This is a genomic window from Sulfurivermis sp. (genome assembly GCF_059410345.1).
Genome location: NZ_JBLJDO010000008.1, coordinates 1 through 55068 on the forward strand (window position 1 = coordinate 1; position 55068 = coordinate 55068).

The following is a 55068-nucleotide window of genomic DNA, read 5'->3' on the forward strand; positions in this document are numbered from 1 at the left end:
GACCTTGTACTTGCGCCCGGAGCCACAGGGGCACGGGTCATTGCGGCCGGGCTTGGGGACACTGACCACGGGTGCGGGCTGGGTGCTGGGGGTGTCGTCAGCATGAGCCACCGAGGGCATCGGCGTGGTAGCGACAGCGGGCAGCGTGGCAACGCGGCCAGGGTCGGCACGCAGGGTCAAGTAGTCGGCCAGGGCGACCGCCACCAGGGCGTTAAGGGAGATGCCGATGCGCTCGGCATAGGCGGCAGCGTCGGTCTTGAGTGGGTCGGGCAAGCGGATACTGGTAGCCATGGGGATACACCTCGAAATCAGGATGAGGTATCAATATGGCGTCATTCCGGCGTCACCGTCAAGGTGTTTCCCCCCGTATTACTAACGGGGGGAGGGGCTAGTGGCATCAGAATGGCATCAATCTGGCGTCAGTGGCGCCCCTCCCCTGCCCCCGTGGGTCCACAAGCCGCTCCGCTTCGCTCCGCCCCGGCCCCCTGGGCGCGATTGCATCGGCCCGGGCCGGGCTGGCGGGCTATGGACTACGGGGACAGGGGCTGCGGTGGCAAGGATGAACTGGTCGAAAAATATACATTATGCGCAACATGCACCGGCCGCCAGCGGTTTAGAAGCGGTGGCCAGGCGGCTCCCCTGGATATATTTATCTGGCTGAATAAAAAAGAAATTTTTCAAAATGGCCCAAAAGTTAGCATTGATCCTCAATTCCTCTATAATGCGACCTTCACACCAGACGTAGTCCGTGTCATGGAGTGGCATTTGTTGAATGCTGGCGTGCGATTGACCTAACCCTGCCCGGAAAATCCTGTAGCAACGACATGGCTGAAACCAGACAACGGGTCGAATCCCAATACCTTCGGAATTATGTACCGCTTTCCGAACTGACCCAGGACAACCTGCAGGAGCTCTCGCGCAGCACCTATGTCGAGCAGATTCCCGCCGGACGTACGCTGTTCAAGAAAGGTGATACGGACAACCGCTCCTATTACATCCTCGGCGGCGAGATCGAACTGGATACCGGCGATGGCCCGCCCCGGGTGGTTGCCGGCGCGACACCGGCCTCACGCTTCCCGCTGGATCATCACCGTCCGCGTCAGGCGACCGCCAAGGCGCGCAGCCAGGTGTTCTATTTCCAGGTCGACAACAACCACCTGGACCTGCTCCTGACCTGGGGCCAGAACGCCGGCTACATGGTGACCGAAATTGATAATGGCCCCGAAGAAGCCGACGACGGTGACTGGATGACGCACATGCTGCGCTCCAGCATCTTCCATCGCATCCCCGCCTCCAATATCCAGGCAGTATTCATGAAAATGGAGGCGAAGCCGGTACGTTCCGGGGATGTGGTGATCACGCAGGGTGATGAGGGCGACTATTACTACTACATCAAACAAGGCCGTGCCATGGTCACCCGTCTGACCAAGACCGGACAGACCATCAAGCTGGCAGAACTGGAGGCAGGCAGCAGCTTTGGTGAAGAGGCATTGATCTCCGACTCCAAACGCAACGCCAATGTCACCATGCTGACCGACGGTGTGCTGATGCGGCTGGCCAAAGCGGATTTTGCCTCGCTGCTGAAGGAGCCGGTGCTGCAAAGCGTCAGCTACGACGAGGCGCAAAAACTGGTGGCCGCGGGCACGGCGCAATTGCTGGACGTGCGTCTGGAGAGCGAATACAAGAATGCGGCGCTACCCGACAGCGTCAACATCCCGCTGTTCATGCTGCGGCTCAAGGCCGCCAGTCTGGATCACAACAAAAAATACATCGTCTATTGCGATACCGGACGGCGCAGTTCATCGGCGGTATTTCTGCTCACTGAACGCGGCTTCGATGCCTATGTGCTGAAAGGCGGTCTGATGGCCATCAAGCAGGGCGCGCAGCAGTAACATCGCCTTATTTTTCGTTGCGTTCGTACACTCCGTCCCACTCCGCCGCCGGCGGCGCAGCGCGCAGCGCACTGATGCGCTCCAGATACAACCCATAGACCGGCACACCCGGCCTACTCTCGTGCAATTGCTGGAATAGCTCCGTGGCGCGTTCCCACTCCTGGTCACGATAGCAAGCCAGAGCCTCCTCGTGCAGGTCCAGTTCGGCGCGCAATTCGGCACTGGCCTCGGTGGCGGCACAGAGTGGCTGGAAGATATGTATCGCCTGCGCCTTGCCCTTCACGCGGATCAGATCCAGTTCGCGATAGACAAAGGCCTCCCCTGCCAGGCGCCGCGTCGCCTCTCCCACGATCAGGCCAACATGGTAGTACTTGGTGGCCCCTTCCAGGCGTGAGGCCAGATTGACCGAGTCGCCCAGCACGGTATAGGCGCGGCGATATTCCGACCCCATGTCACCTACATTCATGGTGCCGCTATTGATGCCAATGCCGATCTGGATCAGCGGAAAACCAGCGGCCTGAAATTCGGGCTTGAGCCGCTCCACCTCGGCCAGCATCGCCAGCGCGGCACTGATGGCATGCACCGCATGCTGCCGGTCCTCCAGCGGAGCACCCCAGAAAGCCATCACCATGTCACCGACATATTTATCGATGGTGCCGCGGTTATCGAAGATGATGCGCGTCATGGGCGTGAAGAAATGATTCAGCATATCCTTCAGCTCATTGGCCGTCAGCGCCTCGGAAATGGTGGTGAAGCTGCGGATATCCGCAAATAACACGGACATCTCCCGGCTCTCGCCTTCGAAGCTGTACTGCTCCGGATCCTCGCTCATTTCCTGTACCAGTTGCGGCGGCACATACTGGCCGAACATGCCCTGCAACTGGCGCTTGCTGCGGAACTCGCCGAAAAAACCATGTGCCATGTTGAACATCGCCAGCAGAATCACCAGCAGCACCTGCGGTGCCAGCGCCAGAATGAGACCTTCGGCAGACCACATCCAGAAATTAAAGGCGATGGCAGATGCCAATACCGCAGCCGTAACCAGCACCAGCGGCAAGGGGTCCAAACGGGGAAACAGCAGCGCGAGGCTCACGCCAATCAGCAGGATAAGCAAAAAGTCTGCACCAGTGGCCCACGCCGGCTCCATGGGGAAGTTGTTGTCGAGGATGGAGGCGATGATGTTGGCATGCACTTCGACGCCGGGATAGACCGCCTGGATCGGCGTGGCACGCAGATCGAACAGGCCTTGCGCTGTGGTACCGATGAGCACGATGGCATTGTCGAGTTTCTCATCCGTGACACGGCCGTTCAGCACGTCGGTGGCCGAGATATACGGATAACTGCCCCAAAGCCCATGGTAGGGAATGATTACACGACCTTCGCTGTCGGTGGGGATGGTGATATGACCCAGGCGGATTGCCTCAAGGATTTCATCACCGCCCACCAGTGCTGTTTGCACACCGACTTCGTCCATCATCAGGAACAGGCGCGCCACCTCCAAACCCAATGACGGGTATAGCTTGTCGGCATGGCGCACCACTATCGGGGCACGGCGGATGATGCCGTCTGGATCAGGCTCCAGGGTAAAAAAACCACCGTGCCGTGCCGCCTGCTGCAAGACATCGATGTTTCCGGTATAGCTGCTGACCGTGGGCATGACTACGCGGGTAACGGCCTCCTCCGGCACCACATTGAGTGGTTGCGGCAAGGTGCCCACCGCTTCTTCGCCACGGGTGTGGAAGATATAGCCGAGCACCACATCATGCTCTTCGAGGGTTGCAGCGAACGCCGTGTTGTTATCGAACAGAGGAAGATAGTCGCGTAGGCCGCGCACCAGGGCATGCCCCTCACCCTCCGCCTCACTCAGCCGCTGCAGTACCATCTCACCACTGTTGCGCTCCGACTCGGCGAAAATGATGTCGAATCCGACGACCGCCGCCCCCTGTTGAAACAGGTTATCGATGAGCAGCCCCAGTTTGTCGCGCGACCAAGGCCAATGTCCCTCGTTCTGCAGGCTCTTCTCATCGATATCGACGATGACAATGCGTGGGTCGACGTGGTGCTCCGGCAGCATGGCGCGCAGGCGCAGGTCGTACACCATGGAATCGAGTCGCTGCATGGTCTGCTGCATCAGCGGCATGTCGCTGAACTGCAACCACAGAGTAATCAGAACCAGCAACAAACCCGTGGCCGTGGGATAGAATCTTTTGCGGAAGCTGCCCTTGGCCATGGCGCTGCGTGTCAGGAGAGTTGAAACAGGCGGCGGAAATTGACGCTGGTCAACTCGGCTATCGCCTCCAGCGTGGTGCCACGCACGCTGGCCAGACGCTCGGCCACATGGCGCACATAGGCCGGATAATTGGGCTTGCCACGGTGCGGCATAGGCGCCAGATAGGGTGCGTCGGTTTCCACCAGCAGGCGATCATCGGGCACCCGCGCCGCCACCTCGCGGACCTGTACGGCGTTGTTGAAGGTGATGATGCCGGAGAAGGATATATGAAAGCCCAAGTCCAGGGCCTGGGCGGCAGTGTCCCAGTCGTCGACAAAGCAGTGCATGATGCCGCCGACCGCCTCCGCCCCCTCCTCGCGTAATAGGCGCACGGTGTCGGCCTGGGCCTCACGGCTGTGTACGATCAGCGGTTTACCGACTGCTCGCGCCGCCTGGATGTGGCGACGAAAGCGCTCATGCTGCCAGTTCAGGTCACCTTCGCTGCGGTAGTAATCGAGACCGGTCTCGCCGATACCGATCACCTTGGGCAGACGCGCTGCCGTCACCAGTTCATCGAGGCTGGGCTCGTGGCCTTCGTGATCGTTGGGATGCACGCCGACGGTGGCGTAGACATGTTCGTGCTGCTGCGCCAATGCCAGTACGGCAGGAAAGTTCTCCCAATTGATGCACACGCAGAGCACATCGCTGACACCCGCCGCCTGCGCCTGGGCCAACACACCGTCGATGCCGTCGGCGTAGGGTGCGAGATCCAGGCGATCGAGATGGCAGTGCGAATCGACGAGCGATGTGGACATGAAAGCGATAGTAATGACAAAGATGCGCTCCGCGGCAGGGGAGCGTGTTACATGGTGTGGGTCTGGCGATCGGACTTGAGGGCGCCGGCCAGATAAGTTTCGATCTTGTTGCGCACGTTACCGCCATCCTGCTCACTGAACTGGACGCCGATACCGGCGGCGCGATTGCCCTGCGCACCCTTGGGCGTAATCCAGACGATCTTGCCGGCGACCGGCAGCTTTTCCTTTTCTTCCATCAGGGTCAGCAGCATGAATACCTCATCGCCCAGCGCGTAATCCTTGTTGGTGGGGATGAACAGCCCGCCGTTTTTCACAAACGGCATGTAGGCCGCATACAGCGCACTCTTGTCCTTGATGGTGAGAGACAGAATACCCTGCTTGGCTATGGGGGGTGCCTTCGGCTCCATGATGACCTTATCTCGTTGGTGCGGCGCGTCGCGCCGTCGTTCCACCTGCGCTGCTCCAGCCGAGCAGCAACTCCTCCAGCAGCAACTGCACGTTCGGATGACCGCGCGCCAGACGCATGGCCTCCTGCAGTTGCCCTTGCCGGTGCAGCAAATGAGCTAAGTCTACCTTCTCGCACAGGGCTTGCAAACGCCGGCGCAGATCCGGGTTGTCCAACTGGACCTCGGCCGTGCCGGCCTTGAGCCGCGCCATGTCCACAAACCAGCCATGCAGCGTTGCCAGCGTTTCTCCCAGCGGCAGCTCAAGCCACTGCGCCGCCAGGGCGAGCGGCTCCTGTTTCCCCTCCAGCAGAGCCTCGAAGACGGCGAACAGTTGTGCGCGCCGCTCCATGCCACCCGACTCAACCAGGGCCAAGGCCCGCAGCGGCGCACCGCCGCTGATCGCCAGAGCCAACGCGGCCCGCTGGGCATCACCCAGGCGCTCGGCCAGCCAGTTATGCGCTTCTGCGCCCCACTGCGCCACGAATGGAAGTTGCTGGCAGCGGCTGCGTATGGTGGGCAACAGGGCAGCGGGACGGGCCGTGACCAGCAACAACAGAGCGTCGCGGCCCGGTTCCTCCAACGTCTTCAGCAGGGCATTGGCGGCATTGATGTTCATGCGATCGGCCGGCTCGATGATCACCACACGGGCGCGGCCATACTGCGGCGTCAGCGCCTGCCAGGCCAGCAGATCCCGAATCAGGCCGATGGTGATCTCCTTACCCTCTTCCTCCGGCTGTACCGCTTGAAAATCCGGATGCGTACCGGCCGCAAGCAATTGGCAGCCACGGCACGAGCCACACGGCAGGCCTTGCTCCGTTTGTTCACACAACAGGGAACGGGCCAGCAGGCGCGCAAACTCCAGTTTGCCCAACCCGGCCGGGCCACTCAGCAGCAGGGCATGGGGCAGACGGCCCGCAGCGATGCGTTGCTGCATCGATTGCCAGGGGGCCTGTTGCCAGGGATAAGGCTGCTGCATGGTCAGGAGGCACCTGCCAAATACGCGTCCAGCACCTGATCAAGCTGGGCCTGAACCTCGGCCAGCGGCCGGCTGGCGTCGATGATGCGAAAACGCCCCGGCTCCTGTCGTGCGCGCTCACGGTAGGCGGCGCGCACGCGCTGAAAAAACTCCGCCTGTTCCTGCTCGAAGCGGTCCGGATCACTGCGCGCCCCGGCCCGCTGCAGCCCCTGCTCCACCGGCAGGTCCAGCAGCAGCGTGAGGTCTGGGCGCAACTCGCGTTGCACCCACTGTTCCAGCACGCGGATGCGTGCCTGATCGATGCCGCGGCCGCCTCCCTGGTAGGCATAGGTGGCATCGGTGAAGCGGTCGCACAGGACCCAGTCGCCGCGCACCAGCGCCGGAAGGATCAACTCCGCCAGATGCTGGGCGCGGGCGGCAAACATCAGCAGCAGCTCAGTGTCATCGGCCATGGCGCTCTGGCCGCGATCCAGCAGCAGGGCGCGCAACTGCTCCCCCAGCGGGGTGCCGCCGGGTTCACGGGTACGAACCACCTGTTTGCCCGCCGCGCTCAGCCGTCGATGAATATGTTCGAGATTGGAGCTCTTGCCGGCGCCCTCGCCGCCTTCCAGAGTGATGAAGCGTCCACGCATGGTGTGTCCCGGTAGATAATGACCCGGCAATGCTACCACGATGGCCGGCGCCTCAGGCGGCGGGTGACTCTTCCCACTGCTTCAGCACATCGTTCAGCCCCTTTTTCAGATTCTTCACTGCCTCCGGGGCCTCGATATCCACCACCTGCTCGACGACCCACTTGTTGGCGCTGCCGCCCATGACTTGCTCCACACACTGCCCCAGATAGCGCAGTGCCTGGTAACTGGGCTGACCATCAGCAAAACCGAACTCGGCGTAGGCCTCCATCCGCTCGTTGAGGAGCGCCACTACCGCCGCACGGTGCTCGCCGGGCCCCGCCACTTCGGTCATGTTGTCCACCAGGGTACGTACCAGATGCTGGGCCAGGGCGCCCATCAGGTGCTGGCGCTGTTCATCCTCCAGGCGCTCGTAACACAGGCGGTCGGCCAGTTGCAGCAGGAACACCGCAAACTCGCCCACCACCGCCAGCAATTGCGTCTGTGAAGCAAAGTTGAAACCGGCGGCGTACATCTTGTCTGCGCGTTCCTGGGCCGCGCGCCAGGTAATGAAACCGAGTACCGAGGCCAACTCTTCCGGCGACTTCGGCTTGTCTTTCTTGTGCCATTTACTCTTGATGCGCACGCTTATTCCTCAATCTATGTTGCTGTTGGCAGCGGCGCGAGGCCGTGCTAGCTTTGCTATTACCTAGTATTCTACTCAACATATATCAACAAACCAACTGCGGGTCCGACATGCGCGCCGATCTTCACACCCTCACCGCCCAGGTGCAACACAACTGCGACATCTCCGATGCGCGCCATGCCCGCAACTACTCCCTGTGCATCTATCTGCTCAAGATGCGCGAGTACTACCGCTGGGAAATGGGTTACGGCTATGACGAACGCCTGCCGGAAAAACAGTTGGGTGACTGGCTGATGGAGCGGGAACGGCTGTGGGGCGAGTTGGAACACCAGGATTATCAGCCCATCGCACTGCATAGCACGCCGTTCGCACCTTTCGAACCGGACGTGCTCAACGATCGCTTGCTACCGCAGGGGCTGGTCTACAGCGGCGGCTACGGCGGCCTATCCAAACCGCACTTTTTCCTCGCCGATCTGCATCAGGTGGAGCAACGCCACCAGCGGCGCATCCTGGTCACTGGCAAGGAATATGCGCGCGATCTGACCGCACCGCCGGCAATGACGCTCAACGGCGAGGTCTATGTGCGGCGCGAGTCATTGCGGCGCATGCTGTGGGAGAAGATCGAAGAGTGGCGCTGGCGCCGACAGGATAATGCCATGGCACGTACCCTTGCCTTTTATCCGGTGGACAGCGCACTGGAGAGCGCACTGGATGCCATGACCGCCACCGAGACCGAGGCGGCGATTCTGCATGAACTGGGCGAGATCGAGGCCGGCGTACTGTTCGGCGCAGCCTGGGAACAGATGTTGACCGCCCTGTGGCACACACGGGCCGAACTGGTGGCGCGTGCGGTGCGCGACCATCTGGCTGACTGCCTGGTGACCTTGCCCACGCTGCTGGCCGAGGAGCGGGCAGCCTCGCTGCACTTCTATTTTGCCAATCTGGGTGGCATGCGACAGGCACTCTTCCCCACCCTGCAAGCCGCCTACCGCCAGTGGATAGAACAGGGCGGCCTGGCGCCGTTACAGGAGGCCGTCAACCGTGGGCAGACGCACTGGCAACAGGCCGGTACACGCCTGCTACAGGCCTACGGTGGACACGATGATGGCGCGGCGGAACGACTGGATACGCTGCTGGATGAATTGGTACTGTAAGAAAACGACGACGCCCGCATCTGCGGGCGTCGTTGCGGAGTGCATACGACTCAGTAACCGCCCTTGCGGCGGCTCTCCGGCAGACCGGCGATCTTGCCTGCCTGCTTGGAGGGCTGCATCGGAAACAGCTCGTAGAGATCCTTGGACTGCACCGCGGTGCCCCACTTGTCGGACATCGCCTTGACGATGGTGCGATCGTTGGGCTGGTTGCCGCCGTTATTGAGGTATTCATCACGCAGGTAATTGATGAGGTCCCAGGACTTCTCGGTCAGGGTGACGCTCTCGGCAGCGGCAATGGCCTTGGCCACGTCCTCGTTCCAGTCTTCCAGGTTTTCCAGATAACCGTTGGCGTTGGCCGCGATGGTCTTGCCGTTCACTTCGTAAGACATACTGCTCTCTCCTTCAAGTTGTTTCTAGATTTAAGACGTAACTTGTTATTCCGAATTAACTTTATTAATAGATTTATGGGCAATGAACAGCCCGCAACCGAGGCTGCGATACGGCCCCAGACCCCGCTCCTGCAAAGTCACGGCGTCCTGGGGTTGCAGGTCCGCCACCATCAGGCTGCGCACATGAATCGGGCCGTCCGGCGTATCGAAAGAGTGCGGCTTGCCCGCCAGGACCTTCTTGAACTGCACGCCCATGGCGCGCATCTGCTGCACGGCATCGGCAATGAACTGCTCCTCATCCTGCCCTGCGGGTACTGCAATGTAACGCGCGTACAGCGTGGCAACCGGACTGAGGGGGACCACCTTGGCCTCCCCCACCACCATGGTATTGCCGCCCACATCGAGGGTCTGACCACTCAGGGCCCGCGCATTTTCCACTCTATGCCGTGCCAGGCGCAAGACAAGACGCGTCCGGCGTGACAGATGCAGCAGGGCCAGGGCGTGCGAGGGGCGCTCCCAGCCGTTGCCTGAATCGGCCACGTGGATCAGGTGCAGGCCATCGGCAGGATCGTCACCAAACCAGGGCAAGGCACGACGAACAGCGGCAGAAAGGAGGTAGGCGTGATCCACCGGCAGGGTGCGGCAGTCGATATGGAACGATACATCGACCACGTCCTCCGGTACGGTGAAAAACTCCTTTTGTACGTCCTCTTGCCAAAACATGGTGTCAATCCGCCGGCAGTTCGTTGCGCAGGGCGTCGCGATCGTACCACCAGGCATCGGGGACCAGTACATCCAGCAGCTTGCCCAGACGCGGCAGGAACTTGGCCGGATCGTTCAGCTCCAGGCGTTCCACCCAGAAATCAAAGATCTCTTTGTTGTCCACCACCTCGCTGTGCTTCTTGGCCACTTCCGCCAGCATGCCGGCGGTAAAGAACTTCAGGTCCTCGCGCTGCTTGCCCTCGGCGCGCAGTTCCACCAGATAGGCGGCCGTAGCAGCAGGGATGGCGGCGGCGTCAGCCTTGGGCGGCGTCTCCGCCACCAGATGCTTGAGCATCAGCACCGACAGTTCCGGATCGATGGGATAGGTGACGGCCAGCCAGATGCCGTGCGCCAGGGCCTTGATGGAGTCATCTTTTTCCGCCTGGTAAATGATGTCGCAGGCCTGCACCGCCTGCTCCCACAACCGGGCGGCCAAGGCCTGGCGGAAGCAGTCGTGGCCCAGTTGCCAGGCCTCATCGCGCCGCTCCAGATCGAGCAGGATGTAGCCGATGTCATTACGCAGGGTCAGACGCTGCGCCAGCGGGGCAGCGGCGGACAGGGCCGCCAGTTCGGCCTCCAGCTGTGCCAAGCGGGTTTCCTCAGCCTGCTTCGGGCGGACCGCATCGGAGGCGCACTCCGCCTCGCCTTGCACCGCTTCGTTTTCCAGTTGCAGATATTTCACTTGGATATCCCGTGGCTATTGCTGTGGCAGCATCAGGAGGTGAACGCGGCTTCCAGCCGGTCTTCCCAGTTTTCCGGCGTGTTCTCGTAAGTGGGCTTGACGTCGATACGGAAAAACATCTCGCCCTTGGCGCGCTGACGGACCACCTCGATGAGGTCTTCAAAGTCATCCAGCTGAGGATTCTGGATCATGATCTCACTTAAATAGAGCATCGCTTGCCTCGCCAACCGATAAACACATATGTAAACGTGCCTTGTATGTGTGGCACGTCCGGCCGCCCTTCAAGGGTCCCGCTGTGATACTTAAGAGAATTGCTATGTATTGATATTGAACCCGATGCACGAGGCATGAACAAGCCTCGCTTTGCGCTATCCGTCACAACCCTTGGAAGGGTACGGCGCTTCTTTTCTGCTAACAATCAACATTAAAGTCAACACGTATCATGTTGATATATATCAATTAATAGTTGCGTTTATGCCACCATAACCCATATTCTCCAGGTGTTTTGTATATCCCATTCAGGATAGACCTATCCCACCCCTCCCCCCCATCGGAAGGATACTTCGCTTCATAATGAACTTCTAAACTTCGCGCCATGTTGAAAAGGACCTACTGGTTTCGTCCTCTTCAGACTAGGTAGTTGTGCCCGGCGCCGCCCAATCGTCGTCGGGCCAGATGGACGGCCAAGGTACCCTCCTCCGGCCGCCCCGAAACCCAACAGATCTCTGACGGGAGAATGACTAATGGCTACTAAGATGCACAAGACTCCGATGCTGGACCAGCTGGAGAGCGGCCCGTGGCCGTCCTTCGTGACCGGCCTGAAGCGCCTGGCTACCGATGAAGGCAAGCCTTACGCTGACATGATGAAGGACCTGCTCGGTCAGCTGGAAACGTCCTATACCACCCGCAAGGGCTACTGGAAGGGCGGTACCGTAGGTGTGGTCGGTTACGGCGGCGGCGTCATTCCCCGCTTCACCGAACTGCACGACGAGAACAAGAAGCCCCTGTTCCCGAAGGCTGCCGAGTTCCACACCCTGCGCATCATGCCGCCCGCCGGCATGCACTACAACACCGATATCATCCGCAAGTTCTGCGACGTGTGGGACAAGTACGGCTCCGGCCTGATCGCCTTCCACGGCCAGTCCGGCGACATCATGTTCCAGGGTTGCACCACTGAGAACGTCCAGCCGGCCTTCGACGAGCTAAACGAGATGGGCTTCGACCTGGGTGGCGCCGGCCCCGCCGTGCGCACCGGCATGTCCTGCGTCGGTGCCGCACGTTGCGAGCACTCCTGCGCCAACGAGCAGAAGATTCACCGCACCCTGGTGAACCGCTTCCTCGACGACATGCACCGTCCGGCCCTGCCGTACAAGTTCAAGTTCAAGGTCTCCGGCTGCCCCAACGACTGCATGAACTCCATTCAGCGCGCTGACCTGGCCACCATCGGCACCTGGCGCGACGACATGAAGGTCGACCAGGCCGAAGTGAAGAACTTCGTCAATGCCAAGGGCCGCAAGTACGTCATCGACAACGTCATCACCCGTTGCCCGACCCAGGCCCTGAGCCTGAACGACGACGACACCCTGGCTGTCGACAACAAGAACTGCGTCCGCTGCATGCACTGCATCAACGTCATGACCAAGGCTCTGTCCCCCGGCGACGACAAGGGCGTCACCCTGCTGGTCGGCGGCAAGCGCACTCTGAAGATCGGCGACCTGATGGGCACCGTGGTGGTCCCCTTCATGAAGCTGGACACCGACGAAGACTACGAGGCCCTGGAAGAGCTGGCCGGCAACATCATCGACTTCTTCGCCGAGAACGCCCTGGAGCACGAGCGTACCGGTGAGATGATCGAGCGTATCGGCCTGGTGAACTTCCTGGAAGGCATTGGCGTCGAGATCGACCCGAACATGATCACCAACCCGCGCATGAACCCCTACGTCCGCACCGATGGCTGGGACGAAGAGGCCCAGAAGTGGTTCGAGCGTAAGGCTGGCTAAGCGGTCGGTCCGACAGTAAACGCGGGGCGTCCCGGGCAACCGGTACGCCCCGCAAACTAAATAACGACGAATTTCTGAGTGTAATTGGAGGTAATTATGTCTGCACCTCGCATGCCCATCGAGAGTGGTGTACCGGATCCGTTCCCGTATATGCACCCCACGCTGAAGAAGAACTTCGGCCAGTGGAAGTACCATGACCGTCCGCGTCCGGGCGTCCTGCACCACGTCGCCAAGTCCGGCGAAGAAGTCTGGACCGTGCGCGCCGGTACCCAGCGTCAGATGGACACCTACACCATCCGCAAGCTGATGGACATCGCCGACCAGTTTGCCGACGGCTATGTGCGTTTCACCATCCGTTCCAATATCGAGTACATGGTCACCGACGAGAAGAAGGTTCAGCCGCTCATCGAGAAGCTGAATGCCGAAGGCTTCCCCGTCGGCGGTACCGGTAACTCCGTGTCGATGATCTCCCACACCCAGGGCTGGCTGCACTGCGACATCCCCGGCACCGACGCCTCCGGCGCCGTGAAGGCCCTGATGGATGAGCTGTACCACGAGTTCACCCACGAAGAGATGCCGAACCGCGTGCGCATGACCACCTCCTGCTGCCAGATCAACTGCGGCGGCCAGGGTGACATCGCCATCAACATCCAGCACACCAAGCCGCCCAAGATCAACCACGACCTGGTGGCCAACGTGTGTGAGCGTCCGTCCGTTGTGGCCCGCTGCCCGGTGGCGGCTATCCGTCCGGCCATGGTCAACGGCAAGCCCTCGCTGGAAGTGGACGAAAAGAAGTGCATCTGCTGCGGCGCCTGCTTCCCCCCCTGCCCGCCGATGCAGATCAACGATCCGGAGCACTCCAAGCTGGCCATCTGGGTCGGCGGCAAGAACTCCAACGCCCGTTCCAAGCCGACCTTCCACAAGCTGGTCGCTGCCGGCATCCCCAACAACCCGCCGCGCTGGCCCGAAGCCGCCGCTGTGGTGAAGAACATCCTGAACGCCTACAAGAAGGACGCGAAGGAGTGGGAGCGCATGAACGAGTGGATCGACCGTATCGGTTGGCCGCGTTTCTTCGAGCTGACCGGCCTGCCGTTCACCAAGTACCACATCGACAACTGGCGTGGTGGCCGCGTGAACCTCAACGCCTCTGCTCACATCCGCTTCTGATAAACGGATAAAAGGAAGAGGTCAATGAAGTTTACGATTCAGGTTAACGAAGGCCCGTACACTCATCAGGCATCTGATACAGCGTACAACTTCGCCGTGGCAGCCCTGGCAGCAGGACACGAGGTTTACCGCGTGTTCTTCTATCACGACGGTGTCAACAACGCGACCCGTCTGACCACTCCGCCGCAGGACGACCGCAACGTGGTCAACCGCTGGAGTGAGCTGGCTGCCAAGCACAACCTTGACCTCGTAGTCTGCGTAGCCGCGGCCCAGCGCCGCGGCATCGCTGATGCCGATGAGGCCAAGCGCAATGGCAAGAACGCTGACAACATCGCTCCCGGCTTCCGGATCTCCGGTCTGGGCCAGCTGATCGAGGGCGGTATCCAGTCCGATCGCCTCGTCGTGTTTGGCGATTAATTCGGGGAGAGAGTGATGAGTGACGAAGAAATGATGGAAGGCGGCGTGCAGAAGAAGTTCTGCTATGTGAACCGGACGGCTCCGTACGGTACGGTTTACGCCCTGGAAGCTTTGGAAGTTGTGCTGATCGGTGCTGCCTTCGAGCAGGACGTTTCCGTGGTTTTCATGGATGATGGTGTGTTCCAGATCGTCAAGGGTCAGGATACCGCCGGTATCGGCATGAAGAACTTCTCCCCCACTTACCGTGCGCTCGAGATGTACGACGTTGAAAAACTGTACGTCTCCAAGGAGTCGCTGGAAGAGCGTGGCCTGAGCGAAGACGACCTGCTGGTGGACGTCGAAGTGAAGACCGCCGCTGAACTCCGCGACCTTATGGAAGAGCAGGACGTGCTCCTGACCTTTTAACCGGGGAAGACGAAATGCTGCATACCGTAAACAAGTCGCCGTTTCAGAAGAACACCTTTGAAAGCTGCATCAAGCACGCTGCAAAAGGCAGCGCCGTCCTGTTGATCGAGGATGGCGTTTACGCTGCACTGAAGGATACCGCTGTGTCCGCCAAGGTGCAGCAGGCCATGGGGGATATCACCTTTTATGCCCTGGAGCCGGACGTTAACGCCCGTGGTCTGAAGGGTAAAGTGATGGATGGTATCAATCTGGTCGATTACGCCGGGTTTGTTGACCTGACCGTCAAGTTTGATCGTGTTCAATCCTGGCTGTAAGCCTGTTCATTCAATCCAACTGATTGAGGAGATAATGTCATGGGTACTATGACTGCTGGTGGTAAGACTGTAGAAGTCGATGAAGAAGGTTATCTGGTCAACATCAACGACTGGAACCGCGATATCGCTGTGGAGCTGGCCAAGTCCGAGAACGTCGAGATGACCGACTCCCACTGGGAAGTGATCGACTTCCTGCGTGAGTACTACAACGAGTACCAGATCGCTCCGGCCGTTCGCGTTCTGACCAAGGCCATCGGCAAGAAGCTCGGCCCTGAGAAGGGCAACAGCAAGTACCTGTACGAGCTGTTCCCGTACGGTCCCGCCAAGCAGGCCTGTAAGATCGGTGGCCTGCCGAAGCCGACCGGCTGCATCTAATGCCGTGCCCGGGGGGCGCTTGCGCCCCCCACCCCTATTCAATTCTCTAGCGAGGGTCGATACGAATGTCGTTCCTGACAGTGCTCTATGCACTCTTGTTCTATACCGCCACGGCGTTGTTCATCGTCGGCCTGGCCTACAAGATTCGCCAGTACGCCACGACGCCCGCTCCGCTCAAGATTCCCACAACACCTGCGCCCACCACTACCGGCGGCGTGGTGTTTCGCATGGCCCGTGAGGTCGTGCTGTTTGAAAGCCTGTTCAAATCCAACAAGTGGATCTGGATCTTCGGCTGGATGTTCCACCTGGCCCTGGCGCTGGTGATCCTGCGCCACTTCCGTTATTTCCAGGAGCCGGTCTGGGGCATCATCGTCTTTATCCAGCCCTTCGGTATGTATGCCGGTTTCTTCATGGTCCTTGGCCTGCTTGGCCTGTGGGCACGCCGTCTCTTCGTCGAGCGCATCCGCTACATCACCGCTCCGTCCGACCATCTGATGCTGGCCCTGCTGGTGGGCATCGGTATCAGCGGCCTGATGATGAAGTTTGTCCACCACACCGACATCGTGATGGTGAAGGCCTTCTTCCTCGGTCTGATGCGTTTTGACCTGCAGCCGCTGCCGAGCGACACCCCGCTGCTGATCCACCTGGGTCTCGTTGCCCTGCTGCTGATCATCTTCCCGTTCAGCAAGCTGCTGCATGCGCCGGGCGTATTCTTCAGCCCGACCCGCAATCAGGTCGACAACCCGCGCGAGCGCCGCCATCTGGCGCCCTGGGCCGCGGAACTCGACAAGTAACCGAACTTTAGCGCTTGAACGTATAAGGAGAAACGCGTGGCTGCAGCCAAGTTTGACACGCCGAACATGCGGGAGTACCCGAGCATTCCTGCCCTCCAGCCGGATGCGACGGCGCACCTGAAGTCCTTCCTTGCGGCACCGGAGCACAACACCTTCCTCGGTTTCCCTGGGGAGCTGGTGGACAACTGGCAGGAAAAGGCCATCGAGAAGATGGGCGACCTGCTGGGCAAGTATCGCGGCCTCCGTGTATTCATGGATGCCTGCGTCAAGTGCGGTTCCTGCACCGACAAGTGCCACTACTTCCAGGGCACCTCGGACCCGAAGAACATGCCGGTGGCGCGCCAGGATCTGATGCGCAGCGTCTACCGCCGCCATTTCACCTTCGCCGGCAAGTACTTTCCCTGGCTGGTTGGCGCGCGCGACCTGACCCGTGAAGTGCTGGACGAGTGGTACAACTACTTCCACCAGTGTTCGCAGTGCCGCCGTTGCTCGGTGTTCTGCCCCTACGGCATCGACACCGCGGAAGTCTCCATGGCCGCCCGCGAGATCATGGACTCCATCGGCTACGGCCAGAAATACTGCAACGAAATCCTCGGCAAGGTACAGAAGGTCGGCAACAACCTGGGCCTGCCCGGTCCGGCGCTGGAAGCCACGCTGGAGGAGTTCGCCGAAGAGCTTTCCGATGACACCGGTTGCGACGTCAAGATCCCGCTCGACGTGGAAGGTGCCGATGTGCTGCTGATCACGCCGTCCGCCGACTTCTTCGCCGAGCCGCACATCGACGGTCTGATGGGTTACGCCAAGGTGTTCCACGCCGCCGGCATCAGCTGGACCCTGTCCAGCTATGCCTCCGAGGCGGCCAATTTCTCCATGTTCATCGGTTCCTACTCGAACATGAAGAAGGTGGCCGAGCGCATCCGCAAGGCTGCCATCGACCTCAAGGTGAAGCGCATCATCGTCGGCGAGTGCGGCCACGCCTGGCGTGTCGCCTACAGCTTCTGGAACACCCTCACCGGCGTGGGTTCCGGCGCGGATGATCCGTACGCCCTCCAACTGCAACAGCAGCTGGATCACAGCTACCCGATCCCGCAGCACATCTGCGAGTTTACCTGGGACCAGATCCAGCAGGGCAAGCTCACGTTCGACAAGTCGCAGAACGATCACCGTGTGGTGACCTTCCACGACTCCTGCAACGTGGCACGCGCCACCCGCATGGGTACCGAACCCGGTGGCCAGTTCGACATCCCGCGCAACGTCATCAAGGCGGTGTGCAACAACTATGTGGACATGTCGCCCGACACCATCCGCGAAGTAACGTACTGCTGCGGCGGTGGCGGCGGCCTGCTGACCGACGACTTGATGGAACTCCGTGTGAAGGGCGCGCTGCCCCGCATGGAGGCCCTGAAGAAGGTGATCGACGAGGACAAGGTGAATGCCATGGCGGCTATCTGTGCCATCTGCAAGGCGCAGTTCACCAAGGTCATGCCGTATTACGGCATCCCCATGGACACCATCGTCAGCCTGCACCAATTGGTGAAGGACGCAATCATTCTTCCGGGGCAGGGAGAGGAACAGGCGGAGCCGGCAGCAGAGGCCACCGAGTAACAACAAATAAATTCACATCCCGCGGTGAAACCGTTTCACCGGGGGGAGACAAGGCTACAGGCATAGGAGAGTGAAAATGGCAACTTCTAGCGACGACATGAAGAAGGGTTTTACGTACCGCCGCTACAAGGACGGCGACAGCAAACATCGTCCGTTCTCCCAGGAAATCTGGCAGGCGAGCTGGACCCACAAGTGCCCGACCTACGTGCACCGCACCCCGCCCTGCCAGGGTAGCTGCCCCTCCGGTCACGACATCCGCGGCTGGCTGGACATCGTGCGCGGCATCGAGAAGCCGACCGGCGGCATGACCATGCAAGAGTATGCCTTCCGCCGCAACACCAACGCCAACCCGTTCCCGGCCATCATGGGCCGCGTCTGTCCCGCTCCCTGCGAGGACGGCTGCAACCGCAACCAGGTGGACGAGCAGGTCGGCATCAACTCCGTCGAGCAGTACATCGGCGACCAGGCCCTGGCCAACGGCTACAAGTTCGAAGCAGGCCAGGACACCGGCAAGAAGGTTGCCGTGATCGGTGGCGGCCCCGCTGGTCTCGCCGCTGCCTACCAGCTGCGCCGCAAGGGTCACGCCGTGACCGTGTTCGAGCAGAAGGAGCAGCTGGGCGGCATGATGCGCTACGGCATCCCCGGCTACCGTACCCCGCGCGACGTGCTGGACGGCGAAATCAACCGCATCGTCGAGATGGGCGTTACCATCAAGACCGGCGTGAAGATCGGCAAGGACATCACCGTCGAGCAGCTGGCCAAGGACTTCAACGCCGTGCTGTTCGCCATGGGTGCCTGGTCCGGCCGCAACCTGCCCGTCCCCGGCGCCGATGCCGTCAACTGCATCACCGGTGTGGCCTTCCTGGCCGCCTTCAACGAAGGTCGCCTGAAGCACGTCACCGGCAAGGTGGTGGTCATCGGTGGTGGTGATACCTCCATCGACGTCGCCTCCGTTGCCCGCCGTCTCGGCCACATCACCGTGGAAAACGAGAAGGACCGTCCGGAGCACATCATCATCAACCAGACCGCACACGACGTGGCCATGACCGCCAACCGTCAGGGCGCCGATGTCATGCTGATCTCCCGCTCCCCCATCAGCAAGATGCCGGCGGCGCAGCATGAAATCGAAGATGCCACCCGCGAAGGCGTGGAGATCGTCGGTCAGCTGAGCCCGGTGGAAGTCATCAAGGGCAAGGATGGCCGTGCCACCGCCCTGCGCGTGGTCAAGCTGGAAGAGGACGGCAAGACTCCCATCGCCGGTTCCGAGTTCAACATCGAGTGTGAGCTGATCGTCGCCGCCATCGGCCAGACCGGTGATGTGGCCGGCTTCGAAGGCTATGCCAACGACAAGGGTCTGGTCGGCGCCGACAAGCACTTCCAGGTTCCCGGCAAGCCCGGCTTCTTCGCCTGCGGTGACATCGTGCGTCCGCACCTGCTGACCACCGCCATCGGCCAGGCCTCCATCGCCGTGGAAAGCATCGACCATTACCTGAAGAACGAAGAGCTCGTGCATCGTCCGAAGGTGGACGTACATCACTTCAACCTGATGGAAAAGCTGATGGAAACCGGCCTGCAGCCGCAGCACTTCGAGGCCGCGGACAAGGACGCCATCGCCAAGGCCGAAGGCTTTGCCAAGGATATCGACCGCGGTCTGCGCGGCACCTCCGAGGCCAAGTTCGCGGTACACAACTACGAAGACCGCTCCTTCGCCGAAATCATTCCGGCTGACGAGCTGTTCCTGGGCCACTTCAACTACACCCCGCGCAACAAGCGCGAGCACATCATGGTCAACGCCGACGAGGTGCTGGGCCACTTCCAGGAGCGTCTGGTTGCGCTGGATGAGAAGAAGGTCGTCGACGAGGCCAAGCGCTGCATGAGCTGTGGCATGTGCTTCGAGTGCGATAACTGCGTGGTGTTCTGCCCGCAGACCGCCGTGAAACGCGTCCCGGCCAAGGAAAGGACCCTCGGCCGTTACGTCTACACCGACTACGCGATGTGCATCGGCTGCCATATCTGCGCCGACGTGTGTCCGACCGGCTACATCCAGATGGGTATGGGCGACTAAGGGTGATCCCGATGAAGCGTTTATTGCAGCTTCTCTCCATGGCAGTGCTGGCGCTGACTCTGTTGGCGCCGGCTCTCGCCGGCGAAGGTGGGCGGACTCCCCTGCCCTCCATTCCCGCGGCCAAGGGCGACCAGTGCGTGGAAAACACGGCAGAGATGCGCCGTAACCACATGAAGTTTCTCAATCACCACCGTGATGAGACCATGCACAAGGGCATTCGCACCAAGCAGCACAGCCTGAAGGCCTGCCTGGAATGCCATGCGCCGGTGGAAGGCACCACGACAAGCGCCGGCAAGGCTGCAGAGGGTCACTTCTGCGTCAATTGCCACGTCTACGCTGGCGTCACCCTGGACTGCTTTGAGTGCCACGCCACCAAGCCGGAAACCACTGCGCAGTTCCATCCGCTGGTGAGCCCGGCTACGGCTGCGCTGAAGGCAGTGGATCATCCCGACTCCACCGAGCTGCTCAACCGTTTGGTCGGTGTCTCTGAGAACAAGACAGGTGTTGCCCATGAGTGATCACAAGCAACCGGATCTGGCGCGCCGCGAGTTTCTCGGCCGCGGTGCCGCCGCAGCGGCGGCCGGCGTGGTGCTGGCCCCGGGTGTCGTGCTGTATGGCGTGGCCCAGGCCAAGCCGGCCGATCAGCCGGTGAGCAGCAAGGTACGCTGGGGCATGCTGGTAGACACCAGCAAGTGCAGCAACGGCTGCAATGCCTGCGTCGATGCCTGCAACACGGAACATGGCCTGGGAAATGAAAAGCACAGCCGTCCCGGGCAGCGCACCCAGTACATCCGCAAGGTCGAGCTGCGCCACAAGTTCACCGGCGCCACCCACTCCCTGCCGGTAATGTGCCAGCACTGCGAGACGCCGCCCTGCGTGGACGTGTGCCCCACCGGCGCTTCGTTCAAACGCGCCGACGGCATCGTGCTGGTCGACCGTCACATCTGCATCGGTTGCCGTTACTGCATGATGGCCTGTCCGTACAAGGCGCGTTCCTTCGTGCACGAGGCGCTGACCGATCAACGCCCGCACACGCCGCGCGGCAAGGGCTGTGTCGAATCCTGCAACCTGTGCGTGCACCGTGTCGATGAAGGCAAGCAGCCTGCCTGCGTCGAGGCCTGCGCCGCCGAGGACCACAACGCCATCATCTTCGGTGACCTGAACGATCCCAATAGCGAAATCGCCCAGCGCGTAAAGACCTATGCCAGCAGCGAGATCCGTGCTGACCTCGGTCTCAACACCGGCGTCCGCTACCAGGGCCTTTAACGGGAAGGTGAGTTTCCAGCATGAAAAATACTAAGTTTCTGGAGATCGGCAGTGGCAAGGGCTATTACGGCCTGCTCGCCCTGTTTGGGGTAATGATCCTCGCCGGCCTGGCTGCGTTCTTCTACATGGAACACGCCGGCCACTGGGTCACGGGGATGGACAACCAGATCGTGTGGGGCGCCCCACACGTCTTCGCCATCTTCCTCATCGTCGCCGCATCGGGCGCGCTCAACGTGGCCTCCATCGGCACTGTGTTCGGCAAGCAGATCTACCAGCCGCTGGCGCGCATGTCCGCCCTGCTGGCCATCGCTCTGCTCATCGGCGGCCTGACCGTGCTGGTGTTGGACCTGGGCCGGCCGGATCGCCTCATCGTGGCGATGACCTATTACAACTTCAAGTCCATCTTCGCGTGGAACATCATCCTGTATAACGGCTTCCTCGCCTTGGTCGCCGTGTATATCTGGACCATGCTCGACCCGACGGTGAAGAAGTTCTACAAGCTGGCTGGCTTCGCTGCCTTCGTCTGGCGCCTGATCCTCACCACCGGTACCGGCTCCATCTTCGGCTGGCTGGTGGCGCGTCAGGCCTACGATGCGGCGATCTTTGCGCCGATGTTCATCGTCATGTCCTTCTCCTTCGGCCTGGCGGTATTCCTGCTGGTGACCATGGCAACCTACAGTTGGACCGGCCGCCCGCTGGGCGATGCCGTGGTGCGTCGTCTGAAGAACCTGCTCGGCGTGTTCGTCGCCGGCGTGCTGTACTTCGTCGTGGTGTATCACCTGACCAACCTGTATGCCACCGAGCACCATGGTGTCCAGGCCTTCATCCTGCGTGATGGCGGCGTGTTCACCCAGGCCTTCTGGATCGGCCAGATCCTGCTCGGCAGCCTGCTGCCGCTGGCCCTGCTCTATCACCCGACCACCGGCAACTCGCGCCTGTGGATCGGCGTCGCCTCTGCCCTGGTGATTGTCGGCGGTTTCGCCCAGCTGTTCGTGATCCTCATCGGTGGCCAGGCCTATCCGCTGGTGCTGTTCCCGGGCTATGAGGTGAGCAGCAGCTTTGCCGATGGCGTGATCAACAGCTACAGCCCGAGCCTGCCCGAGCTGGTGCTGGGCTTCTCCGGCATCGCCATCGCCATGGCCATGATGGTGGTCGGCATGCGCGTGCTGCGCCTGACCCCGGCCAGCCTGGCCGATGAAGTGGCCGACCCGCATCACGGCAAATAAGCCTCAGGTAACGCCCCACCTGCCAATGCCCCTGCCCAGGGGCATTGGCGTTTTTGCGGCAACAAAAACCTGCTGCCGCAACAGTGGTAAAATCGCCGGCCCGCCCCTATAACGGCTGTATTCATTTCAGGGCCCGCACCGCCCCCGGCGGGCAGTGTTCCATTCAGATATGAGGTGCCTGGGCATGACCCAAGAACATCCGTTTGCACAATACGTCCGTATCCTCGGCAAGGGCCGCAACGGCTCCCGCGCCCTGTCGCCGGAAGAGGCCTATGCGGCCTTCCGCCTGATCATGACCGGGCAGGTCGAACCCATCCAGCTCGGCGCCTTCCTGATGCTGATGCGCGTGAAGGAGGAAAGTCCGGACGAGGTGGCAGCCGCCGTGCGCGCCATCCGCGAATCGCTCAGCGTGCCGGCCAACGCTCCCCAGGTGGACCTGGACTGGTCCAGCTACGCCGGCAAGAAGCGCCAGTTGCCCTGGTATCTGCTCTCCACCCTGCTGCTCGCGGAAAGCGGCGTGCGCATCTTCATGCACGGCGCCAGCGGCCACACCGCCGGCCGTATCTACACCAAGGAAGTGCTGCCGCAGTTGGGCATCCCCGTAGCGCGCAGTTTTGACGAAGCCTGCCGCCAGATCGAGAGCAACAACTTTGCCTACCTGGACCTGGAGTATCTGAATCCAACGCTACACCAGATCATCGAAATGCGTCCCCTGCTCGGTCTGCGCTCGCCGGTGCACACCATCGCCCGCATGCTCAATCCCCTCGACGCCCCCTGCGTGATGCAGGGCATCTTCCATCCCGGCTACCGTGACATCCACCAGGAGGCGGGCAAGCTGCTGGGCTTGCCGCGCATGGCGGTGATCAAGGGCGAAGGCGGCGAGATCGAGCGCAACCCGGACATCGCCTGTCTGGTGCGCCTGGTGCGCGACGGCGAGCTGGCAGAAGAGGAATGGCCGCCGATGTTCGACAAGCGCCACATCCGCCAGGACGATCTCGACATCAATCACCTGGTGCAGGTGTGGGATGGCAGTCGCGAGGATGAATATGGCGTCGGCGCCATCGTCGGCACCGTGGCGGTCACCCTCTACACCATGGGCCGCGCCACAAGCCGCGAACAGGCCGAGGCCCAGGCGCAGGCGCTGTGGCAGGGCCGCAACAAAAACCGTTTCCGTGCCGCCGCCTGATCCATGGCCCGCCTGCTCATCAGCGCCGCGCACAAGTCTTCGGGCAAGACCACCATAACTCTGGGTCTGTGCGCGGCCCTGCGTCGGCGCGGCGTCGCCGTGCAGCCATTCAAGAAGGGTCCGGACTACATCGATCCCATGTGGCTGAGCCGCGCCGCGGCGCGGTCCTGCCATAACCTGGACTTCCAGACCCAGAGCGATGCGGAGATCCGTGACACCTTCATCCGCTATCGCGCCGACGTGCGTATCATCGAAGGCAATATGGGCCTGTTCGACAGCATCGACGTGGAAGGCAGGCACAGCAACGCCGCCCTCGCCGCCCTGCTGCAGACGCCGGTGATCCTGGTGGTCAACGTGCTGGGTATGACGCGCAGCGTGGTCCCCATCATCCTCGGTTACCAGAACTTCGACCCCTCCATCCGCATTGCCGGCGTGATCCTCAACAGCGTGGCCGGCAAGCGCCACGAGGAGCGCCTGCGCGAGGTATTTGCGCGCTACATCGACATTCCCCTGCTCGGCTGCATCCACCGCGACCCGGAGCTGGCCATCAGCGAGCGCCACCTCGGCCTGGTGCCGAGCAACGAGGCGGTGGAGGTCGAAGGCAAGCTGGACTACATCGCCGACGCCATTGCCCGTCAGGTGGACCTGGACCGGTTGATGGACATCGCCCGCAGTGCACCGCCCCTGGCACCAGGGTCCACCACCTTCCCCCCTAGCCCCCGCCCTGAGGGCGGGGGGAGTAAGGTGCGCATCGGCATTGCCCGTGACGCCGCCTTCGGCTTCTACTACCCGGGCGATCTGGAGCGTCTGGAGGAGGCCGGCGCCGAGCTGGTCCCCTTCGACACCCTGCGCGACCGCCAACTGCCGGCCGTGGATGGCCTGTTCATTGGCGGGGGCTTCCCCGAGACCCATATGGAGGCGCTGGAGGCCAACGGCGAACTGCGTCAGGCCATTCGCGCGGCCATCGAGGCGGGCCTGCCCGCCTACGCCGAATGCGGCGGCCTGATGTACCTGGCCCGCTCCATCCGCTGGGGCGAGCGGTGCAGCGCCATGGTCGGCATCATCCCCGGCGACATCGTCATGTACGAAAAGCCCCAGGGACGGGGCTATGTGCGCCTGCGCGAGACCGGCCACAATCCCTGGCCCGGCCACGGCGCCGCACCGGCGGAGTTCTACGCCCATGAATTTCACTATTCGATGTTGGAAAACCTGAGCAGCGGACTTACTTATGCCTATGATATGGTGCGTGGCACCGGCATCGACGGCCGCCACGACGGCATCGTGTACCGCAATCTGGTCGCCAACTACGTCCACCTGCGCGATGTCGAGGGTTACCACTGGGCGCGGCGTTTCGTGGATTTCGTGCGGCAGTGTGCATCCCAACCCCGCGTAGCGGGTACGGCATGACCCGCTTTTAGAACCTCAACCGACAAAGGTCTGCATTATGATTACAGTGACTCCGGAAGCCGCCAAACAGATTCAGATGGCTGCCGCCCAAGGCGGCTTGGAAGGGCTGGCCCTGCGTCTGGCCGCCCGCCCCAGCGCCCAGGGTGGCCTGGAATACGGCATGGGCTTCGACGATGCCAATGACGATGACCTCAGCTTCGACTGCGAAGGTGTGCAGGTCGTGCTGGAGGCCCAGTATGGCCCGCTGCTGAACGGCACCACCATCGATTACGTCGAGATCGAGCCGGGCCAGTTCCACTTCATCTTCATGAACCCCAACGATACCGGCGGCAGTTGCGGCAGCGGTGGCGGTGGTTGTGGTTCGGGTGGCTGCGGTTCCGGCGGCGGCTGCAGCTGATCCCCAGGGGAGCCCGGGATCCGGGCTCCCGACTCTTTGCGGCCACAGGTTCAAGGCCGCCCCCCTCTTGGTGTAATATGCCGGGTCTATGACACGATAAACCGGAGACGGGGCTACACCTCCCTCATGCGCAAAGCCGAAGACCTCCAGGACGCCGAACGTCTGCAAGGAATTGCAACCTGGATGCTGCCCCCCGCTCCTGACTGGCGCCGCAAACTGGCCGCCTTCCGTAGTCATCACCTCCTGCCCGCCGTTTTCGGTCTGATCATCAGCCTTGCCCTGCTCGCCCTGACCAGCTATCTGGGTTGGCAACAGCAGGACAATCCGGCCTGGCTGTTCGCCGTGCAACTCATCGCCGTGTTCGTCGCCGCCGTCTCCGGTGGTTTGCTGCTGCTGGGTGTGCAGCGTCAACTGGTGGAACCCTTCGCCCTGTTGCGCGACTGGGCCACGCGCATGCGCAACGGCAACGTCGCCGCCCGTCTGCCACAGGGGAGCGATGGCGAGTTCGCCGATCTGGCGGATGACCTCAACAACCTGGGCAACTCGCTGCAGGCCTTGACGCAAAATCTGGAGGCCGAGGTACGCCGCCAGACCGAACACATCGCGCAGAAGACCCATTCCCTCCAGGTGCTGTACGACGTCGCCGCCAGCCTCAACGCCTCGCGCGACCTGAAAGACCTGCTCACCCGCTTCCTCTACACCATGCGCGACATCGTCAATGCCAAGGCCGGCACCGTTCGCCTGCTCATCGACAACGACCAAATGGAACTGGTAGCCAGCATCGGCCTGGACGACGAAGTGGTATCCCACGAACGCATCGTGCCGGTGAAACGCTGCCTGTGCGGCAACGCGGTAGACGAAGGCGAGGTGCTGTTCCAGCAGGATCTCCTGCCATGCCAGCAGTTCGTCGGCCGCCCGCTGCTGCCCAATGCCAACCTGGGCATGATTGCCGTGCCGCTGCAATATCGCGGCAAAAACCTGGGCGTGTACAACCTGTTCATCGACAAGTCCGAGTTCGAGGCACGTGATGAGGTGAAAGCGCTGTTCACCAGCATCGGCCGTCACCTCGGCATGGCCATCGAAAAGGCCCGCCTCGATTCCGAATCCAAACGCCTGTCCATCATGCAGGAACGCAATACCCTGGCGCATGAACTGCACGACTCGCTGGCGCAGACCCTGGCCTCGCTGCGCTTCCAGGTGAGCATGCTGCCGTCCACCCTGAGTGATGAGGGCACCGCCGCCGCCAGCCGCGAAATCGAGCAGATCAAGAACGGCCTGGACGAGGCCTACACTGAACTGCGCGAACTGCTGGCCCACTTCCGCGCCCCCATCGACGCCCGCGGCCTATTGCCGGCCATCGAGGACATGGTGAGCCAGTTCCGCAAGCAGACCGGCATCCATACCTTCCTGCAAAAGGAGTGGGACTCCACCCGTCTGCCCGCCAACCTGGAGATGCAGGTGTTGCGCATCGTGCAGGAGGCGCTGGCCAATATCCGCAAGCACAGCCAGGCGCAGAACGTGCGCATCATGCTGCGCTGCAATGCCGAGGGGCAGTACCGTGTGCTCATCGAAGACGACGGTGTCGGTATGCGCGAGCCAGCCTTCTCCGGCCACCCCGGCGAACATATCGGCCTGTCCATCATGCAGGAACGTGCCCGTTATCTGGGCGGTGAATTGCGCATCGAAAGCGAGGAAGGGGAAGGTACCCGCGTGTTGCTCACCTTCCGCTACCCCGATCCCAAGCAGAATAAAGAACAACAGCGGTTTGCCCTGATATAACGACCATGCGCGTATTGCTCGTAGATGATCACACCCTGTTCCGCAGCGGCCTCGAAACCCTGCTGGAGCGTCACAACATCGATGTGGTCGCTGCCACCGGCGACGGCCGCGACGGTATGCGTCTGGCGCTGGAAATCCAGCCCGACATCGTGCTGCTCGACATGCGTATGCCGGACATGAACGGCCTGGAGGTGCTGCGCGCCCTACGCACTGCCGGTATGAAGAGCCCCATCGTCATGCTCACCACCAGCAACGAAGAGCGCGACCTGGTGGAATGCCTGCGCAACGGTGCGCAGGGCTATCTACTCAAGGACATGGAACCGGGCGAGCTTGTCAATGCCCTGCGCGACATCCAGTCCGGCCGCACCGTGGTGGCACCGGAACTGGCCGGTGTGCTGGCGCGCGTGGTACAGGGTGAAAGTGTCGAGCCGGAGCGGCAGGACACTCCTTTCTCCGACCTCACGCCGCGCGAACTGGAGATCCTCTGCCTGCTCGCCGAGGGCCAGAGCAACAAGGTGATTGCGCGCAACCTCGGCATCTCCGACGGTACGGTCAAGCTCCACGTCAAGGCCGTGCTGCGCAAGTTGAACGTCCACTCCCGCGTCGAAGCGGCGGTGATGGCGGTGGAACAGAATCTGTGCCAGAAGGAAATGGGATGAAATTACGCGGACTGCTTGCAGCGCTGCTGTGCGCTGTTGCCCTGCCGGTGATGGCAGAAACCTGGTACGAAGTGGAATTGCTGGTGGTAGCGCAACGCAAGCCCGATGCCGGCAGCGAAATCTGGCCGCTCAAAACACTGCCGCCACTCAGCACGGAAAATATATTCACCGTGCCCGCGCCAGGGCAGGCCATCGCCGGCAAGATTGCCGCGCTGGCACCGGAGAACTATCGCCTAACGGCCGAAGCGCAGCGTATCGCTGCCGACGCCAACTTCGAACTGCTGCTGCACACCGGCTGGCGCCAACCTGGCCTGGCGCGCGAACAGTCCATCGCGGTACGTCTGCACGCCGTCGACACGCACACCGTGACGGCAGGCGCCGAGCCGGCAGAAGCCACAGCATCAGAAATGCCGCCACGCCTGGACGGCACGATACGCCTGATCCTTGCACGCTATCTGCATCTGGAGGCCGATCTGCGCTACCGTGAGGCCGAAACACCGCGCGGCGGCGGCTTCTTCTCCCTGTTCAGCGATCAGACCACGGAAAAACCCATTTACCGCCTGAGCGAGTCGCGCCGCATGCGCAGCCGCGAGGTGCACTATCTCGACCACCCCATGTTTGGGATCATCGCAGTCGTCACGCCTTATGAAGTACCCGCTGCGGCGCCGGCGCCCGCACCACGGGTGGCGCCGGCAACACCTGCAACACCCGCTACGGGAACCGGCGGCACCATCCGGCGAAATTAACGGAAGCTCTGGATACGTTCAGAGCAGGGATGTGCCGTCATCTTCCAACGACGGTGAACCGCTGAAAATGAAGCGCATCAAAAATCACATTCCTCGATTTGCGTGGTTTTGTCCATGGATGGACTTATGTCGCGGAGCCCATGGATGGGCGGGAGCGACCTGAGAACCCCAGACTGGACTTATGCGGACCTTCGCAAGGTTTTGAGTTTCAGACCAGCGGCGCCACCTGTTCCAGCAAGGCGCGCACCCGCTCCATACCCTCATTGAGATTCTGTTCGATCTCTTCCATGGTAATGACGCCCGCACCACGGCCGGCCCCCATGTTGGCCACCACCGCGCAGCAGGCGTAACAAATTTCCAGTTCGCGGGCCAGGGCGGCCTCCGGCATGCCGGTCATGCCCACCAGATCGCAACCGTCACGCTCCAGTCTGTCGATCTCCGCCGCGGTTTCCAGGCGCGGCCCCTGCGTGGTGGCGTACACCCCCTCCTCCAGCGCATTCAGGCCTATCGCCCGCGCGCCGTCGATGAGCATTTGTCGCAGGCTGGAGCAATAAGGTTCCGTGAAGTCGATGTGGGTGACGTGGGTCAGGCCCTCCTCGAAATAGGTGTTGATGCGGCTCCAGGTGTAATCGATGATTTGATGCGGAATGACAACGCGCCCTGGCGTCATGTCGGCGCGGATGCCGCCGACCGCGTTGACGGCGATGATGTGATCGGCGCCGGCCTCCTTCAGCGCCCAGATGTTGGCGCGGTAGTTCACCTTGTGCGGCGGAATGGTATGCCCGTAACCATGCCGCGCCAGGAACAACACCTCCTTGCCGGCAATGGCGCCGTGGGTCAGCGGCGCCGACGGTTCGCCGTAGGGCGTATGCACCACCTCACGATTGATGATCTCGAGATTCTTCAGCGAGGTCAGACCAGTGCCGCCGATGATTGCCAGTTTTGCCATGTAAGTGTCCTGAACAAAGAAGCCGTTAACCACGCACACCGTGGTTAAATATGTTCTACATACCCTTCACGGCGTAGATGCCGGGTGCGTTGCGCAGGTAGTCCTTATAGTCCATGCCGTAGCCGAAGACATAACGATCCGGTACGGTAAGACCGACGAAATCGGCCTGCATGCCGTTCTTGCGATCATGTTCCTTCTCCACCAGCACCGCACTGTAGACGGCGCTGGCCCCCTGGGCATGCAGTTCCTCCAGGATTGCCTTCAGCGTCACCCCTTCGTCCAGGATATCGTCTACCACCAGCACCGTGCGTCCGGTGACAGCAGAGCGCGGACGCGCCAACCAACACAGCTCGCCGCCGCTGGTGGCGCCACGGTAACGCGTGGCATGGAGATAATCGATCTGCAGCGGAAAATCCAGATGGCAGAGCAACTGCCCCATGGGGATGATGCCGCCGGTCAACACACACAACACCAGCGGGTTACTGTCGTGCAGTCGTGCAGTGATCGCGGCGCCCATCTGCGCGATGGCAGCCTCCACAGCGGTCTTGTCGTGCAGGCAGTCTGCCTCGCGATAGACCTGTGCTGCCTGTTGCGGGGTCACTGACATGATAGACCTCTACAGTTATGTTCGGACACTACCGCCGGCGCAGCAGGCATATACCGACGCTTCCCCGTGCGGAGCGCCGGCACGATCAAAACTCAAACTCCAGGGAAGGATCCTGCGCCAACCGCTCCACCGCCTGTACCGCCTGCTGCCAGTGCGGATCACGGTGCAGTGATTCCCAGCTTACCGGGTGACGACCATGCATACGCGCCAGCCGCGTGTGCAACACCGGGTCGTGACGCGGCTTGAAACCATCGAGTACCGCTTCGGCCCCCGCACGGTTGTTGCACACCAGCACCATATCACAGCCCGCCTCCACCGCCGCCGCGGCACGCGAGGCATAGTCGCCACCACACGCCGCTCCCTCCATGCTGAGATCATCACTGAAGATCACGCCCTGGAAGCCAAGGCGGCGGCGCAACACCTCGCCGAGCCAAAAGCGGGAAAATCCTGCTGGCTGCGCATCCACGCTCGAATACACCACATGGGCAGGCATGATGCCAGCGAGACCGTAGCCAATCATGCGCTCGAACGGCACCAGGTCTTCGGTATGTATGTCCTCGTAGCGCCGGTTATCTACCGGCAGGGCATGATGGGAATCGGCCTCCACCGCACCGTGACCGGGGAAGTGCTTGCCGGTGGCCGCCATGCCGGCCTTGCGCATGCCCAGCATGTAGCTGTGCGCCAGCTCGGCCACCACGTCGGGCGTGTGATGAAAGGAGCGATCACCAATCACCCGGCTGATGCCGCGATCCACATCCAGCACCGGGGCGAAACTGAAATCGACCCCCACCGCACGCAGTTCGCTCGCCATCACCCAGCCTGCCGCCTCGGCCAGGCGGCGGGCACGGCGCGGGTCATGCGCATGGATATCACCAAACACCCGTGCCGGCGGCAGCGCGGTGAAACCCTGGCGAAAGCGCTGCACACGGCCGCCCTCATGGTCCACCGCCACCAGCAGGCGCGGCTCCCGCAAACCGTGCACCTCACGCAGCAACGCGCGCAATTGCTCGGGCGACTCGTAATTGCGCGTGAACAGAATCAGGCCCCCCACCAACGGATGGCGCAACAATTCGCGCTCTTCCGGCAACAGCGTGGTGCCTTGCAGGTCCAGCATGACCGGGCCTAGCGACATGTGAAAAACTCCATCAACGATATACAGACCGTGTAGTGGCGTGACACCGCTACACCAGTGTTTTACAAAGGCAGATCTTTGACCACATCCACCACGATACGGGTATTGCTATCCATCAAGACGACATCCACGCCGACTTCGAGACGCACATAGCCTTTGGGCAAAGGCGACAATTCGCGCTCCAATTCCTGAGGCAGGCGACGCCCTTCCAGGCCAGGCGGCAGGCTGCCGTTTTTCTTGATCTGTTTTTGCAGCCCCGGGGGCAATTGCTCGCGCTTGGCGAGGCCCGGAGGCAGCGGCTTTCTGTTTTTGTTCTTATCTTTGTGCCGCGCATGATAATAATCATGGATGCGCTTGCGGTCCTGCTCGCTGAAGATTACCGCAACACGCACATTCTCATCCTCCAGCACGACCCGTCCGGACGTACGCCCCGGCTCCACCGCGCAACCTGACAGCCACATCATTGCCCCCGCAACGACCAGTCCCAACCATGCCACCTTCATGCTGCATCCCCTCCATTATCTGCTGTGATCAATACGCGGGTACCGGCAGGTACCAGTTCGAATAGCGCCATGATATCGGCATTGCGCATGCGGATACAGCCGTGCGAGGCAGGCACACCCACCGGCTCGTCATCCGGCGTGCCGTGGATGTAGATATAGCGGCGCATGGTATCCACCTTGCCGAGACGGTTGCGGCCCCGCTCCAGGCCGGACAGCCAGAGGATGCGCGTCAGGATCCAGTCGCGTTGCGGCGCTGATGCGCGCAGCTCCGGCGTGAGGATCTCACCAGTGGGACGCCGGCCCACGAATACCGTATTGGGCACACTGCCGGCACCGATGCGCGCCCGCACCACATGCCAGCCGCGCGGCGTGCAGCCGCTGCCGTTCAGCTCGCCGGGGCCATTGGCCGCCGTGGATACCGGAGCCTCCAGCAGCACTGCATCCCCCTCATGCAGACGCAGGCGCTGCATGGCGAGATCGATCTCAATCCAGCGTTCCGCGCTCATCCGCCGTCCAATCCTTGTAGGGGTGTGTTACCAGACACACGTTGTAATAGCGCGGCTCGTACGACACCTCGCGCCCGGCCCAGGATGGTAACTGCAGCGGCGCATCCTCCGCCTCCAGCTCCACCTCGGCCACCACCAGACCGGCATTGTCACCGGCGAACACATCCACCTCCCACACCCGGCCAGCAAAGCTCACATGGTGGCGCGTCTTCTCGATGAGCGGCTTCTCGCACAGCGAGTCCAGCAGGGCCGCGGCATCGGCCAAGGGAATGGCATACTCGTATTCCTGTCGTGTCACGCCCAGGGTGGCGCTCTTGATATTGAGCCGTGCCGCACTGCCTTCGATGCGCACACGCACCGAGGCCTGTTTCGACCCCACCAGATAGCCCTGGCGATAGACGGTGCCGGCATCGGCCGCGGCCCGCCAGTCATCATTCTTCACCAGGAATTTGCGCTCGATTTCCGTTGCCATGAGGGTGATTTCCCGTAGGTCGCCATCGTAGGTCATCCCGCGACCATTGTGTATGCTATGCGCCAGATTTGAGTACCCAGAGGAACTCCCCATGAAAGCGATCCTGATGAGCACCCCAGGCGGGGTGGATGTATTACAGTACACCGACGTTCCCATCCCCCAACTCGGCGGTGATCATGACCTGCTGGTGCGCCTCAAGGCCGCTGGCGTCAACCCAGTGGACACCAAGCTGCGCAGCAAGGGTACCTACTATCCCGACCGTCTGCCCACCATTCTGGGTTGCGACGGCGCCGGTATCGTGGAAGCCACCGGCCCTGCGGTCACCCGCTTCAAACCAGGCGATGCGGTGTATTTCTGCAGCGGCGGCATCGGTGGCCAGCCGGGCACCTACGCCGAATATGCGGTAGTGCACGAGGCCCACGCCGCGGCCAAACCCGCCGCCCTCAGCTTCCCCGAGGCTGCTGCCGCCCCCCTGGTGCTAATCACCGCCTGGGAGGCCCTCCACGACCGTGCCCGCATGCAGGCGGGGCAAAAGGTACTGATCCACGCCGGCGCCGGTGGTGTCGGCCATGTGGCCATCCAACTCGCCCGCGCCGCCGGCTGCCAGGTGGCCGCCAGCGTTAGCAGTGGAATAAAAGCACAGTTTGTAAGAGAATTGGGCGCCAACACCGCCCTGGACTACCGCGCCGGCGACATCACCCCGGCAGTGCTGGAGTGGAGCGGCGGTGAGGGCGTCGATATTGCCTTGGATACCGTCGGCGGCGCCGTGTTCGAACAAAGCTTCGGCCTGGTCCGTCCCTACGGCGATTTGGTCACCCTGCTGCAACCGGACGCCGGTGTGAATTGGAAGGTGGCGCGCCAGCGCAACCTGCGCATCAGCCTCGAGTTGATGCTCTCGCCTATGTACCTTGGCTGGAGCGCGGCGCAGGTGCACCAGGCCGAGATCCTGCACCAGTGCGCCGCACTGTTCGAGACCGGCCAATTGCGCGTCCACCTTGGCCATCTCCTGCCGCTGCAACAGGCCGCCGAGGCCCACCGCCTGCTCGAACGGGGCGGCATGCAGGGCAAGATTGTTTTGACCATGGAATGATTTTCGCTGACGGGAGGTCGGCATGAAACAACCGGCCGTTATGAACACAGTCATTTCCAGCCAAAACCGCTACAACGTGTTCACCCTGTTGCAGCAACTCGACCGCGGCGTCATGAACCACTTTGCCTGGCTGCGCGATCTGCACCGCGACATGATTTGCCACGAGTTCAATGCCGATTCGCCCAACCTGAGCCACGACGCCCATTGCCGCTGCAAGTTCGGCCGCTGGTACGAGGGCTGCCCCCGGGACGGCCTGTTCGACGATCCGCAGTTCCGTGACATAGGCACCTTGCACAAGGAGATGCACGACGCCGCCCGTGATATGTTGCAGGAGCAGATCACCCTGCAAACGGTCCACCCCGGCGCCTACACCCGTTTCATGGACAGCGCCATACAGTTCAAGGTGGCAGTGCGCCAGTTCCAGACCTCCCTCATCGAGCGGGTCTGTGTCGTGGATCAACTCACCGGCACCTGGAACCGCCATGTCATGCACTACAAACTGGGGCAAGAACTGGAGCGCATCAACCGCAAGGGTGGACACTGCTGTTTCTGCATGGTGGACATCGACCATTTCAAGGACGTCAACGACACCTACGGCCATCAGGTCGGTGACATGGTGCTGCGCAAGGTAGCGGAGGTATTGTCGGCCTCGCTGCGCAAATACGACTCCATTTTCCGCTACGGCGGCGAAGAATTTCTGCTCTGCCTCCCGGCAGCCACGGAAGCGGAGGCCGCACAACTGCTGGAGCGCCTGCGGCACGACATCGAACAAACCGCCATCACCATCGCCGGTTGCGACAACCCGCTGTCCGTCACCGCCTCGTTTGGCGTCGCCTGCCTCAGCGCCGGAAGCGACCTCGAAGCAGTGATCACCGAAGCCGACCACGCCCTGATGTGGGCCAAGGCCGAAGGCCGTAACTGTATCCGCATCTGGACCGAAAACCCGTGACTATCCGCCGTAGCCAGCGCGATAGCATCGTTACCTACATCACCCGCGATGGCTCCGAAATCCGTGAGCTGATGCACCCCACCGTGCACGGCAATCACGGTCAGAGTCTGGCCGAAGCCACCGTATTACCCGGTCAATCCACCGCCCTGCACCGTCACCATAAAACCGAAGAGCTGTACCACGTCACCGCCGGCCATGGCCTGATGCGATTGGGAGATGAGGAGTTTTCTCTCGCCCCCGGCGATACCGTCTGCATCCCGCCCGGCACACCGCACAAGGTGCGCAATACCGGTGATGAGCCGCTGCGCATCCTCTGCTGCTGCGCCCCGGCTTACAGCCACGCCGACACCGAACTGCTCTGAGACCATGCGCATCCTGCTCGCCCCCATGGAAGGCGTCATCGACGCCCCCATGCGCCAACTGCTGACCGCCCTCGGTGGCTACGATGCCTGCGTCACCGAATTCCTGCGCCTGAGTGACGGCGAACTGCCTGAACGCAGCTACTACAAACACTGCCCGGAATTGGCCCACGGCAGCCGCACCACCGGCGGCACCCCGGTGATCCTGCAACTGCTCGGCAGCGATCCCGAACTTCTTACTGTGAGCGCACTGCGTGCGGTAGAACTCGGCGCCACTTCCATCGACCTCAACTTCGGCTGCCCCTCGCGTTTCGTCAACCGCAAGGCCGGCGGTGCCGCGCTGCTGAAAGAGCCCGCACTCATGGCACATATTGTCAGCGCCGTGCGCCAGGCGTTGCCCAGGGAAATACCGGTGTCGGCCAAGATGCGTCTCGGTTATGAGGCACCGGATCAGGCGGTGGAGATTGCACTGGGTATAGAAGCGGCTGGCGCCGACTTCCTCACCGTCCATGCCCGCACCCGGGAGGATGGCTACCGCGCTCCGGTGCGCTGGGAGTGGCTGCGCCCCATCAAGGAGGCACTGAAGATTCCGCTGATCGCCAACGGCGACATCAATAGCGTCGACGACTGGCGCCGCTGCCACGAAATCAGCGGCTGCCAACACGCCATGCTCGGCCGCGGCGCCCTCATGCAGCCCGACCTCGCCCGGCAACTGCGCGCCTGGCAGGAAGGGCGCGAGATCACCGCCATGCAGTGGCACGAAATCCAGCCTCTGCTGCCTCGCTTGCTGGAACACTATGCCCCCAATACCCGTGGACTGAGCGCGCGGATAAAACAATGGCTAGGCATGCTGCGCCAGCGTCATGCGGGAGCCGACCTGGCCTTTGTGCAGATTCGAGAGCTGCGGGATTTAGACCGCATCGTGGCCACCCTGGTCAGCTAGGCCAGGGTTCGTATAACGCACGCATACGCCAGCAGAGACAAAGGGAACTACTTCTTGCCGCGCACGAACAGCGCAATCGATTCCACATGCGCCGTATGCGGGAACATGTCCATCACCCCCGCCTGCACCAGTGTGTAGCCGTACTCATTGACCAGGATCCCGGCATCGCGTGCCAGTGTGGACGGATTACACGACACGTAGACGATACGGCCCACCTTCATCCTGGCGATGTGCGCCAGTGTCTCCTGTGCGCCGGAACGCGGCGGGTCGAGCAGCACCTTGTCGAAGCCCTGCTTCCACCACGGCGAATGTTCCAGGTCGCCGGCCAGGTCGGCGGCGTGGAACTGCATGTTGGTCAATCCATTCTCCGCCGCATTGGCGCGGGCACGCTCCACCAGCTTGGCCTCGCCCTCCACACCGACCACTTCGCGGCAGCGACGCGCCAGGGGCAGGGTGAAATTGCCCAGGCCGCAGAACAGATCCAGCACACGGTCTTCCGGCGTGAGCTCCAACATCTCGATGGCGCGATCGATCATCTGACGGTTGATGTCGGTGTTGACCTGGGTAAAGTCGCCGGGCTTGAAGCCGAAACTGACGTCGTAGTTGCCCAGCACGTAGCGCAGCTGAATGTGCTCCGGCCATAACGGAACCAGCGAATCGGGGCCACCCGGTTGCAGGTAGATATGGATATTGTGTTCGATGGCAAAGGCCCTGACTTTGGCCTTGTCGTCGTCGCTCAGTTCGGCGAGGTTGCGCAGGGCCAAGGCAGTCTGCGTGTCGTCCACCGCCACCTCGACCTGCGCGATTTTGTCATACACGGAAAGCGAGGCAATCATGGCGCCCAGCACCTCGATGCGCTCACCCACGCTCGGGTGCAACACATCACAGCGGGTCAGCTCGGCGAGAAACGGGCTGCTGCGCTCGCGGAAGCCCACCAGCACCTTTTCCTTCTTGGGCACATACTTGACGCCAAGGCGCGCCTTGCGCCGGTAGCCCCAGTGCGGGCCACGTAGCGGCGGCATGACCTCATTCGGCTGCACCTTGCCGATGTGCCTGAAATCGTCCAGTAGCACCTTCTGTTTATAGGCGATTTGTGCATCGGAATCGAGGTGCTGCATGGCGCAGCCGCCGCAGACGTTGAAGTGGGGGCAGCGCGGGGCGATGCGCTCGGGCGATGCCTTGAGAATGCTTACCGTAACGCCTTCATCGAAGTTGCGATGGATGGCGCTATAGGTAAATTCCACCTCCTCGCCCGGCAGTGCCCCGGTAATGAATACCGTCTTGCCGTCGACACGGCCGACGCCACGACCTTCGTGATTAAGGTTGTCGATGGTGACGCGTACCGGCGTCGTGGGCAGAGGCTTTCTTTTGCGTCGGGACATGGAGGTTGTAATCCACTGAGTCCGCAGATAAACGCGAATAAACGCTAATACATCCCAAAATAAATCAGGGCATACATTGGCGTTAATTTGCGTTCATTCGCGGATTAATGTTATTGCTTGTTCCAGTTGCCGAGAAATTCGCTGAAGTGCGGCTTGTTCTCTCTGGCAAGGTAGTCGCGCACGCGCTGGCACTCGGCCTCGTACTCGCCGGCGGTGAGGCGGCCGCGCATCAGCTCGTAGCGCAGATAGACCAGGAAGGTGTTGAGCACGTCGGTTTCGCAGTAATTGCGGATACCGGCAATGTCACCGGCCTGGTAGGCGTCCCACACCTTGTCGCCGCTCATGCCCATCTTGCCGGGGAACCCGAGCATGGTGGCGATCTCGTCCAGCGGGGCGTTGGCGCGCGCCTGGTAGCCGGCCAGTACGTCCATCAGGTCGGTGTGGCGGTTGTGGTAGCGGCTAAGATAGTTGTTCCAGCGGAAGCTCTGATCCTCGTCACCGGTTTCCCAATAGCGCGGCGCACTGATGCCGTGCAACAGGGCACGGTAGTGCAGCACCGGCAGGTCAAAGCCGCTGCCGTTCCACGACACCAGGGTAGGAGTGAAGCGATCGAGGCCATCAAAAAAACGCTGCACGATCTCCTTTTCGTCGGCGCCCTCCTCGCCCAGCGACCACACCTTGAGGTCGTCGCGCGAGCGCAGCACCACCGAGATGGCGACGACACGTTGCAGGTGCAGGCGCAGGAAGTCGTTGCCCGTCTCCTGGCGCCGCTTGTGGAACATCACATTGGCGACGTCATGATCATCCAAGCCGTCCAGACCGTGCAGCCGCCGGCCGCTGGCCACATCGGGCACCGTTTCGATATCGAATACCAGGACGTTCATGGTCATTTCGCCGGGAATACACCGGTGGACAGATAGCGATCACCACGATCGCAGATGATGCCGACGATGATGGCGTTTTCCACTTCCTTGGACAGCTCCAGCATGGCGGCGACAGCGCCGCCGGAGGAGACGCCAGCGAAGATGCCTTCGCGTGCGGCGAGGGCGCGGGTGGTTTCCTCCGCCGCCTGCTGGCGGATGTCGATAGTGCGATCCACGCGTGCTGCCTCGAAGATGGTGGGCAGGTATTCCGGCGTCCAACGGCGGATGCCGGGGATGCTGGCGCCCTCCGCCGGCTGCACACCGACGATCTGGATGGCCGGGTTCTGTTCCTTCAGGTAGCGCGAGGTGCCCATGATGGTGCCGGTGGTGCCCATGGCGCTGACGAAGTGGGTCACCTTGCCGTGGGTGTCACGCCAAATTTCCGGGCCGGTGCCCTCGTAGTGGGCCTGGGGATTGTCGGGGTTGCCGAACTGGTTCAGCACGATGCCCTGGCCCTCGCGCTGCATCTGATCGGCCAGGTCGCGCGCGCCCTCCATGCTCGCCTCCTTGGACACCAGCACCAGCTCGGCGCCGTAGGCGGCCATGGCGGCGCGGCGCTCCACGCTCATGTTGTCCGGCATGATCAACACCATGCGGTAGCCCTTGATGGCCGCGGCCATGGCCAGGGCGATACCGGTATTGCCGCTGGTGGCCTCGATGAGGGTATCGCCGGGCTTGATCTGGCCGCGTGCCTCGGCGCGCTGGATCATGGACAAGGCCGGACGGTCCTTCACCGAACCGGCCGGATTGTTCCCCTCCAGCTTCACCAGCAGGGTATTGGAGGTATTGCCGGGCAGGCGCTGCAGGCGCACCAGGGGGGTGTTGCCGACGAAGGATTCGAGGGTCGGGAAGTCCATATTTTGACAAAACCAGGGCTAGGAGATTGATTTGGCGGGCATTATAAATCAAACCTTGCCACTGCCGACGATTTCATTACACTTGAATGTCAGGAGCATCCCAGGGAGAGGAGAAACGGGCATGAACGCACTTATGAAGGTTATCGATCAGGAACTGGCCCTGGAGCGGGCGGGCGGCAACGCCCAACTGGCCGCGGAGCTGTTCGGCATGCTGCTGGAGGAACTGCCTCAGCAACGCAGCGCTATCGAGGCGGCGCTGGCTTCCGGTGACTACCCGGCCCTGCGCCATCTGGTTCACAAACTCAACGGTTCGGCCACCTATTGCGGTGTCCCCGCCCTCAAGGCCGCGGCCGACGCCCTCGAAACCCATCTCAAGCGCGGCGAAACGGCCTACGCTGCCAGCGGCGTAGCCATCATCGTGGAAGAGATCGACCGCGTGCTGCGTCAGGCCGCCTGAGTCAGCTCAGCCCACCGCAAAGGCGCAGTGCGCCTTTGCGGTGAACTTCTGTCACGCAATATCGATTTCCTTCGCCAGATACACGTCCTGTATGGCGTTGAGTAGCGCCACCCCTTCCTTGATCGGTTTCTGAAAGGCCTTGCGCCCCGAGATCAGCCCCATCCCGCCGGCACGCTTGTTGATCACTGCGGTACGGATCGCCTGGTGCAGATCGTCCTTGCCGGAAGGGCCGCCGGAATTGATCATCCCGGCCCGTCCCATGTAGCAGTTGGCCACCTGGTAGCGCACCAGATCGATGGGGTGGTCGGTGGTCAGGGTGTCGTAGACCTTGGGGTGGGTCTTGCCGAACTTGATGGCGTTGTAGCCGCCATTGTTGGTGGCCTGCTTCTGCTTGACGATATCGGCGTTGATGGTCACCGCCAGGTGATTGCCCTGTCCGGTGAGGTCGGCGCTCTCGTGATAGTCGGTATCCCCCACCTTGAAGGCGCTGTTGCGCAGATAGGCCCACAGTACCGTCACCATGCCCAACTCATGGGCCAGTTCAAAGGCCTCACTCACCTCCATCACCTGACGACGCGACTCGGGCGAACCGAAGTAGATGGTGGCGCCCACCGCCACCGCGCCCATATCGAAGGCCTGCTGCACCGAGGCAAACAGGGTCTGGTCGTGCATGGTCGGATAGGTGAGCATTTCGTTGTGGTTGATCTTCACCAGGAAGGGGATCTTGTGGGCATAGCGCCGCGCCACGGAACCCAACACACCCAGGGTCGAGGCCACGGCGTTGCAACCGCCCTCGATGGCTAGGCGCGGGATGTTGTCCGGGTCGAAGAACATGGGGTTGGGCGCAAACGACGCACCGGCGGAGTGCTCCACCCCCTGATCCACCGGCAGAATTGAAAGATATCCCGTGCCGCCCAGGCGCCCGGTATTGAACAGCAACTGCATGTTGCGCAGCACGGCAGGCGACCGGTCCTTGATCGCCACCACGCGCTCCACATAGTCCGGCCCCGGTACCTGCAACAACTCCTTTTTGATGCCTGTGCACTTATGTCCCAGCAGATAGTCGGCCTCGTTACCCAGTTGTGCGATTACATCGGTCATCGGTTCTTCTCCTTGTGCAGATATGATTGCTGCGCATAAGCATAGGCGCTGAACACGGATTTGCCCGCGGCTTGACCTCGATCCGCGGTTGGTTAAACTGTGCAGTAATTCAAAATACGAAATCATGCATGCAAGGCATCACGACCATACTCATCATCCTGCTGCTGTCTATCGCCCTGCCCGCTGCAGCCGGACAGGGTGCTGCCGCTGAACCCGCTGTCGCCAAGACCTGGCGCCTCGCCACCATCTCCGCCATCCGTGACACCCCTGACGGCCGCATCAGCAGTATCTGGAATGCCGAAACCCTGTTCACCGCCCGCCAGATAGATGACAACTGGCTGCGCATCAGCGGCCACTTCCCGAACGGCACATGGCAGCCACTGGCGCAACCGCTGTGGGTCTCGCGCCACTATGCCGACGAGGTAAGAACCACGCCGGCAGAACCTGGGCGCAAAGGGCCGGAACGCTACATCGTGGTCAACAAGAACAATTTTTTGTTGCAGGTGTTCGAGCGTCAGGGAGAAATCGATCAGGTGGTCTATGAGGCCACGGTGGCCCTCGGCATGGACGGTTGCAAACCCAAGGAACAGGGGGGGCGCTGCTACTACACCGAGCCGGGAGAGTATGCGGTGCGCTGGAAGGTGCATGACCCGCAAGGCATCGAATGGTGCATCCCCAAATACATGGAAGAGGAATACGCCGAGGACATCGCCAACGGCCAGCGCTGTTTCCGCGGCGCCATCGGTACCCACGCCCTCAATATCGGCAAGAGCTACGCCATCCATGGCACCAGCCGCCCCGACCTGCTCGGACAAAAGGTCTCCCGCGGCTGCGTGCGCGCCGCCAACGCCGACATGCGCAAGATCTATCGCCTGATGGCCGTGGGCGACAAGGTCATCATCACCGAATAAGCCCCCCCCTTGCCCGCCTGCCGCGCAGACGGCAGTATGTAGCCACCACAGGTACGGATAAGTCCTACAAAAAGCATGGAGCAGAACATAAAAAAGGTGGCCGTCGGTCAGCTGCGGCCCGGCATGTACATCCACGACCTCAATTGCGGCTGGATGGACCATCCATTTCTTTCTAACAGCTTTAAAATCAATGACGTAGAAACCATTCGGCGCATCAGCGGGATGGGCATCAAGGAACTCTACATCGACACCAGCAAAGGCGATGATGTGGGGCCCGCCCAGACGCGGGAAGAGGTGCTGGCCGATCTGCAGCGACGCCTGCAGCGTGTGGGCACCGAATCCTCCAGCACAGAGACGCCACGCGTGTCGGTACGCGAAGAGCGCATCTATGCCGAGCGGATCGAGCGCGAGGCCTCGCGCCTGGTCACCAACATCATGCAGGACGTGCGCCTCGGCAAGCAGGTGGAGGTGGAGCGGGTCAGCCAGGTGGTGGACGGCATGGTCTCCTCCATCTTCCGCAACTCCCACGCCATGATGAGCCTGGGGCGCATCCGTGAGATGGACAAGTACACCTTCGAGCACTCGGTGAGCGTGGGTGTGCTGATGGTTTCCTTCGCCAAGGAGCTGGGGCTGGAGCGCAGTCTGATCCATGAGATCGGCGTCGGCGCGCTGCTGCATGACATCGGCAAGATCAAGACTCCGGACAAGATACTCAACAAGCCGGGCAAACTCACCGACGATGAGTTCAGCATCATGCGCCAGCATGTGGTGTACAGCCGCGAGGTGCTGGAACAGACCGACGGCATCAGCCCCACCGCCCTGGCCGTGGCTGCACAGCATCACGAGCGTTACGATGGCACCGGCTACCCACTAAAACTGAAGGGTGACGAGATCAGCCCCTATGGCCAGATGGCGGCCATCGTCGATGTCTACGACGCCATCTCCGCCGACCGCTGCTACCGCAAGGGGGAGGAACCGACGGTGGTGCTGCGTAAGCTGCTGGAATGGAGCAAGTTCCACTTCAACGAGAAACTGGTGCACCAGTTCATCCGTTGTGTCGGCATCTATCCGGTGGGAACGCTGGTGCGGCTGGAAAGCGGCCGCCTCGCCATCGTGCTGGAGCCGGGGGAAAAGGGGCCGCTCTACCCCACCGTGCGAGTGGTCTACGACAGCAACAAACGCCAGTTCATCACTCCGCGCGACATCGACTTGTCCAATCCCACCGCCCGCAGCGGCGACGACCGCATCGTCAACTGTGAGTCGGCGGAGAAATTCGGCATCAAGGTGCCGGTATTCATGGAATCCTGACATCGGGCGATGGCCACCGGCCGGCACCGCGTCGCCCGCTGAATCAGACTCTCACAACAACGCCCCTACCCAGACAGCGCCTTGATCACATACACATCGAAGCGGTGGTTCTTGGTGCTGATGCTCATGGTCGGCGCCCTGCCGGCCATCGGCGCCGCATAATCCGGCCGCTTCACCACCACCCGTTGCCGCGCCACGGCCAGCGCTGCCGGCAACAGGGCGTCGGCATCCGGGTCCTCACCCACCACCTCACGGAACAGCCGCATCTCCTTCTTCACCAGCGCCGACTTGTGCCGGTGCGGATACATGGGGTCGAGGTACACCACGTCAGGCCGCGCCCCCTCATCCAGTTGCGGCATGATCTCTGCGGCATGACCACACAGCAGATGCATGCGCGCCGCAATGGGGGCGGTCTCGGCATCCCGCAGCGCCCGTTCCAGGCCGTCCGCCAGCAATGCCGCCACCACCGCAGAGCGCTCCACCAGGGTCACTGTGCAGCCCAGGCTGGCCAGCACGAAGGCATCACGCCCGAGCCCGGCAGTGGCATCCAGCACGCTGGGCGTGCCCCCCTTTTTCAGGCCCACCGCCTTGGCGATCTCCTGACCGCGGCCGCCGCCATAGCGGCGCCGGTGTGCCACGGCACCGCCGACAAAGTCCACATACACCGGCCCCTCGCTGGCGAGCGCGCGCAGTTCCAGGCGCTCGGGGGTCAGCACCAGACGCGGTGCCTCACCCGGGTCGAGTTCGCCCAGGGATAGCCCCCAACGGGCGGCCAGCGTGCTGGCCCGGGGTTGCAGCGCCGGTTCAGCGGAATAGATATTCATCACCTAGGACTTCCGTTAAATCACAGTGTTACAAGATAAACTTAATGCTGATTGCAACATTGATTGGCTGTCGCAAGCGATTACAGGATATCCGCCGGCATCGATGGCCGGTTGGGGTCGGGCGGCTCATCGCCCATGGCGCCATGTGCCTCGCCGTCACTGACGAACACCTGATCGAGGATGTCGATGAAGCGCTTGGCCTGGGGTGAGAGAAAGCGCCCCTTGCGCAGCACGATGCCGTAGGTACGGCGTGGAAAGTATTGGCTGAGCGGGATCTGGGCCAGCCGTTCCTCGCCGGTGAGGCAGACGTCGGTGACGATGGAGATGCCCAGCCCCAGCTCGACGTACTTCTTGATGACTTCCCAACCGCCCGCCTCCAGCGCCACGTTGTAGGTCAGGTTGTGCTGCTGGAATACCAGATCGACGATGCGCCAGGTGGACAGGTGGCGCGGCGGCAGGATCAGACCGTAGGGGCTGATGTCGGCCAGGCGCAGATTCTGTTTCTTGGCCAGCGGATGGTCCAGGGCGGTGATCAGGGTCGGGTCATAGGTGACCACCGGGCGATAGCTGATGTCGTCCGGCACCTCCAGCATGGAGCCGACGGCAAAGTCCACCTCGTCGGCGCGCAGCATGGCCAGACCGTCCCGGCCGGTGACGTTGTGCAGTTTGAGGCGGATGTGGGGATAAGCCTCGGCAAACAGCTTCATCGGCTCCGGCAGGATGTAGAGGATGGTCGACTCCCCCGCGGCGATGTTCAGCTCGCCCGACTCCAGCACGCCGAACTGCTCGGCAAAGGTCTCGTGCAGCTTGTCGATACCCTCCACCAGCGGCTCGGCCAACCGGTACAGGGTTTCCCCCTCCGGGGTCAGCTTGATCTGCGGCCCGCGCCGCTCAAACAGGGTGATGCCGAACTCCCGCTCCAGCGCCTGGATCTGCAGCGACACCGAGGGCTGACTCAAGAACAGCGATTCCGCCGCCAGGGTGATGCTGCCGGTGCGGGCCGTATGACAGAAGGCGCGCAGCTGCTTGAGGCGGTTCTGCTTGTAATAAAGGTTGGGCAGGGAGGTCATGGCCGTTCCTCAGTATTAACCAGCGCAATATTGAGCATTGAAATAATTACCGCGTCAAATACATGAAACAATTTTAGACTTTGTACGCATACAGGGAATACGGTTATTACTTGATTATTTATGTAGGGAATAAGGATTCAGTATTAATTGCCTTAGAGGCTAGATGCATTGAGCCCCATTCTACACATTGCAGCAGCGGGTGGCTTCATGGCCGCTTTGGGCGTGGTTCTGGCCATGCTCCTGGCCGTCGCCAGCCGCCGCCTCTATGTGTACGAAGACCCCCGCATCGATGAGGTGGAGGACATGCTGCCCCACTCCAATTGCGGCGCCTGCGGCACGCCCGGCTGCCGTCCGTTCGCCGAGATGTTGATCAAGGGCGAGGTGGAGCCAGGCCAATGCACGGTGAACTCCGCCGACGCCAACCAGGAGATCGCCGATTACCTGGGCGTGGATGTCGGCAGCATCGAAAAGCAGGTGGCGCGCCTGGCCTGCGCCGGCGGCGTCCACGTGGCCCGCACCCGCGCCCGCTACGAGGGCATGAAGTCCTGCCGTGCCGCCAGCCTGGTGTCTGGCGGCGGCAAGGGCTGCACCTGGGGCTGCCTGGGCCTGGCCGACTGCGAGGTGGTGTGCGACTTCGACGCCATCACCATGAACCGCCACGGCCTGCCGGTGGTGGATGCGGAGAAGTGCACCGCCTGTGGCGACTGTGTCGAGGTCTGCCCCAAGAAACTGTTTTCCCTGCAGCCAGTGAGCCGCCGCCTGTGGGTGGCCTGCAAGAACCAGCAGCCCGGCGATGAGGCCGAACTGGAATGCGAAGTGGCCTGTACCGCCTGCGCGCGCTGCTCCGCCGATGCCCCGGAAGGGTTGATCACCATGCAGAACGAACTGGCGGTGATCGATTACAGCAAGAACGCCCTTGCCTCGCGCATCGCCATCGAGCGCTGCCCGACCGGGGCCATCGTCTGGCTGGATGACAAGACCGGGCCGCAGCGCGGCCGTGATGCAAAGAAAGTGGTACGCCAGGAAGCGTTGCCAATCGGATAAGGCAAAGATTGCAAGGCTGTCCGCAAATGCACGCGAAACACGCAATTACATCTTTGCAAAACACTACTCGCGTTGATTTGCGCTCTTTTGCAAACTGATTTTACAGATTCAGTGAGGGTGACTGAGATGTTCGGAAAGAAAGAGACCAAGACCTTCAAGTATCCGGGTATCCGCATGGCCATGGACGGCAACACCGCCGTCATCATGTGCGAACGTGAGTCCTCGGATGCGGCCGGCGCCTATCCGATCACCCCGTCCACCCAGATGGGCGAGTACTGGGCCGAGGAAGTGGCCAACGGCCACGTCAATGTCTCCGACCGTACCCTGATCTTCGTCGAGCCGGAATCCGAGCACGCCGCCGCCGCCGTCACCGCCGGCATGTCCATGACCGGCCTGCGCGCCACCAATTTCTCCTCGGCACAGGGCGTGGCCTTCATGCACGAATCCCTCTACGCCGCCGCCGGCAAGCGCCTGCCCTACGTACTCAACATCGGCTGCCGCGCCATCACCAAGGCCTCACTCAACGTCCACTGCGGCCACGACGACTATCACTGCATCGACGACACCGGATTCTTCCAGGTCTTCGCCAAGAACGCGCAGGGCGCCGCGGACCTCAACCTCATCGGCCGCAAGATCGCCGAACTGGCCCTGACCCCCGCCGTGGTGGCGCAGGACGGCTTTCTCACCACCCACCTCATCGAACCGCTCAACGTCCCTGAGCGTGAACTGATCGAGGAATTTCTCGGCCGCCCCGACGACATGATCGAATGTCCCACCCCGGCGCAGAAGATGCTTTACGGCGAAAAGCGCCGCCGCGTGCCGATGATTTGGGACGTGGATGCCCCGCTGGTGTCCGGCACGGTGCAGAACCAGGATGCCTACATGCAGACCGTGGCGGCGCAGCGTCCCTACTTCTACGCCCACATCCCGCAGCTCGCCGATCAGGTGATGGACGAGTACTACGAACTCACCGGTCGCCGCTACCACCGCATCAGCAGCTACAAGACCGAGGACGCCGACTACATCATCGTCGGCATGGGCTCGATGATCGTGCAGGCACAGACCGTGGCCGACTACCTGCGCGAAACGCGCAAATTGAAGGTGGGCGTCATCGACGTCACCATGTTCCGCCCCTTCCCCGGCGACCTGATGGGCAGGGCCATCAAGGGCAAGAAGGGCGTGGTGGTGCTGGAACGCACCGACCAGCCACTGGCCGAAGACCTGCCGCTGATGCGCGAGGTACGCGCCTCACTCAACAAGTGCATGGAAAACGGCACCGTCGCCAAGGGCGAGGAACTGCCCTACCCCGGCTACGACTGCTACAAGCAGGGCGACGCCCCGCGCCTGTACTCTGGTGCCTATGGCCTCGGCTCGCGCGACCTGCAGCCGGAAGGTCTTATCGGTGCGGTGGAAAACATGCTGCCGGATGGCAAGAAGCGGAAGTTCTTCTATCTGGGCATCGACTTCGTGCGTGAAGAGGCGGCCACGCCCAAGCAGGAAATCCAGATGCAGCAGCTGCTGGAGAACTACCCGCAGGTGAAGGATCTGGCCGTGCGCGGCTCGGAGAATCCCAACCTGATGCCGGACGGCTCCATCACCGTGCGCATGCACTCCGTCGGCGGCTGGGGCGCCATCACCACCGGCAAAAACCTGGCGATGACGCTGTACGAGTTGCTGGGCTATGAAATCAAGTCCAACCCCAAGTACGGATCCGAGAAGAAGGGTCAGCCCACCACCTATTACCTGGCGGCTGCGCCCACCCCGATCCGCATCAACTGCGAATTCAACTTCGTCGACGTGGTGCTGTCGCCGGACCCCAATGTGTTCGGCCACTCCAACCCGTTGTTCGGTCTGAAGAAGGGTGGCGTATTCATCATCCAGTCCTCCTTCGAGTATCCGGATCAGCTGTGGGCCACCATCCCGCGCCGCTACCAGCAATTCATCGTCGACAACGATATCCGCGTGTTCTACGTGGACGGTTTCAAGATCGCCCGCGATGAGGCCACCAACCCCGAGCTGCAACTGCGCATGCAGGGCAACGCCTTCCAGGGTGCCTTCTTCGCCGCCTCACCGCTGATGGAAATGGCCGGACTGGACGAGACCAAGCTGTTCAAGGCCATTGAAGACCAGCTGATGGCAAAATTCGGCGCCAAGGGCAAGCGTGTGGTGGAAGACAATCTGCGCGTGGTGCGCCGCGGCTTCAGCGAGATACACGAAATCATCAACAAGAAGGTGGGCATGACCCTGCAGGAGTTGCGCAGCAGCGAATCCATGCTGCCCATCATGCTCAAGCACATGCCCGAAGGCGAAGGCCAGTTGCACGACATCCATCGCTTCTGGGAGCAGACCGGCTATTTCTATGCCACCGGCCGCGGCTCCGACAATCTGGCCGATCCCTACATGGGCGTGTCGCTGATGCCCGCCGCCACCGGTGTGTTCCGCGACATGACCAACATCCGCTTCGAATATCCGAAGTGGGTGGCGGAGAACTGCACCGCCTGCGGCAACTGCTACACCGTCTGCCCGGATTCCGCCATTCCTGGCCTGGTCAATTCCGTCGGCGAGGTGTTCGCCACCGCCATCCACCGCATCGAGAGCAAAGGCATCCTGACCCTGCACCTGCGCCGCGAGACGCGCAAGGTGGAGAAGAAGCTGCGCGAGCTGCTCAACACCGCCGGCGAGGCTGCCAAGGTGCGCAACCTGCTGGATCAGGCAATCCTCGAGGTACTGGCCGAGTCCGAACTGGAGGGCGATGCCCGCGCCAAGCTGGAGCAGGAATTCGGCCAGCTCATGGATACCATGGGCAGTTTCGAGTTTGCCGTCACCAAACCCTACTGGATCAACCGCGAGAAAAAGGAAAAGGGCAGCGGCGGCCTGTTCTCCATCACCGTCAACCCCGATACCTGCAAGGGTTGCATGGAGTGCGTCGAGGTCTGCGACGACAACGCCCTGCTCAACACCAAGCAGACCGACGAGGCGGTGAAGCGCATGCGCAGCGACTGGGCCTTCTGGCTCGACCTGCCCACGACCAGCCCGGACTACATCCGCATCGACGATCTGGATGAGAAGATAGGCGCGCTGGACACCCTGCTGCTCGACAAGCGCAACTACGGCGCCATGGTGTGCGGTGACGGCTCGTGCCTGGGTTGCGGCGAGAAGACCGCCATCCACCTGTTCACCAGCACCGTCACCGCGCTGATGCAGCCGCGCGTGAAGAAACAGATCGCCAAACTGGATGGTCTCATCACCCAGTTGGAACAGCACATCCGCCTGAAGCTGGCCGCCGGAGTGGATCTATCCAACAGCGGCGCCATCAATCAAGTGGTGGAAGGCGTCAACGGCACCGATCTGACCCTGTCCTCGCTCTCTGCCACGCTCGATGCCGGTCACGAAAAGACCGTCATCGACAAGCAGTGGCTGAAATGGGCCACCAACCTGCTCGATCGCCTGCGCGACCTGAAATGGCGCTACGAGGCAGGACCGACCGGCCGCGGCCGCGCCGAAATGGGTATCGTCAACTCCACCGGCTGTACTTCGGTGTGGGGTTCGACCTTCCCGTTCAATCCCTATCCCTTCCCCTGGACCTCGAATCTGTTCCAGGACAGCCCGTCCATGGCCATGGGCCTGTTCGAGGGCCACATGGTGAAGATGGCCGACGGTTTCAAGGCCATCCGCATGGCCGAGCTGGAACTGTCTGGCCAATACAATCCAGAAGTGCACCAACCCTACTTCCGCCAGTTCAACTGGAAGGATTTCAGCGATGAAGAATGGCTGTTGTGCCCGCCGGTGGTCGCCGTCGGCGGCGACGGCGCCATGTACGATATCGGCTTCCAGAACCTGTCGCGTGCCCTCGCCTCCGAGATGCCGATCAAGGTGATGGTGGTGGACACCCAGGTGTACTCCAACACCGGTGGCCAGGCCTGCACCTCCGGCTTCATCAGCCAGGTGGCCGACATGTCACCCTACGGCAAGAACTGGAAGGGCAAGACCGAGATCCGCAAGGAGGTCGGCCTGATCGGTGTCGCCCACCGCGGCGCCTATATACTGCAAGGCTCCACCAGCAACGTGACCCACCTGCTGGAGGGGTACATCGACGGCCTCAACAGTCGCCGCCCGGCCATGTTCAATGTCTATACCACCTGCCAGCCGGAACACGGCGTCAGCGACGACGCCTCCAACCGCCAGGGCAAGCTGGCGGTGGAGTCGCGCGCCTATCCGCTGTTCCGTTACGACCCGGACCGGGGCACCACCTTCCCCGAGTGCTTCGACATGGAAGGCAACCCGGCGCTGGAAGACGATTGGCCGATATACACCATCGACTACGTGGACGAGAACGGTCGCAAGGAAAAGCTGGAAGTGCCGATGACCTTCGCCGACTTCGCCGTCACCGAAGGCCGCTTCCGCAAGCACTTCAAAAAGGCACCGCGCGAGACCTGGAATGACACCATGGTGCCGTTCCACGAGTTCCTCGCCATGGACGACGATGACCGTGAGGGCAAGTTCCCGTTCATCTGGGCGGTCGACGCCAAGAACCGTCTCAACCGCGTACTGTGCGCGCAGGAGATCGTGCTGGCCGCCGAGGAGCGCCGCGATTTCTGGCGCCAGCTCAAGTCCGTCGCCGGCCTCGATCGCCAGGTGGACGTGGGTGCCATCGTGCAGCAGACCAAGGCGGAGATGGCGCAGAAGCTTTCTTCCACCCTGCTCTCGCTGGCCGCCTCCGGCGACATGTCCGCCTTCACCGGTGGCGCGGTAACCGCCAACGGCAATGGCAACGGCGCGGCCCACGCCGCAGCGGCCGGCGATTACGAACCGGTATGGGTCGAGACGCCGGAATGCACCGCCTGCGATGAGTGCATCAACATCAATCCGAAGATCTTCGCCTACAACGACGACAAGAAGGCCATCATCGTCGACCCGAAGGCCGGTTCGTTCAAGGACATCGTGAAGGCAGCGGAAAAATGTACTGCGGGCTGCATCCACCCGGGCACGCCGTTCAACCGCGGCGAAGCGGGCCTGGACAAACTGATCCAGCGCGCCGCGAAGTACCAGTAGACGCGGCGATGCCGCGCTAAAGGAGTTTGGTTGCAACGGGTGTGCGAAACGCATCCGGCGGAAATTCCGCAAACAACAGTTTCTTTCGGTGCTCCCTCCGAGAAGTTGCCTCTCCCCGTCTTGGGGAGAGGATTTTTTTTCGACTGGACTGGAGACTGGAATAACGAATTTTGTACGCAGCCCGGAAGTATCCTTCCAGGTTGTGGTAACCGAGTGGTGGGGAAGAACACGCGATGACACTGTTACGCTGGTTCGGACGGAAGACCTTCTCGCACGGGGTCCATCCGCAGGCGCACAAGGAGGACACGGCGGACAAGCCGATCCGCCGCCTGCCGTTCGCGCCGCGCCTGATCGTGCCGCTGTCCCAACACCTGGGCAAACCTTCGCGCCCCATCGTCCGGGTCGGCGAAGAGGTAGGCCGCGGCCAGATCATCGCCGCGGCCGACGGTTTCATGTCGGTGCCGCAACATGCGCCCGCCACCGGCGTGATCGAAGCCATCACCCTGATGCCGAGCGCGCAGGGTCCGCGCGTCCCCTCCATCGTGCTCAAGGTCTATGAGGCCTCCAATCAGGAGGTGTTGTGGCGCACACCGCGCGACATGGACGCGCTGACGCCGGCCGAGATCGTGCAGGCGGTGCAGGACACCGGCCTGGTCGGCCTGGGCGGCGCCGCCTTCCCCTCCCATGTCAAGCTCAAGGTGCCCGACGGCGCCGTCATCGACACCCTGCTGGTCAACGGCTGCGAGTGCGAACCCTATTTGACTACCGATCATCGTGTGATGGTGGAACAGGGAGCGGACCTGATTCGTGGCACGCAGTACGCCATGCGTGTGGTAGGTGCGAAGCAGGCGATCATCGGCGTGGAGGACAACAAGCCCGACGCCATCGCGGCAATCCGCAAACATCTGCCCGCCGACGGCAACATCACCGTCGAGGCGGTGGAAACCAAATATCCGCAGGGCGCCGAGAAGATGCTGATCAGCACCCTGCTCGGCCGCGAGGTGCCCTCCGGCGGCCTGCCGGCGCAGATCGGCGTGGTGGTCAACAATGTCGGCACCCTCACCGCCCTGGGCCGTCTGCTGCCGCGCGGTGAGGGCCTCATCGAACGCGTCATCACCGTCGCCGGTCCCGGCGTGAAGAAGCCTGGCAATTACCTCACCCCCATCGGTACTCCGCTGCGCTTTCTGCTCAATCATGTCGGCTTTGCCGGCAGCGAGCAGGAGGTGATCCTGGGCGGGCCGATGATGGGTAACGCCGTGGCCTCGCTGGACGTACCGGTGACCAAGGGCTCCTCCGGCGTACTGGTGCTGTCCAATAGCGAGATCCAGGCCGAGACACGCCGCATCCATCCCTGCATCCGCTGTGGCAAGTGTGTGGCGGCCTGTCCCATGCACCTCAATCCGACCCAGCTCGGCCTGCTCGCCGTCAAACGCGAATACGAGCCGATGGCCGAGCGTTTTCATCTCAAGGATTGCATCGAGTGCGGCTGCTGCAGCTTCGTCTGCCCCTCCTCCATCCCGCTGGTGCAATACTTCCGCATCGCCAAGTCCATCCTGCGGGAGCGCGCGGCATGACGAACAAGCCGCAGATTGAATTGCGCACCTCGCCGCACATCAAGGCGGCGCCGACGGTCGAGCAGATCATGCGCAACGTGGTGTATGCGCTGCTGCCCATCGCCGCGTTTTCCGTGTGGCAGTTCGGCCTCAGCGCCCTGGCCCTGATCCTCACTGTCACCGCCAGTTGCCTCGCCACCGAATATGTATTCTCGCGCAGCGCCGGCCGCGGCAACACCCTGAGCGACTGGAGCGCCGCCATCACCGGTATCCTGCTGGCGCTCACCCTGCCGCCTGGCTTCCCCTTGTGGATGGGCGTGGTGGCCGGTTTCGTCGCCATCGCCCTGGGCAAGGCCCTGTTCGGCGGCCTCGGCTACAACGTCTTCAATCCCGCCCTCATCGGCCGCGCCTTCGTGCAGGCGGCGTTTCCCGTGGCGGTCACCACCTGGACGCCGGCCTACGCGCCGGGCCGCTTCGTGGAATTCATTCCCTCCACCTTCACCCTGCCCTTCACCACGCCGCCGTCGGTGAGCGAATGGAGCCGGCAGGCGGTGGACGGCTTCACCGGTGCCACGCCGCTGTCGCAGTGGAAATTCGACGGCGTCATCGTCCCCACCGCCGATCTGTTCACCGGCATGACCGCCGGCTCCACCGGCGAGGCCTCGGCCCTGCTGATCCTGCTGTGCGGCGCCTACCTGGTGGTGCGGCGCATGATGGACTGGCGCATCCCTGCCGCCGTGCTGCTCGGCGCCTTCATCACCGCCGGCGTGCTGTATCTGGTGAACGGCCAGTACTACCCGCCGCCGCTGTTCGTGCTGTTCTCCGGCGGCCTGATGCTGGGCGCCATGTTCATGGCCAGCGACATGGTGGCCTCGCCGGTGACGCCGTGGGGGGTGTGGATCTATGGCCTGTTCATCGGCTTTCTCACCGTCATCATCCGTTACTTCGGCGGCCTGTCCGAAGGTGTGATGTATGCCATCCTGCTTGGCAATGCCCTGGCGCCACTCATCGAGCATGTCACCCAGCCGCGTATCTACGGCGCGCGCAAAACCGGAGCCAAACCATGATGAGCAGCACGGCACCGCTGCCCGCCACGCCGCAGCCCTCCAGTGCGCGCATGATCCAGGTGCTGGGCGGCATCGCCATGCTGTCCGGCTTTCTGGTGGTGCTCACCTATCAGCTCACCCTGCCGCGCATCGAGGAAAACCGCCAGCGCGCCATCGAACGTGCGGTGTTCCAGGTCTTGCCCGGCGCAATGACGCGGCGCGACTTCCTGGTGGATGACAACGGCGTGCGCCCGGCCGCCACCGGCGGGCCCGGCACCAAGGTCTACGCTGCCTACGATGCCGACGGCAAGCTCAAGGGCATCGCTGCCGAGGCCGGCGCGCGCGGCTATCAGGACATCGTACGCATCCTCTACGGCTACGACCCGGCCTGTCAGTGCATCACCGGCTTCGCCGTGCTGCAATCCACCGAAACGCCGGGCCTGGGCGACAAGATCACCAAGGATGCCAGGTTCCTGGCCAACTTCCCGCTGGACGCGCGCCTCGCCACCAACGGCAGGGAGCTGGCCAATGCCATCCTTACCGTCAAGCACGGCAGCAAGACCGAGCCCTGGCAACTCGACGCCATCTCCGGCGCCACCATCACCTCCACGGCGGTGGGCAAGGGCCTGAACAACAGTGCGCAGGTGCTGCTGCCACGCCTGCAACCGCATGTGGAACAACTGAAGGTGCAAGACTGATGGCCGGGCGGAAGAAGGACGACACCATCACCGCCGATACCTTCCTCGAAGGCATCTGGCGCGAGAATCCGGTCTTCGTGATGCTGCTCGGCATGTGCCCGGTGCTGGCCGTGACCAACTCGGTGATGAACGCCATCGCCATGGGCGTGGCCACCACCTTCGTGCTGATCTGTTCCAGTACCCTGGTCTCCCTGCTGCGCCATGTGATCCCCAAGCAGGTGCGCATCGCCACCTACATCGTGATCATCGCCACCTTCGTCACCATCGTCGACTACATCATCCAGGCCATCAGCCTGGACCTGTATAACGCCCTGGGCGCCTTCATCCAGCTCATCGTGGTGAACTGCATCATCCTCGGCCGTGCCGAGGCCTATGCCTCGAAGAACCGGCCGCTCAAGTCCGTCGTCTCGGCGCTCGGCATGGGCACCGGTTTCACCATCGCCCTGCTCTGCCTGGGCAGCGTGCGCGAGCTGCTCGGCAGCGGTTCCCTGCTCGGCTACAGCGTGTTCGGTGCCCAGTTCGAGCCGTGGGTGGTGATGATCCTGCCGCCCGGCGGCTTCTTCGTGCTGGGTGCCTGGCTGTTGCTGTTCAACTGGCTGAAGGAACGCAAGGCGAAGGCCGAAGTGAAGGAGGCGGTCCATGCACGCTGATTCGCTCACCTACATCTTTCTGAACGCCGCCATCATCAACAACTTCGTGCTGGCGCTGTTCCTCGGCATCTGCCCCTTCCTCGGCGTGTCGGGCAAGCTGAAGACCGCCGTATCCATGGGCTTCGCCACCCTGCTGGTGATGCTGATCAGCTCCATCTGCGCCTACCTCATCAACAGCGTGCTGGTAGCCTACGACCTGGAGTTCCTGCGCCTCATCAGCTACATCGCGGTGATCGCCTCGGCGGTGCAGCTGGTGGAGATGAGCATGAAGAAGTTCAGCCCGGCGCTGTTCCGC

Annotated in this window: 58 protein-coding genes (1 of these 58 only partly in view); 35 read left to right on the top strand and 23 right to left on the bottom strand. The window is 62.2% G+C overall.

Annotated features, from left to right (window positions below; all coding sequences use genetic code 11):
* The coding region (locus ACMV8A_RS08130) for an SEC-C metal-binding domain-containing protein (RefSeq protein WP_495325271.1) at positions 1-291 on the bottom strand (291 nt) is incomplete at its 3' end.
* A gap of 234 nt (positions 292-525) precedes the next feature.
* Here ACMV8A_RS08130 and ACMV8A_RS08135 point away from each other — a divergent pair.
* Both ACMV8A_RS08135 and ACMV8A_RS08140 read left to right on the top strand, forming a co-directional pair.
* On the top strand, positions 526-795 hold the full coding sequence (locus tag ACMV8A_RS08135) for a hypothetical protein (RefSeq protein WP_495325272.1): 270 nt from the start codon (positions 526-528) through the stop codon (positions 793-795).
* 29 nt (positions 796-824) lie between these two features.
* Complete coding sequence (locus tag ACMV8A_RS08140; RefSeq protein WP_495325273.1) at positions 825-1892, top strand: cyclic nucleotide-binding domain-containing protein; 1068 nt, start codon at positions 825-827, stop codon at positions 1890-1892.
* A 7-nt stretch (positions 1893-1899) separates the two neighbouring features.
* Here the strand turns inward: ACMV8A_RS08140 and ACMV8A_RS08145 are convergent, their stop codons facing one another.
* From ACMV8A_RS08145 to ACMV8A_RS08170, 6 genes are read right to left on the bottom strand one after another with little or no spacing between them, the layout of a single operon-like run.
* The gene (locus ACMV8A_RS08145; RefSeq protein WP_495325274.1) at positions 1900-4122 is read right to left on the bottom strand and encodes a CHASE2 domain-containing protein; all 2223 of its coding nucleotides are present in this window, start codon (positions 4120-4122) and stop codon (positions 1900-1902) included.
* A gap of 11 nt (positions 4123-4133) precedes the next feature.
* Entirely contained in the window at positions 4134-4916 is a 783-nt protein-coding gene (locus tag ACMV8A_RS08150) for a TatD family hydrolase (RefSeq protein ID WP_495325275.1), read from the bottom strand.
* A gap of 47 nt (positions 4917-4963) precedes the next feature.
* A complete protein-coding gene (locus ACMV8A_RS08155) occupies positions 4964-5323 on the bottom strand; it encodes a PilZ domain-containing protein (RefSeq protein ID WP_495325276.1) in 360 nt (119 codons plus the stop codon).
* Between the two features lie 7 nt (positions 5324-5330).
* A complete protein-coding gene (locus ACMV8A_RS08160; protein ID WP_495325277.1) occupies positions 5331-6338 on the bottom strand; it encodes a DNA polymerase III subunit delta' in 1008 nt (335 codons plus the stop codon).
* Between the two features lie 2 nt (positions 6339-6340).
* Positions 6341-6970, bottom strand: a complete 630-nt coding sequence (tmk, locus tag ACMV8A_RS08165) for a dTMP kinase (protein WP_495325278.1) — start codon at positions 6968-6970, stop codon at positions 6341-6343.
* Between the two features lie 52 nt (positions 6971-7022).
* Positions 7023-7592: a hypothetical protein gene (locus ACMV8A_RS08170; RefSeq protein WP_495325279.1), complete on the bottom strand. Its 570-nt coding sequence runs from the start codon at positions 7590-7592 to the stop codon at positions 7023-7025.
* 110 nt (positions 7593-7702) lie between these two features.
* Here ACMV8A_RS08170 and ACMV8A_RS08175 point away from each other — a divergent pair, with 110 nt between their 5' ends.
* The gene (locus ACMV8A_RS08175) at positions 7703-8746 is read left to right on the top strand and encodes an Sfum_1244 family protein (RefSeq protein ID WP_495325280.1); all 1044 of its coding nucleotides are present in this window, start codon (positions 7703-7705) and stop codon (positions 8744-8746) included.
* A 50-nt stretch (positions 8747-8796) separates the two neighbouring features.
* Here the strand turns inward: ACMV8A_RS08175 and ACMV8A_RS08180 are convergent, their stop codons facing one another.
* The 4 genes from ACMV8A_RS08180 to ACMV8A_RS08195 are packed head-to-tail and all read right to left on the bottom strand — an operon-like array spanning position 8797 to position 10770.
* On the bottom strand, positions 8797-9135 hold the full coding sequence (locus ACMV8A_RS08180; RefSeq protein WP_495325281.1) for a TusE/DsrC/DsvC family sulfur relay protein: 339 nt from the start codon (positions 9133-9135) through the stop codon (positions 8797-8799).
* Between the two features lie 45 nt (positions 9136-9180).
* Positions 9181-9858 (bottom strand): type I-MYXAN CRISPR-associated protein Cas6/Cmx6, encoded by a 678-nt coding sequence (cas6, locus tag ACMV8A_RS08185; protein ID WP_495325282.1) that lies wholly within the window; start codon positions 9856-9858, stop codon positions 9181-9183.
* A 4-nt stretch (positions 9859-9862) separates the two neighbouring features.
* Positions 9863-10579 carry a hypothetical protein gene (locus tag ACMV8A_RS08190; RefSeq protein WP_495325283.1) on the bottom strand — a complete coding sequence of 239 codons (717 nt, stop codon included), beginning with the start codon at positions 10577-10579 and terminating at the stop codon, positions 9863-9865.
* Positions 10580-10611: 32 nt separating this feature from the next.
* Positions 10612-10770: a sulfur relay protein DsrC gene (locus tag ACMV8A_RS08195; protein ID WP_495325284.1), complete on the bottom strand. Its 159-nt coding sequence runs from the start codon at positions 10768-10770 to the stop codon at positions 10612-10614.
* A gap of 552 nt (positions 10771-11322) precedes the next feature.
* On the opposite strand from ACMV8A_RS08195, the gene dsrA reads away from it, so the two are divergent.
* The 18 genes from dsrA to ACMV8A_RS08285 all read left to right on the top strand — a co-directional run bounded on the left by dsrA (position 11323) and on the right by ACMV8A_RS08285 (position 28387).
* Complete coding sequence (dsrA, locus tag ACMV8A_RS08200) at positions 11323-12579, top strand: dissimilatory-type sulfite reductase subunit alpha (protein WP_495325285.1); 1257 nt, start codon at positions 11323-11325, stop codon at positions 12577-12579.
* Between the two features lie 96 nt (positions 12580-12675).
* Positions 12676-13746: a dissimilatory-type sulfite reductase subunit beta gene (dsrB, locus tag ACMV8A_RS08205; protein ID WP_495325286.1), complete on the top strand. Its 1071-nt coding sequence runs from the start codon at positions 12676-12678 to the stop codon at positions 13744-13746.
* Between the two features lie 24 nt (positions 13747-13770).
* Positions 13771-14163, top strand: a complete 393-nt coding sequence (gene tusD / locus ACMV8A_RS08210; protein WP_495325287.1) for a sulfurtransferase complex subunit TusD — start codon at positions 13771-13773, stop codon at positions 14161-14163.
* A 15-nt stretch (positions 14164-14178) separates the two neighbouring features.
* Positions 14179-14568 carry a sulfurtransferase complex subunit TusC gene (gene tusC / locus ACMV8A_RS08215; RefSeq protein WP_495325288.1) on the top strand — a complete coding sequence of 130 codons (390 nt, stop codon included), beginning with the start codon at positions 14179-14181 and terminating at the stop codon, positions 14566-14568.
* Between the two features lie 14 nt (positions 14569-14582).
* On the top strand, positions 14583-14882 hold the full coding sequence (gene tusB, locus ACMV8A_RS08220; RefSeq protein WP_495325289.1) for a sulfurtransferase complex subunit TusB: 300 nt from the start codon (positions 14583-14585) through the stop codon (positions 14880-14882).
* 39 nt (positions 14883-14921) lie between these two features.
* Positions 14922-15257, top strand: a complete 336-nt coding sequence (locus ACMV8A_RS08225; protein ID WP_495325290.1) for a TusE/DsrC/DsvC family sulfur relay protein — start codon at positions 14922-14924, stop codon at positions 15255-15257.
* 65 nt (positions 15258-15322) lie between these two features.
* Positions 15323-16051 (top strand): respiratory nitrate reductase subunit gamma, encoded by a 729-nt coding sequence (locus ACMV8A_RS08230; protein ID WP_495325291.1) that lies wholly within the window; start codon positions 15323-15325, stop codon positions 16049-16051.
* A 36-nt stretch (positions 16052-16087) separates the two neighbouring features.
* Positions 16088-17656: a sulfate reduction electron transfer complex DsrMKJOP subunit DsrK gene (dsrK, locus tag ACMV8A_RS08235; RefSeq protein WP_495325292.1), complete on the top strand. Its 1569-nt coding sequence runs from the start codon at positions 16088-16090 to the stop codon at positions 17654-17656.
* A 76-nt stretch (positions 17657-17732) separates the two neighbouring features.
* A complete protein-coding gene (locus tag ACMV8A_RS08240) occupies positions 17733-19721 on the top strand; it encodes an NAD(P)-binding protein (protein ID WP_495325293.1) in 1989 nt (662 codons plus the stop codon).
* Between the two features lie 11 nt (positions 19722-19732).
* Complete coding sequence (locus ACMV8A_RS08245) at positions 19733-20239, top strand: hypothetical protein (protein ID WP_495325294.1); 507 nt, start codon at positions 19733-19735, stop codon at positions 20237-20239.
* A complete protein-coding gene (gene dsrO, locus ACMV8A_RS08250) occupies positions 20232-20987 on the top strand; it encodes a sulfate reduction electron transfer complex DsrMKJOP subunit DsrO (RefSeq protein WP_495325295.1) in 756 nt (251 codons plus the stop codon). Before ACMV8A_RS08245 ends, dsrO begins: the two co-directional genes overlap by 8 nt.
* Positions 20988-21007: 20 nt before the next feature.
* A complete protein-coding gene (gene nrfD / locus ACMV8A_RS08255) occupies positions 21008-22213 on the top strand; it encodes an NrfD/PsrC family molybdoenzyme membrane anchor subunit (protein ID WP_495325296.1) in 1206 nt (401 codons plus the stop codon).
* Positions 22214-22397: 184 nt separating this feature from the next.
* Positions 22398-23399, top strand: a complete 1002-nt coding sequence (locus ACMV8A_RS08260) for a glycosyl transferase family protein (RefSeq protein ID WP_495325297.1) — start codon at positions 22398-22400, stop codon at positions 23397-23399.
* A 3-nt stretch (positions 23400-23402) separates the two neighbouring features.
* The gene (locus ACMV8A_RS08265; protein ID WP_495325298.1) at positions 23403-24806 is read left to right on the top strand and encodes a cobyrinic acid a,c-diamide synthase CobB; all 1404 of its coding nucleotides are present in this window, start codon (positions 23403-23405) and stop codon (positions 24804-24806) included.
* 37 nt (positions 24807-24843) lie between these two features.
* Positions 24844-25203, top strand: coding sequence for a HesB/IscA family protein (locus tag ACMV8A_RS08270; protein ID WP_495325299.1), 360 nt, complete (start codon positions 24844-24846; stop codon positions 25201-25203).
* A 126-nt stretch (positions 25204-25329) separates the two neighbouring features.
* The gene (locus tag ACMV8A_RS08275) at positions 25330-26982 is read left to right on the top strand and encodes an ATP-binding protein (protein WP_495325300.1); all 1653 of its coding nucleotides are present in this window, start codon (positions 25330-25332) and stop codon (positions 26980-26982) included.
* 5 nt (positions 26983-26987) lie between these two features.
* A complete protein-coding gene (locus ACMV8A_RS08280) occupies positions 26988-27641 on the top strand; it encodes a response regulator (protein WP_495325301.1) in 654 nt (217 codons plus the stop codon).
* Positions 27638-28387: a CsiV family protein gene (locus ACMV8A_RS08285; protein WP_495325302.1), complete on the top strand. Its 750-nt coding sequence runs from the start codon at positions 27638-27640 to the stop codon at positions 28385-28387. Before ACMV8A_RS08280 ends, ACMV8A_RS08285 begins: the two co-directional genes overlap by 4 nt.
* A gap of 208 nt (positions 28388-28595) precedes the next feature.
* On the opposite strand, the gene ACMV8A_RS08290 is transcribed toward ACMV8A_RS08285, so the two are convergent.
* The 6 genes from ACMV8A_RS08290 to ACMV8A_RS08315 form a co-directional block, all read right to left on the bottom strand.
* Positions 28596-29336, bottom strand: coding sequence for an S-methyl-5'-thioinosine phosphorylase (locus ACMV8A_RS08290; protein ID WP_495325303.1), 741 nt, complete (start codon positions 29334-29336; stop codon positions 28596-28598).
* A 55-nt stretch (positions 29337-29391) separates the two neighbouring features.
* Entirely contained in the window at positions 29392-29943 is a 552-nt protein-coding gene (locus ACMV8A_RS08295) for a hypoxanthine-guanine phosphoribosyltransferase (RefSeq protein WP_495325304.1), read from the bottom strand.
* 85 nt (positions 29944-30028) lie between these two features.
* A complete protein-coding gene (gene nagZ / locus ACMV8A_RS08300) occupies positions 30029-31075 on the bottom strand; it encodes a beta-N-acetylhexosaminidase (RefSeq protein WP_495325305.1) in 1047 nt (348 codons plus the stop codon).
* 62 nt (positions 31076-31137) lie between these two features.
* The gene (locus ACMV8A_RS08305) at positions 31138-31578 is read right to left on the bottom strand and encodes a hypothetical protein (protein WP_495325306.1); all 441 of its coding nucleotides are present in this window, start codon (positions 31576-31578) and stop codon (positions 31138-31140) included.
* Positions 31575-32084 (bottom strand): L,D-transpeptidase family protein, encoded by a 510-nt coding sequence (locus ACMV8A_RS08310; RefSeq protein WP_495325307.1) that lies wholly within the window; start codon positions 32082-32084, stop codon positions 31575-31577. Before ACMV8A_RS08310 ends, ACMV8A_RS08305 begins: the two co-directional genes overlap by 4 nt.
* Complete coding sequence (locus tag ACMV8A_RS08315; RefSeq protein ID WP_495325308.1) at positions 32062-32556, bottom strand: CYTH domain-containing protein; 495 nt, start codon at positions 32554-32556, stop codon at positions 32062-32064. Before ACMV8A_RS08315 ends, ACMV8A_RS08310 begins: the two co-directional genes overlap by 23 nt.
* A 91-nt stretch (positions 32557-32647) precedes the next feature.
* Between ACMV8A_RS08315 and ACMV8A_RS08320 the strand changes: the two genes are divergently transcribed.
* From ACMV8A_RS08320 to ACMV8A_RS08335, 4 genes are read left to right on the top strand one after another with little or no spacing between them, the layout of a single operon-like run.
* Entirely contained in the window at positions 32648-33646 is a 999-nt protein-coding gene (locus ACMV8A_RS08320; protein ID WP_495325309.1) for a zinc-dependent alcohol dehydrogenase family protein, read from the top strand.
* A 40-nt stretch (positions 33647-33686) separates the two neighbouring features.
* A complete protein-coding gene (locus ACMV8A_RS08325) occupies positions 33687-34595 on the top strand; it encodes a diguanylate cyclase (RefSeq protein WP_495325310.1) in 909 nt (302 codons plus the stop codon).
* Positions 34596-34597: 2 nt separating this feature from the next.
* Positions 34598-34957 (top strand): cupin domain-containing protein, encoded by a 360-nt coding sequence (locus ACMV8A_RS08330; protein WP_495325385.1) that lies wholly within the window; start codon positions 34598-34600, stop codon positions 34955-34957.
* A gap of 4 nt (positions 34958-34961) precedes the next feature.
* The gene (locus ACMV8A_RS08335; RefSeq protein WP_495325311.1) at positions 34962-35897 is read left to right on the top strand and encodes a tRNA dihydrouridine synthase; all 936 of its coding nucleotides are present in this window, start codon (positions 34962-34964) and stop codon (positions 35895-35897) included.
* Between the two features lie 47 nt (positions 35898-35944).
* On the opposite strand, the gene rlmD is transcribed toward ACMV8A_RS08335, so the two are convergent.
* From rlmD to cysM, 3 genes are all read right to left on the bottom strand, one after another.
* Positions 35945-37279 (bottom strand): 23S rRNA (uracil(1939)-C(5))-methyltransferase RlmD, encoded by a 1335-nt coding sequence (gene rlmD, locus ACMV8A_RS08340; RefSeq protein ID WP_495325312.1) that lies wholly within the window; start codon positions 37277-37279, stop codon positions 35945-35947.
* Positions 37280-37389: 110 nt separating this feature from the next.
* Positions 37390-38163, bottom strand: coding sequence for a 3'-5' exonuclease (locus ACMV8A_RS08345; protein WP_495325313.1), 774 nt, complete (start codon positions 38161-38163; stop codon positions 37390-37392).
* A 2-nt stretch (positions 38164-38165) separates the two neighbouring features.
* Positions 38166-39059: a cysteine synthase CysM gene (gene cysM / locus ACMV8A_RS08350; RefSeq protein WP_495325314.1), complete on the bottom strand. Its 894-nt coding sequence runs from the start codon at positions 39057-39059 to the stop codon at positions 38166-38168.
* A gap of 121 nt (positions 39060-39180) precedes the next feature.
* Between cysM and ACMV8A_RS08355 the strand changes: the two genes are divergently transcribed.
* Positions 39181-39516 carry an Hpt domain-containing protein gene (locus ACMV8A_RS08355; RefSeq protein WP_495325315.1) on the top strand — a complete coding sequence of 112 codons (336 nt, stop codon included), beginning with the start codon at positions 39181-39183 and terminating at the stop codon, positions 39514-39516.
* Positions 39517-39567: 51 nt separating this feature from the next.
* Here the strand turns inward: ACMV8A_RS08355 and ACMV8A_RS08360 are convergent, their stop codons facing one another.
* Complete coding sequence (locus tag ACMV8A_RS08360) at positions 39568-40617, bottom strand: class I fructose-bisphosphate aldolase (protein WP_495325316.1); 1050 nt, start codon at positions 40615-40617, stop codon at positions 39568-39570.
* 128 nt (positions 40618-40745) lie between these two features.
* On the opposite strand from ACMV8A_RS08360, the gene ACMV8A_RS08365 reads away from it, so the two are divergent.
* Together ACMV8A_RS08365 and ACMV8A_RS08370 are read left to right on the top strand one after the other, a co-directional pair.
* Entirely contained in the window at positions 40746-41528 is a 783-nt protein-coding gene (locus tag ACMV8A_RS08365) for a L,D-transpeptidase (RefSeq protein ID WP_495325317.1), read from the top strand.
* Positions 41529-41603: 75 nt separating this feature from the next.
* Complete coding sequence (locus ACMV8A_RS08370; RefSeq protein WP_495325318.1) at positions 41604-42836, top strand: HD-GYP domain-containing protein; 1233 nt, start codon at positions 41604-41606, stop codon at positions 42834-42836.
* Positions 42837-42901: 65 nt separating this feature from the next.
* Here the strand turns inward: ACMV8A_RS08370 and ACMV8A_RS08375 are convergent, their stop codons facing one another.
* Together ACMV8A_RS08375 and ACMV8A_RS08380 are read right to left on the bottom strand one after the other, a co-directional pair.
* The gene (locus ACMV8A_RS08375; protein WP_495325319.1) at positions 42902-43660 is read right to left on the bottom strand and encodes a class I SAM-dependent methyltransferase; all 759 of its coding nucleotides are present in this window, start codon (positions 43658-43660) and stop codon (positions 42902-42904) included.
* A gap of 80 nt (positions 43661-43740) precedes the next feature.
* Positions 43741-44730, bottom strand: a complete 990-nt coding sequence (locus ACMV8A_RS08380; protein WP_495325320.1) for a LysR family transcriptional regulator — start codon at positions 44728-44730, stop codon at positions 43741-43743.
* Positions 44731-44937: 207 nt separating this feature from the next.
* On the opposite strand from ACMV8A_RS08380, the gene ACMV8A_RS08385 reads away from it, so the two are divergent.
* The 7 genes from ACMV8A_RS08385 to ACMV8A_RS08415 form a co-directional block, all read left to right on the top strand.
* Positions 44938-45774, top strand: a complete 837-nt coding sequence (locus ACMV8A_RS08385) for an RnfABCDGE type electron transport complex subunit B (protein WP_495325321.1) — start codon at positions 44938-44940, stop codon at positions 45772-45774.
* A 126-nt stretch (positions 45775-45900) separates the two neighbouring features.
* Entirely contained in the window at positions 45901-50826 is a 4926-nt protein-coding gene (locus ACMV8A_RS08390) for a 2-oxoacid:acceptor oxidoreductase family protein (RefSeq protein ID WP_495325322.1), read from the top strand.
* A 233-nt stretch (positions 50827-51059) separates the two neighbouring features.
* The gene (gene rsxC / locus ACMV8A_RS08395; protein WP_495325323.1) at positions 51060-52400 is read left to right on the top strand and encodes an electron transport complex subunit RsxC; all 1341 of its coding nucleotides are present in this window, start codon (positions 51060-51062) and stop codon (positions 52398-52400) included.
* Positions 52397-53446 (top strand): RnfABCDGE type electron transport complex subunit D, encoded by a 1050-nt coding sequence (locus ACMV8A_RS08400; protein WP_495325324.1) that lies wholly within the window; start codon positions 52397-52399, stop codon positions 53444-53446. Before rsxC ends, ACMV8A_RS08400 begins: the two co-directional genes overlap by 4 nt.
* Positions 53443-54123 carry an RnfABCDGE type electron transport complex subunit G gene (locus tag ACMV8A_RS08405; protein ID WP_495325325.1) on the top strand — a complete coding sequence of 227 codons (681 nt, stop codon included), beginning with the start codon at positions 53443-53445 and terminating at the stop codon, positions 54121-54123. The genes ACMV8A_RS08400 and ACMV8A_RS08405 overlap by 4 nt, the downstream gene beginning before the upstream one ends.
* Positions 54123-54773 (top strand): electron transport complex subunit RsxE, encoded by a 651-nt coding sequence (gene rsxE, locus ACMV8A_RS08410; RefSeq protein WP_495325326.1) that lies wholly within the window; start codon positions 54123-54125, stop codon positions 54771-54773. The genes ACMV8A_RS08405 and rsxE overlap by 1 nt, the downstream gene beginning before the upstream one ends.
* Positions 54763-55068 carry the 5' portion of an electron transport complex protein RnfA gene (locus tag ACMV8A_RS08415; protein ID WP_495325327.1) on the top strand. It continues 276 nt past the right edge of the window, so the window shows 306 of its 582 coding nt (coding positions 1-306); the start codon lies at positions 54763-54765; its stop codon lies beyond the right edge, outside the window. The genes rsxE and ACMV8A_RS08415 overlap by 11 nt, the downstream gene beginning before the upstream one ends.

What these genes read in the sequence shown, in the direction of transcription:
- ACMV8A_RS08135 (WP_495325272.1), top strand. Translation starts at nt 526, where the DNA reads ATGGACTACGGGGACAGGGGCTGCGGTGGCAAGGATGAACTGGTCGAA.
- ACMV8A_RS08140 (WP_495325273.1), top strand. Translation starts at nt 825, where the DNA reads ATGGCTGAAACCAGACAACGGGTCGAATCCCAATACCTTCGGAATTAT.
- ACMV8A_RS08145 (WP_495325274.1), bottom strand. Translation starts at nt 4,122, where the DNA reads ATGGCCAAGGGCAGCTTCCGCAAAAGATTCTATCCCACGGCCACGGGT.
- ACMV8A_RS08150 (WP_495325275.1), bottom strand. Translation starts at nt 4,916, where the DNA reads ATGTCCACATCGCTCGTCGATTCGCACTGCCATCTCGATCGCCTGGAT.
- ACMV8A_RS08155 (WP_495325276.1), bottom strand. Translation starts at nt 5,323, where the DNA reads ATGGAGCCGAAGGCACCCCCCATAGCCAAGCAGGGTATTCTGTCTCTC.
- ACMV8A_RS08160 (WP_495325277.1), bottom strand. Translation starts at nt 6,338, where the DNA reads ATGCAGCAGCCTTATCCCTGGCAACAGGCCCCCTGGCAATCGATGCAG.
- tmk (WP_495325278.1), bottom strand. Translation starts at nt 6,970, where the DNA reads ATGCGTGGACGCTTCATCACTCTGGAAGGCGGCGAGGGCGCCGGCAAG.
- ACMV8A_RS08175 (WP_495325280.1), top strand. Translation starts at nt 7,703, where the DNA reads ATGCGCGCCGATCTTCACACCCTCACCGCCCAGGTGCAACACAACTGC.
- ACMV8A_RS08180 (WP_495325281.1), bottom strand. Translation starts at nt 9,135, where the DNA reads ATGTCTTACGAAGTGAACGGCAAGACCATCGCGGCCAACGCCAACGGT.
- cas6 (WP_495325282.1), bottom strand. Translation starts at nt 9,858, where the DNA reads ATGTTTTGGCAAGAGGACGTACAAAAGGAGTTTTTCACCGTACCGGAG.
- ACMV8A_RS08195 (WP_495325284.1), bottom strand. Translation starts at nt 10,770, where the DNA reads ATGATCCAGAATCCTCAGCTGGATGACTTTGAAGACCTCATCGAGGTG.
- dsrA (WP_495325285.1), top strand. Translation starts at nt 11,323, where the DNA reads ATGGCTACTAAGATGCACAAGACTCCGATGCTGGACCAGCTGGAGAGC.
- dsrB (WP_495325286.1), top strand. Translation starts at nt 12,676, where the DNA reads ATGTCTGCACCTCGCATGCCCATCGAGAGTGGTGTACCGGATCCGTTC.
- tusD (WP_495325287.1), top strand. Translation starts at nt 13,771, where the DNA reads ATGAAGTTTACGATTCAGGTTAACGAAGGCCCGTACACTCATCAGGCA.
- tusC (WP_495325288.1), top strand. Translation starts at nt 14,179, where the DNA reads ATGAGTGACGAAGAAATGATGGAAGGCGGCGTGCAGAAGAAGTTCTGC.
- tusB (WP_495325289.1), top strand. Translation starts at nt 14,583, where the DNA reads ATGCTGCATACCGTAAACAAGTCGCCGTTTCAGAAGAACACCTTTGAA.
- ACMV8A_RS08225 (WP_495325290.1), top strand. Translation starts at nt 14,922, where the DNA reads ATGGGTACTATGACTGCTGGTGGTAAGACTGTAGAAGTCGATGAAGAA.
- ACMV8A_RS08230 (WP_495325291.1), top strand. Translation starts at nt 15,323, where the DNA reads ATGTCGTTCCTGACAGTGCTCTATGCACTCTTGTTCTATACCGCCACG.
- ACMV8A_RS08240 (WP_495325293.1), top strand. Translation starts at nt 17,733, where the DNA reads ATGGCAACTTCTAGCGACGACATGAAGAAGGGTTTTACGTACCGCCGC.
- ACMV8A_RS08245 (WP_495325294.1), top strand. Translation starts at nt 19,733, where the DNA reads ATGAAGCGTTTATTGCAGCTTCTCTCCATGGCAGTGCTGGCGCTGACT.
- dsrO (WP_495325295.1), top strand. Translation starts at nt 20,232, where the DNA reads ATGAGTGATCACAAGCAACCGGATCTGGCGCGCCGCGAGTTTCTCGGC.
- nrfD (WP_495325296.1), top strand. Translation starts at nt 21,008, where the DNA reads ATGAAAAATACTAAGTTTCTGGAGATCGGCAGTGGCAAGGGCTATTAC.
- ACMV8A_RS08260 (WP_495325297.1), top strand. Translation starts at nt 22,398, where the DNA reads ATGACCCAAGAACATCCGTTTGCACAATACGTCCGTATCCTCGGCAAG.
- ACMV8A_RS08265 (WP_495325298.1), top strand. Translation starts at nt 23,403, where the DNA reads ATGGCCCGCCTGCTCATCAGCGCCGCGCACAAGTCTTCGGGCAAGACC.
- ACMV8A_RS08270 (WP_495325299.1), top strand. Translation starts at nt 24,844, where the DNA reads ATGATTACAGTGACTCCGGAAGCCGCCAAACAGATTCAGATGGCTGCC.
- ACMV8A_RS08275 (WP_495325300.1), top strand. Translation starts at nt 25,330, where the DNA reads ATGCGCAAAGCCGAAGACCTCCAGGACGCCGAACGTCTGCAAGGAATT.
- ACMV8A_RS08280 (WP_495325301.1), top strand. Translation starts at nt 26,988, where the DNA reads ATGCGCGTATTGCTCGTAGATGATCACACCCTGTTCCGCAGCGGCCTC.
- ACMV8A_RS08285 (WP_495325302.1), top strand. Translation starts at nt 27,638, where the DNA reads ATGAAATTACGCGGACTGCTTGCAGCGCTGCTGTGCGCTGTTGCCCTG.
- ACMV8A_RS08290 (WP_495325303.1), bottom strand. Translation starts at nt 29,336, where the DNA reads ATGGCAAAACTGGCAATCATCGGCGGCACTGGTCTGACCTCGCTGAAG.
- ACMV8A_RS08295 (WP_495325304.1), bottom strand. Translation starts at nt 29,943, where the DNA reads ATGTCAGTGACCCCGCAACAGGCAGCACAGGTCTATCGCGAGGCAGAC.
- nagZ (WP_495325305.1), bottom strand. Translation starts at nt 31,075, where the DNA reads ATGTCGCTAGGCCCGGTCATGCTGGACCTGCAAGGCACCACGCTGTTG.
- ACMV8A_RS08305 (WP_495325306.1), bottom strand. Translation starts at nt 31,578, where the DNA reads ATGAAGGTGGCATGGTTGGGACTGGTCGTTGCGGGGGCAATGATGTGG.
- ACMV8A_RS08310 (WP_495325307.1), bottom strand. Translation starts at nt 32,084, where the DNA reads ATGAGCGCGGAACGCTGGATTGAGATCGATCTCGCCATGCAGCGCCTG.
- ACMV8A_RS08315 (WP_495325308.1), bottom strand. Translation starts at nt 32,556, where the DNA reads ATGGCAACGGAAATCGAGCGCAAATTCCTGGTGAAGAATGATGACTGG.
- ACMV8A_RS08320 (WP_495325309.1), top strand. Translation starts at nt 32,648, where the DNA reads ATGAAAGCGATCCTGATGAGCACCCCAGGCGGGGTGGATGTATTACAG.
- ACMV8A_RS08325 (WP_495325310.1), top strand. Translation starts at nt 33,687, where the DNA reads ATGAACACAGTCATTTCCAGCCAAAACCGCTACAACGTGTTCACCCTG.
- ACMV8A_RS08335 (WP_495325311.1), top strand. Translation starts at nt 34,962, where the DNA reads ATGCGCATCCTGCTCGCCCCCATGGAAGGCGTCATCGACGCCCCCATG.
- rlmD (WP_495325312.1), bottom strand. Translation starts at nt 37,279, where the DNA reads ATGTCCCGACGCAAAAGAAAGCCTCTGCCCACGACGCCGGTACGCGTC.
- ACMV8A_RS08345 (WP_495325313.1), bottom strand. Translation starts at nt 38,163, where the DNA reads ATGAACGTCCTGGTATTCGATATCGAAACGGTGCCCGATGTGGCCAGC.
- cysM (WP_495325314.1), bottom strand. Translation starts at nt 39,059, where the DNA reads ATGGACTTCCCGACCCTCGAATCCTTCGTCGGCAACACCCCCCTGGTG.
- ACMV8A_RS08355 (WP_495325315.1), top strand. Translation starts at nt 39,181, where the DNA reads ATGAACGCACTTATGAAGGTTATCGATCAGGAACTGGCCCTGGAGCGG.
- ACMV8A_RS08360 (WP_495325316.1), bottom strand. Translation starts at nt 40,617, where the DNA reads ATGACCGATGTAATCGCACAACTGGGTAACGAGGCCGACTATCTGCTG.
- ACMV8A_RS08365 (WP_495325317.1), top strand. Translation starts at nt 40,746, where the DNA reads ATGCAAGGCATCACGACCATACTCATCATCCTGCTGCTGTCTATCGCC.
- ACMV8A_RS08370 (WP_495325318.1), top strand. Translation starts at nt 41,604, where the DNA reads ATGGAGCAGAACATAAAAAAGGTGGCCGTCGGTCAGCTGCGGCCCGGC.
- ACMV8A_RS08375 (WP_495325319.1), bottom strand. Translation starts at nt 43,660, where the DNA reads ATGAATATCTATTCCGCTGAACCGGCGCTGCAACCCCGGGCCAGCACG.
- ACMV8A_RS08380 (WP_495325320.1), bottom strand. Translation starts at nt 44,730, where the DNA reads ATGACCTCCCTGCCCAACCTTTATTACAAGCAGAACCGCCTCAAGCAG.
- ACMV8A_RS08385 (WP_495325321.1), top strand. Translation starts at nt 44,938, where the DNA reads ATGGCCGCTTTGGGCGTGGTTCTGGCCATGCTCCTGGCCGTCGCCAGC.
- ACMV8A_RS08390 (WP_495325322.1), top strand. Translation starts at nt 45,901, where the DNA reads ATGTTCGGAAAGAAAGAGACCAAGACCTTCAAGTATCCGGGTATCCGC.
- rsxC (WP_495325323.1), top strand. Translation starts at nt 51,060, where the DNA reads ATGACACTGTTACGCTGGTTCGGACGGAAGACCTTCTCGCACGGGGTC.
- ACMV8A_RS08400 (WP_495325324.1), top strand. Translation starts at nt 52,397, where the DNA reads ATGACGAACAAGCCGCAGATTGAATTGCGCACCTCGCCGCACATCAAG.
- ACMV8A_RS08405 (WP_495325325.1), top strand. Translation starts at nt 53,443, where the DNA reads ATGATGAGCAGCACGGCACCGCTGCCCGCCACGCCGCAGCCCTCCAGT.
- rsxE (WP_495325326.1), top strand. Translation starts at nt 54,123, where the DNA reads ATGGCCGGGCGGAAGAAGGACGACACCATCACCGCCGATACCTTCCTC.